This is a genomic window from Klebsiella sp. PK01 (genome assembly GCF_057624675.1).
Genome location: NZ_JBYEZM010000001.1, coordinates 800,215 through 856,051, shown reverse-complemented (window position 1 = coordinate 856,051; position 55,837 = coordinate 800,215). Strand labels below are relative to the sequence as shown.

General features: G+C 55.7%; 54 protein-coding genes and 4 pseudogenes (1 of these 58 cut by a window edge). 38 read left to right on the top strand and 20 right to left on the bottom strand.

What is annotated here, in order from left to right:
* Positions 1-542: the 3' portion of an MBL fold metallo-hydrolase gene (locus tag AC22LX_RS04135; protein ID WP_487333764.1), read on the top strand. 268 nt of this gene lie to the left of the window's left edge; the window shows 542 of its 810 coding nt (coding positions 269-810); the start codon falls outside the window, past its left edge; the stop codon is at positions 540-542.
* A gap of 92 nt (positions 543-634) precedes the next feature.
* A complete protein-coding gene (locus tag AC22LX_RS04130; protein WP_155956331.1) occupies positions 635-808 on the top strand; it encodes a hypothetical protein in 174 nt (57 codons plus the stop codon).
* Between the two features lie 150 nt (positions 809-958).
* Here AC22LX_RS04130 and AC22LX_RS04125 read toward each other — a convergent pair whose 3' ends face one another.
* Positions 959-1,078: a small membrane protein gene (locus tag AC22LX_RS04125; protein WP_152906392.1), complete on the bottom strand. Its 120-nt coding sequence runs from the start codon at positions 1,076-1,078 to the stop codon at positions 959-961.
* 553 nt (positions 1,079-1,631) lie between these two features.
* Here AC22LX_RS04125 and sufA point away from each other — a divergent pair.
* The 7 genes from sufA (at position 1,632) to ldtE (ending at position 8,240) form a co-directional block, all read left to right on the top strand.
* On the top strand, positions 1,632-2,009 hold the full coding sequence (sufA, locus tag AC22LX_RS04120) for a Fe-S cluster assembly scaffold SufA (protein WP_045396094.1): 378 nt from the start codon (positions 1,632-1,634) through the stop codon (positions 2,007-2,009).
* Positions 2,010-2,011: 2 nt separating this feature from the next.
* Entirely contained in the window at positions 2,012-3,499 is a 1,488-nt protein-coding gene (gene sufB / locus AC22LX_RS04115) for a Fe-S cluster assembly protein SufB (RefSeq protein ID WP_045396097.1), read from the top strand.
* Between the two features lie 16 nt (positions 3,500-3,515).
* Complete coding sequence (gene sufC, locus AC22LX_RS04110; protein WP_047050190.1) at positions 3,516-4,262, top strand: Fe-S cluster assembly ATPase SufC; 747 nt, start codon at positions 3,516-3,518, stop codon at positions 4,260-4,262.
* Entirely contained in the window at positions 4,237-5,508 is a 1,272-nt protein-coding gene (gene sufD / locus AC22LX_RS04105) for a Fe-S cluster assembly protein SufD (protein WP_063447696.1), read from the top strand. Before sufC ends, sufD begins: the two co-directional genes overlap by 26 nt.
* Positions 5,505-6,725 (top strand): cysteine desulfurase SufS, encoded by a 1,221-nt coding sequence (gene sufS, locus AC22LX_RS04100; protein ID WP_063447697.1) that lies wholly within the window; start codon positions 5,505-5,507, stop codon positions 6,723-6,725. Before sufD ends, sufS begins: the two co-directional genes overlap by 4 nt.
* Before the next feature lie 11 nt (positions 6,726-6,736).
* A complete protein-coding gene (gene sufE / locus AC22LX_RS04095) occupies positions 6,737-7,153 on the top strand; it encodes a cysteine desulfuration protein SufE (RefSeq protein ID WP_047046681.1) in 417 nt (138 codons plus the stop codon).
* Between the two features lie 100 nt (positions 7,154-7,253).
* Positions 7,254-8,240, top strand: a complete 987-nt coding sequence (gene ldtE / locus AC22LX_RS04090) for a L,D-transpeptidase LdtE (protein ID WP_047046679.1) — start codon at positions 7,254-7,256, stop codon at positions 8,238-8,240.
* Positions 8,241-8,300: 60 nt separating this feature from the next.
* Here ldtE and AC22LX_RS04085 read toward each other — a convergent pair whose 3' ends face one another.
* The 3 genes and pseudogenes from AC22LX_RS04085 to ynhH all read right to left on the bottom strand — a co-directional run.
* The gene (locus AC22LX_RS04085) at positions 8,301-8,537 is read right to left on the bottom strand and encodes a major outer membrane lipoprotein (protein ID WP_002908860.1); all 237 of its coding nucleotides are present in this window, start codon (positions 8,535-8,537) and stop codon (positions 8,301-8,303) included.
* Between the two features lie 311 nt (positions 8,538-8,848).
* Positions 8,849-10,261 (bottom strand): pyruvate kinase PykF, encoded by a 1,413-nt coding sequence (gene pykF / locus AC22LX_RS04080; protein WP_045396113.1) that lies wholly within the window; start codon positions 10,259-10,261, stop codon positions 8,849-8,851.
* Positions 10,262-10,268: 7 nt separating this feature from the next.
* Positions 10,269-10,403: pseudogene (ynhH, locus tag AC22LX_RS04075) on the bottom strand (protein YnhH); the annotation flags it as partial.
* Here ynhH and AC22LX_RS04070 point away from each other — a divergent pair.
* Together AC22LX_RS04070 and fumD are read left to right on the top strand one after the other, a co-directional pair.
* On the top strand, positions 10,399-10,530 hold the full coding sequence (locus AC22LX_RS04070; RefSeq protein WP_161801916.1) for a hypothetical protein: 132 nt from the start codon (positions 10,399-10,401) through the stop codon (positions 10,528-10,530). The pseudogene ynhH and the gene AC22LX_RS04070 overlap by 5 nt on opposite strands.
* Positions 10,531-10,764: 234 nt before the next feature.
* The gene (gene fumD / locus AC22LX_RS04065; protein WP_045396115.1) at positions 10,765-10,977 is read left to right on the top strand and encodes a fumarate hydratase FumD; all 213 of its coding nucleotides are present in this window, start codon (positions 10,765-10,767) and stop codon (positions 10,975-10,977) included.
* A gap of 26 nt (positions 10,978-11,003) precedes the next feature.
* Here the strand turns inward: fumD and AC22LX_RS04060 are convergent, their stop codons facing one another.
* Positions 11,004-11,642 (bottom strand): TetR/AcrR family transcriptional regulator, encoded by a 639-nt coding sequence (locus tag AC22LX_RS04060; protein ID WP_045396118.1) that lies wholly within the window; start codon positions 11,640-11,642, stop codon positions 11,004-11,006.
* Between the two features lie 127 nt (positions 11,643-11,769).
* Here AC22LX_RS04060 and AC22LX_RS04055 point away from each other — a divergent pair, with 127 nt between their 5' ends.
* The 4 genes from AC22LX_RS04055 (at position 11,770) to AC22LX_RS04040 (ending at position 16,670) form a co-directional block, all read left to right on the top strand.
* The gene (locus AC22LX_RS04055) at positions 11,770-13,620 is read left to right on the top strand and encodes a bifunctional sugar phosphate isomerase/epimerase/4-hydroxyphenylpyruvate dioxygenase family protein (protein WP_063447698.1); all 1,851 of its coding nucleotides are present in this window, start codon (positions 11,770-11,772) and stop codon (positions 13,618-13,620) included.
* A gap of 76 nt (positions 13,621-13,696) precedes the next feature.
* On the top strand, positions 13,697-15,019 hold the full coding sequence (locus AC22LX_RS04050; protein ID WP_047050182.1) for an MFS transporter: 1,323 nt from the start codon (positions 13,697-13,699) through the stop codon (positions 15,017-15,019).
* Between the two features lie 15 nt (positions 15,020-15,034).
* Positions 15,035-15,871 carry a shikimate dehydrogenase family protein gene (locus AC22LX_RS04045; RefSeq protein ID WP_045396128.1) on the top strand — a complete coding sequence of 279 codons (837 nt, stop codon included), beginning with the start codon at positions 15,035-15,037 and terminating at the stop codon, positions 15,869-15,871.
* 55 nt (positions 15,872-15,926) lie between these two features.
* Positions 15,927-16,670, top strand: a complete 744-nt coding sequence (locus tag AC22LX_RS04040; protein WP_223683742.1) for a substrate-binding domain-containing protein — start codon at positions 15,927-15,929, stop codon at positions 16,668-16,670.
* On the opposite strand, the gene AC22LX_RS04035 is transcribed toward AC22LX_RS04040, so the two are convergent.
* The 3 genes from AC22LX_RS04035 to AC22LX_RS04025 are packed head-to-tail and all read right to left on the bottom strand — an operon-like array spanning position 16,654 to position 19,455.
* Positions 16,654-17,403, bottom strand: coding sequence for an ABC transporter ATP-binding protein (locus AC22LX_RS04035; RefSeq protein WP_047046668.1), 750 nt, complete (start codon positions 17,401-17,403; stop codon positions 16,654-16,656). The two genes, AC22LX_RS04040 and AC22LX_RS04035, sit on opposite strands and share 17 nt — an antisense overlap.
* The gene (locus tag AC22LX_RS04030; RefSeq protein ID WP_487333763.1) at positions 17,400-18,407 is read right to left on the bottom strand and encodes a FecCD family ABC transporter permease; all 1,008 of its coding nucleotides are present in this window, start codon (positions 18,405-18,407) and stop codon (positions 17,400-17,402) included. The genes AC22LX_RS04035 and AC22LX_RS04030 overlap by 4 nt, the downstream gene beginning before the upstream one ends.
* Entirely contained in the window at positions 18,397-19,455 is a 1,059-nt protein-coding gene (locus AC22LX_RS04025; RefSeq protein ID WP_045396142.1) for an ABC transporter substrate-binding protein, read from the bottom strand. Before AC22LX_RS04025 ends, AC22LX_RS04030 begins: the two co-directional genes overlap by 11 nt.
* 198 nt (positions 19,456-19,653) lie before the next feature.
* On the opposite strand from AC22LX_RS04025, the gene AC22LX_RS04020 reads away from it, so the two are divergent.
* Positions 19,654-20,373, top strand: coding sequence for a purine nucleoside phosphorylase YfiH/LACC1 family protein (locus AC22LX_RS04020; protein WP_045396144.1), 720 nt, complete (start codon positions 19,654-19,656; stop codon positions 20,371-20,373).
* 80 nt (positions 20,374-20,453) lie between these two features.
* Positions 20,454-21,857, top strand: a complete 1,404-nt coding sequence (locus AC22LX_RS04015; protein ID WP_045396145.1) for a CBM96 family carbohydrate-binding protein — start codon at positions 20,454-20,456, stop codon at positions 21,855-21,857.
* Positions 21,858-21,910: 53 nt separating this feature from the next.
* On the opposite strand, the gene AC22LX_RS04010 is transcribed toward AC22LX_RS04015, so the two are convergent.
* A complete protein-coding gene (locus AC22LX_RS04010) occupies positions 21,911-23,491 on the bottom strand; it encodes a rhodanese homology domain-containing protein (protein WP_045396146.1) in 1,581 nt (526 codons plus the stop codon).
* The gene (locus AC22LX_RS04005) at positions 23,484-24,089 is read right to left on the bottom strand and encodes a cysteine dioxygenase family protein (protein ID WP_045396149.1); all 606 of its coding nucleotides are present in this window, start codon (positions 24,087-24,089) and stop codon (positions 23,484-23,486) included. The genes AC22LX_RS04010 and AC22LX_RS04005 overlap by 8 nt, the downstream gene beginning before the upstream one ends.
* A 107-nt stretch (positions 24,090-24,196) precedes the next feature.
* Between AC22LX_RS04005 and AC22LX_RS04000 the strand changes: the two genes are divergently transcribed.
* The 7 genes and pseudogenes from AC22LX_RS04000 to AC22LX_RS03970 all read left to right on the top strand — a co-directional run bounded on the left by AC22LX_RS04000 (position 24,197) and on the right by AC22LX_RS03970 (position 31,229).
* Positions 24,197-25,090 (top strand): LysR family transcriptional regulator, encoded by an 894-nt coding sequence (locus AC22LX_RS04000; protein ID WP_045396152.1) that lies wholly within the window; start codon positions 24,197-24,199, stop codon positions 25,088-25,090.
* A 145-nt stretch (positions 25,091-25,235) separates the two neighbouring features.
* Positions 25,236-26,340: pseudogene (locus AC22LX_RS03995) on the top strand (LLM class flavin-dependent oxidoreductase).
* On the top strand, positions 26,318-27,469 hold the full coding sequence (locus AC22LX_RS03990) for an acyl-CoA dehydrogenase family protein (protein ID WP_487333762.1): 1,152 nt from the start codon (positions 26,318-26,320) through the stop codon (positions 27,467-27,469). The pseudogene AC22LX_RS03995 and the gene AC22LX_RS03990 overlap by 23 nt, the downstream one beginning before the upstream one ends.
* 5 nt (positions 27,470-27,474) lie before the next feature.
* A complete protein-coding gene (locus tag AC22LX_RS03985; protein ID WP_487333761.1) occupies positions 27,475-28,449 on the top strand; it encodes an ABC transporter substrate-binding protein in 975 nt (324 codons plus the stop codon).
* Positions 28,446-29,483 carry an ABC transporter substrate-binding protein gene (locus tag AC22LX_RS03980; RefSeq protein ID WP_045396161.1) on the top strand — a complete coding sequence of 346 codons (1,038 nt, stop codon included), beginning with the start codon at positions 28,446-28,448 and terminating at the stop codon, positions 29,481-29,483. Before AC22LX_RS03985 ends, AC22LX_RS03980 begins: the two co-directional genes overlap by 4 nt.
* Positions 29,464-30,459, top strand: a complete 996-nt coding sequence (locus AC22LX_RS03975) for an ABC transporter permease (RefSeq protein ID WP_213292618.1) — start codon at positions 29,464-29,466, stop codon at positions 30,457-30,459. The genes AC22LX_RS03980 and AC22LX_RS03975 overlap by 20 nt, the downstream gene beginning before the upstream one ends.
* Complete coding sequence (locus AC22LX_RS03970; protein WP_045396165.1) at positions 30,453-31,229, top strand: ABC transporter ATP-binding protein; 777 nt, start codon at positions 30,453-30,455, stop codon at positions 31,227-31,229. Before AC22LX_RS03975 ends, AC22LX_RS03970 begins: the two co-directional genes overlap by 7 nt.
* A gap of 95 nt (positions 31,230-31,324) precedes the next feature.
* On the opposite strand, the gene AC22LX_RS03965 is transcribed toward AC22LX_RS03970, so the two are convergent.
* Positions 31,325-33,397, bottom strand: coding sequence for a TonB-dependent siderophore receptor (locus AC22LX_RS03965; protein WP_487333760.1), 2,073 nt, complete (start codon positions 33,395-33,397; stop codon positions 31,325-31,327).
* A gap of 505 nt (positions 33,398-33,902) precedes the next feature.
* On the opposite strand from AC22LX_RS03965, the gene AC22LX_RS03960 reads away from it, so the two are divergent.
* The 8 genes and pseudogenes from AC22LX_RS03960 to AC22LX_RS03925 all read left to right on the top strand — a co-directional run bounded on the left by AC22LX_RS03960 (position 33,903) and on the right by AC22LX_RS03925 (position 41,055).
* On the top strand, positions 33,903-34,724 hold the full coding sequence (locus AC22LX_RS03960; RefSeq protein WP_045396172.1) for an ABC transporter ATP-binding protein: 822 nt from the start codon (positions 33,903-33,905) through the stop codon (positions 34,722-34,724).
* Positions 34,721-35,746, top strand: coding sequence for a FecCD family ABC transporter permease (locus AC22LX_RS03955; protein WP_487333759.1), 1,026 nt, complete (start codon positions 34,721-34,723; stop codon positions 35,744-35,746). Before AC22LX_RS03960 ends, AC22LX_RS03955 begins: the two co-directional genes overlap by 4 nt.
* The gene (locus AC22LX_RS03950) at positions 35,743-36,795 is read left to right on the top strand and encodes a FecCD family ABC transporter permease (RefSeq protein ID WP_049061024.1); all 1,053 of its coding nucleotides are present in this window, start codon (positions 35,743-35,745) and stop codon (positions 36,793-36,795) included. The genes AC22LX_RS03955 and AC22LX_RS03950 overlap by 4 nt, the downstream gene beginning before the upstream one ends.
* Before the next feature lie 11 nt (positions 36,796-36,806).
* Positions 36,807-37,759, top strand: a pseudogene (locus AC22LX_RS03945) (iron-siderophore ABC transporter substrate-binding protein).
* A pseudogene (locus tag AC22LX_RS03940) lies at positions 37,728-38,655 on the top strand (MurR/RpiR family transcriptional regulator); the annotation flags it as partial. The pseudogenes AC22LX_RS03945 and AC22LX_RS03940, both read left to right, overlap by 32 nt.
* Before the next feature lie 95 nt (positions 38,656-38,750).
* Positions 38,751-39,518, top strand: coding sequence for a basic amino acid ABC transporter substrate-binding protein (locus AC22LX_RS03935; protein ID WP_045396186.1), 768 nt, complete (start codon positions 38,751-38,753; stop codon positions 39,516-39,518).
* A 63-nt stretch (positions 39,519-39,581) separates the two neighbouring features.
* Positions 39,582-40,346: an amino acid ABC transporter permease gene (locus tag AC22LX_RS03930; RefSeq protein WP_020079062.1), complete on the top strand. Its 765-nt coding sequence runs from the start codon at positions 39,582-39,584 to the stop codon at positions 40,344-40,346.
* Positions 40,333-41,055 (top strand): amino acid ABC transporter ATP-binding protein, encoded by a 723-nt coding sequence (locus AC22LX_RS03925; protein WP_032715551.1) that lies wholly within the window; start codon positions 40,333-40,335, stop codon positions 41,053-41,055. The genes AC22LX_RS03930 and AC22LX_RS03925 overlap by 14 nt, the downstream gene beginning before the upstream one ends.
* A gap of 53 nt (positions 41,056-41,108) precedes the next feature.
* Here the strand turns inward: AC22LX_RS03925 and AC22LX_RS03920 are convergent, their stop codons facing one another.
* On the bottom strand, positions 41,109-42,308 hold the full coding sequence (locus AC22LX_RS03920; RefSeq protein WP_045396224.1) for an MFS transporter: 1,200 nt from the start codon (positions 42,306-42,308) through the stop codon (positions 41,109-41,111).
* A 257-nt stretch (positions 42,309-42,565) separates the two neighbouring features.
* Between AC22LX_RS03920 and AC22LX_RS03915 the strand changes: the two genes are divergently transcribed.
* A complete protein-coding gene (locus tag AC22LX_RS03915; protein ID WP_045396189.1) occupies positions 42,566-43,729 on the top strand; it encodes a M20 aminoacylase family protein in 1,164 nt (387 codons plus the stop codon).
* A 55-nt stretch (positions 43,730-43,784) separates the two neighbouring features.
* On the top strand, positions 43,785-44,276 hold the full coding sequence (locus AC22LX_RS03910) for a 2-thiouracil desulfurase family protein (RefSeq protein ID WP_046883910.1): 492 nt from the start codon (positions 43,785-43,787) through the stop codon (positions 44,274-44,276).
* Positions 44,277-44,381: 105 nt separating this feature from the next.
* On the opposite strand, the gene AC22LX_RS03905 is transcribed toward AC22LX_RS03910, so the two are convergent.
* The 3 genes from AC22LX_RS03905 to AC22LX_RS03895 all read right to left on the bottom strand — a co-directional run bounded on the left by AC22LX_RS03905 (position 44,382) and on the right by AC22LX_RS03895 (position 46,827).
* Positions 44,382-45,128, bottom strand: coding sequence for an SDR family NAD(P)-dependent oxidoreductase (locus AC22LX_RS03905; RefSeq protein WP_487333758.1), 747 nt, complete (start codon positions 45,126-45,128; stop codon positions 44,382-44,384).
* Positions 45,129-45,198: 70 nt separating this feature from the next.
* Positions 45,199-45,888: a helix-turn-helix transcriptional regulator gene (locus tag AC22LX_RS03900; protein ID WP_213292615.1), complete on the bottom strand. Its 690-nt coding sequence runs from the start codon at positions 45,886-45,888 to the stop codon at positions 45,199-45,201.
* Between the two features lie 39 nt (positions 45,889-45,927).
* Positions 45,928-46,827, bottom strand: coding sequence for a LysR family transcriptional regulator (locus tag AC22LX_RS03895; RefSeq protein ID WP_487333757.1), 900 nt, complete (start codon positions 46,825-46,827; stop codon positions 45,928-45,930).
* A gap of 295 nt (positions 46,828-47,122) precedes the next feature.
* Here AC22LX_RS03895 and AC22LX_RS03890 point away from each other — a divergent pair, with 295 nt between their 5' ends.
* The gene (locus tag AC22LX_RS03890) at positions 47,123-48,352 is read left to right on the top strand and encodes an MFS transporter (protein ID WP_487333756.1); all 1,230 of its coding nucleotides are present in this window, start codon (positions 47,123-47,125) and stop codon (positions 48,350-48,352) included.
* 13 nt (positions 48,353-48,365) lie between these two features.
* Complete coding sequence (locus tag AC22LX_RS03885) at positions 48,366-49,394, top strand: alpha/beta hydrolase (RefSeq protein WP_045396206.1); 1,029 nt, start codon at positions 48,366-48,368, stop codon at positions 49,392-49,394.
* 266 nt (positions 49,395-49,660) lie between these two features.
* On the opposite strand, the gene AC22LX_RS03880 is transcribed toward AC22LX_RS03885, so the two are convergent.
* From AC22LX_RS03880 to AC22LX_RS03870, 3 genes are all read right to left on the bottom strand, one after another.
* The gene (locus AC22LX_RS03880) at positions 49,661-50,167 is read right to left on the bottom strand and encodes an SRPBCC family protein (protein WP_045396209.1); all 507 of its coding nucleotides are present in this window, start codon (positions 50,165-50,167) and stop codon (positions 49,661-49,663) included.
* Between the two features lie 133 nt (positions 50,168-50,300).
* Entirely contained in the window at positions 50,301-51,209 is a 909-nt protein-coding gene (locus AC22LX_RS03875) for a LysR family transcriptional regulator (RefSeq protein ID WP_045396212.1), read from the bottom strand.
* Between the two features lie 199 nt (positions 51,210-51,408).
* Positions 51,409-52,308, bottom strand: a complete 900-nt coding sequence (locus AC22LX_RS03870) for a LysR family transcriptional regulator (protein ID WP_032709936.1) — start codon at positions 52,306-52,308, stop codon at positions 51,409-51,411.
* 129 nt (positions 52,309-52,437) lie between these two features.
* On the opposite strand from AC22LX_RS03870, the gene AC22LX_RS03865 reads away from it, so the two are divergent.
* Positions 52,438-53,010, top strand: coding sequence for a flavin reductase family protein (locus tag AC22LX_RS03865; RefSeq protein ID WP_047050174.1), 573 nt, complete (start codon positions 52,438-52,440; stop codon positions 53,008-53,010).
* 955 nt (positions 53,011-53,965) lie between these two features.
* On the opposite strand, the gene AC22LX_RS03860 is transcribed toward AC22LX_RS03865, so the two are convergent.
* Positions 53,966-54,367 carry a RidA family protein gene (locus AC22LX_RS03860; protein ID WP_015705171.1) on the bottom strand — a complete coding sequence of 134 codons (402 nt, stop codon included), beginning with the start codon at positions 54,365-54,367 and terminating at the stop codon, positions 53,966-53,968.
* Positions 54,368-54,505: 138 nt separating this feature from the next.
* Between AC22LX_RS03860 and AC22LX_RS03855 the strand changes: the two genes are divergently transcribed.
* The gene (locus AC22LX_RS03855) at positions 54,506-55,108 is read left to right on the top strand and encodes a TetR/AcrR family transcriptional regulator (RefSeq protein ID WP_015705172.1); all 603 of its coding nucleotides are present in this window, start codon (positions 54,506-54,508) and stop codon (positions 55,106-55,108) included.
* A gap of 315 nt (positions 55,109-55,423) precedes the next feature.
* Here the strand turns inward: AC22LX_RS03855 and AC22LX_RS03850 are convergent, their stop codons facing one another.
* Positions 55,424-55,642 carry a DUF7661 family protein gene (locus AC22LX_RS03850; protein WP_015366962.1) on the bottom strand — a complete coding sequence of 73 codons (219 nt, stop codon included), beginning with the start codon at positions 55,640-55,642 and terminating at the stop codon, positions 55,424-55,426.
* Positions 55,643-55,837 lie beyond the last annotated feature (195 nt).

Genomic DNA, 55,837 nt, shown 5'->3' with positions numbered 1-55,837 from the left:
ACTGCATCGCCAACCTCGATGAGGCGACAAAAACGTTGGTTTCCGCGCTGGGCGGCCTGAAGGCCATCGCTATCTCACATCCGCATTACTACAGTTGTATGCAGGATTGGGCGGCGGAGTTCAAGGCGCCAATCTATCTGCATGGGGATGACCGCCAGTGGGTCATGCGCGACAGCCCGTGGATTACCTTCTGGGAGGGCGATAGTCTGCAACTGACGGCCGATGCCAGTCTGATCCGCCTTGGTGGGCATTTTGCTGGTGGCTGCGTCCTGCACTGGGCGCAGGGCGACGGCCTGCTATTATCCGGCGATATAGTCCAGGTTGCGCCGGGAGCTAACGCCGTTTCTTTCATGTGGAGTTATCCCAATATGCTGCCGCTGCCGGCTGCCACGGTGAGTGATATCCTCCGACGTCTCGACGGGGTGAAGTTTAGTCAAATCTACGGCGCGTTTGAAGGGCGGGAAATTCTGGTTAATGCCCAAGAAATCGTACGTCAATCGGGGAAAAAGTATGTGGCATGTTTGGCCAGACATAGCGTCTAGTTATGCCGGGCTCTCTTTAGGACGAAAAAAACTGAATCGGAAGTATTCTTGAACCAGTAATATGCCCGGCGAAAGTTCATGAGGAATTGGCCATGAATATTTCTGGTCTTGAGCGACACTTATTATTTTGTGTCAATGTTTCTGGTTTATTTACCACAAAAATGATAATCGATAGTCTGCATTGGGCATTGCTTGTAGCGGTTTTTTACAATGGGGTTTATATCATTGTTTTCTTCGCCAGCGAGTCACTTACCGTGGTGCAATAAATATTCTATGGAAAAGTCATTAAAGGCATGGCGAAGAGCGTCAGCGTGGGGGGGCTTTTCTTGTTGTGTCTGTATGCCCCTGTGACGGGGCATGATTGAAAATTATAATGGAAAGTCTTTTGATAGAAGTGGGGAATAATATTTGAGTTATTAATATTTCTTTTTGAATGTGTTTTTTTGTTTTTTTCGATCCTTGATATAGGAGATGAAAACAGCAACGGCAAGTAACAAAAGAATTATCACAATAATAACGAAAAATAAATTTTCCATTTGAGATATCCTCAGGAATGAAGATCGGCGATTTTATTGTTATGGCGAAGAATCTACCTCTCTACCAGGAAAAATCCTAGTAAAAAATACGCGTCAGATAACAAAAAGTATAACCGAATGATGGTTCATAATAGAGGTGGCATTAAATTCCGAATTCCAGCGGCAGAAACGCTATTTTCTATAGCTATTTACTATTATTTTCACTTTGATGACATCCTGAAGGCACAGGCGTTCTCAATCCTGACGCTGGCAAGGAAGTCGCCTGTGGCTACCACATAGACGGGCCTTTTGCCTATTCAATAAATAGGTATTTTCGATACATCTTTCTTCATTGCCACTTTATCTACGCGCTTATCCTAATAACTTATTATTTATCAATCTATTAATTGCAAAAAATGCGGCCTGATAACCTCTCGACCAGGGTCTATGCTTATAGAAAAGCGTAAAAAGGGGCGAAATGGCCGAATACCCCTGTTCCCGCAGGGTTGAAGTGATAATCATTATCACTAACATGAGGGTAGGGCCCGATAGCGGCAATCGATGAGGTAGAGCGATGGAATTACAAACAAGCACCTTTAATCCCGACGATTTTAACTGGCAGGGGCTGACGATGACCCCCGCGGCGGCAGCCCATATCCGCGAACTGATGCATAAACAGCCGGACAAGCAGGGGCTACGTCTGGGAATCAAAACCAGCGGCTGCGCCGGTTTTGGCTACGTGCTGGAGATGATTGCCGAACCGGCGGACGACGACCTGCTGTTTGAGCGCGACGGCGCGAAGCTGTTTGCGCCGCTGCAGGCGATGCCGTTTATTGATGGCACCGAACTGGATTATGTTCGCGAAGGCTTAAATGAAATATTCAAGTTTCATAACCCGAAAGCGCAGCACGAATGCGGCTGCGGCGAAAGCTTCGGGGTGCAGGCGGAGTAACTATGTCTCGAAATACTGAAGCAACTGACGATGTCAAAAGCTGGACCGGCGGCCCGCTCAACTATAAAGAAGGCTTCTTTACTCAGCTACAAACCGATGAGCTGGCCAAAGGCATTAACGAAGAGGTGGTTCGCGCGATTTCCGCGCGTCGTAATGAACCGGATTGGATGCTCGAATTTCGTCTCAACGCTTTTAAGGCGTGGCAGGAGATGGAAGAGCCGCACTGGCTGAAAGCGCATTACGATAAGCTCAATTATCAGGATTACAGCTACTACTCGGCGCCATCCTGCGGTAACTGCGATGACACCTGCGCCTCGGAACCCGGCGCGGTACAGCAAACCGGGGCGAATACCTTCCTGACGAATGAAGTCGAGGAAGCCTTTAACCTGCTTGGCGTACCGGTGCGTGAAGGCAAAGAAGTGGCGGTGGACGCCATTTTCGACTCGGTATCGGTGGCGACCACCTACCGCGAGAAGCTGGCGGAGCAGGGGATCATCTTCTGCTCCTTTGGCGAAGCGATTCACGATCATCCAGAACTGGTGAAAAAGTACCTTGGTACCGTAGTGCCGGGCAACGACAACTTTTTCGCCGCGCTGAACGCCGCGGTCGCCTCTGATGGCACCTTTATCTACGTGCCGAAAGGCGTGCGCTGCCCAATGGAACTGTCGACCTATTTCCGTATTAACGCCGAGAAAACCGGCCAGTTTGAACGTACGATTCTGGTCGCCGACGAAGGTAGCTATGTGAGCTATATCGAAGGCTGCTCGGCGCCGGTACGCGACAGCTATCAGCTGCACGCGGCGGTGGTGGAAGTCATCATCCATAAAGATGCAGAAGTGAAGTACTCCACCGTGCAGAATTGGTTCCCCGGCGATAACAATACCGGCGGCATCCTTAACTTCGTCACCAAGCGCGCGCTGTGCGAAGGCGAAAACAGCAAGATGTCGTGGACCCAGTCGGAAACCGGTTCGGCTATTACCTGGAAATACCCGAGCTGCATCCTGCGCGGCGATAACTCGATCGGCGAATTCTTCTCGGTGGCGCTGACCAGCGGCCATCAGCAGGCGGATACCGGGACCAAAATGATTCATATCGGCAAGAACACCCGCTCGACCATTATCTCAAAAGGGATCTCCGCCGGACACAGCCAGAACAGCTATCGCGGGCTGGTCAAAATTATGCCGACCGCCACTAACGCCCGTAACTTCACCCAGTGCGATTCGATGCTGATCGGCCCGGACTGCGGGGCGCATACCTTCCCCTATGTCGAATGCCGCAATAACAGCGCCCAGCTGGAACACGAAGCCACCACCTCGCGTATTGGCGAAGATCAGCTGTTCTACTGTCTGCAGCGCGGCATTAGCGAAGATGATGCGATCTCGATGATCGTCAATGGATTCTGTAAAGACGTGTTCTCAGAATTGCCCCTGGAGTTCGCCGTCGAAGCGCAAAAATTGCTGGCTATTAGCCTTGAACATAGCGTCGGCTGATAATTAAGGAAAAAAGATGTTAAGTATTAAAGATTTGCAAGTCGCCGTAGAAGACAAAGAGATCCTGCGCGGGCTGAACCTTGAGGTGCGCCCCGGCGAAGTCCACGCGATCATGGGCCCTAACGGCTCAGGGAAAAGTACGCTCTCGGCGACCCTCGCCGGACGGGAGGATTACGAAGTCACCGGCGGCAGCGTCGAGTTTAAGGGCAAAGACCTGCTCGAACTCGCCCCGGAGGATCGCGCCGGGGAGGGCATTTTTATGGCTTTTCAGTACCCGGTGGAAATTCCCGGCGTCAGTAATCAATTTTTCCTGCAAACCGCGCTCAATGCGGTGCGCGGCTATCGCGGCCTGGAGGCGCTGGATCGTTTCGATTTCCAGGATTTAATGGAAGAGAAGATCAAACTGCTGAAGATGCCGGAAGATCTGCTAACTCGTTCGGTGAACGTCGGTTTCTCCGGCGGCGAGAAAAAACGCAACGATATTCTGCAAATGGCGGTGCTTGAGCCTGAGTTGTGTATCCTGGATGAATCGGATTCCGGGCTGGATATAGATGCCCTGAAGATTGTCTCGGAGGGGGTTAACTCGCTGCGCGACGGCAAACGCGCCTTTATTATCGTCACCCACTATCAGCGTATCCTCGATTACATCAAACCGGATTACGTCCACGTGCTGTATCAGGGGCGGATCGTCAAGTCAGGCGATTTTACTCTGGTTAAACAACTGGAGGAGCAGGGCTATGGCTGGCTTAGCGAACAGCAGTAACGCGCTGCAGCAGTGGCATCATCTGTTTGAAGCACAGGGCGAGGCGCGCACGCCGCAGGCCAATCAGCATCTGCAGCAGCTGTTGCGCCTGGGACTGCCGACGCGCAAACATGAAAACTGGAAATACACCCCGCTGGATACGCTGCTAAGCGGCACTTTTGTTGCAAGCCCGGCGACGCTCGGCGTGGCGCAGCGCGACGCGCTGGCGCTCAATCTCGACGCCTGGCGGATGGTGTTTGTCGATGGCCGCTTCAGCCCGGCGCTCAGTGACGATCTCGCCGCTAGCGGTTTTGACGTCAGCGTTGATAACCAGCGCCAGCATCTGCCGGAAGCGGTACAGCCGGAAGTGTTTCTGCATCTCACCGAAAGCCTGGCGCAGACGGTGACTCGCATCAGCGTGAAGCGTAACCAGCGCCCGGAAAAGCCGCTGCTGCTGATGCATATCACCAGCGGTCTGGCCGGCGACGAGCTTAATACTGCCCACTATCGTCATCATCTGGCGCTGGAGAGCGGGGCGCAGGCGACCATCATCGAACACTATACTAGCCTTGATGAGCAGCGGCATTTCACCGGCGGACGCCTGACCATGTCTGTCGCCGACAATGCCCATCTGCAGCATATCAAGCTGGCATTTGAAAATGGGCAAAGCTATCACTTTGCCCATAACGATCTGCTGCTTGGCCGCTATGCTTCGGCTTTCAGCAGCAGCTTCCTGCTGGGCGGCGCGGTGTTACGACACCATACCAGCACCCGTCTGGCTGGTGAAAACAGCAATCTGCGTATTAACTCGCTGGCGATGCCGGTGAAAAACGAGGTCTGCGACAGCCGCACCTGGCTCGATCACCGCGTTGGCTACTGCAACAGCCGTCAACTACACAAAACCATCGTCAGCGATAAGGGGCGGGCGGTGTTTAATGGTCTGATTAACGTCGCGAAACACGCGCTGAAAACCGATGGTCAGATGACCAATAACAATCTGTTGTTGGGAAGGCTGGCGGAAGTCGATACCAAACCACAGCTGGAAATTTACGCCGACGACGTCAAATGCAGCCACGGCGCTACCGTCGGGCGCATTGATGACGAACAGCTGTTTTATTTGCGCTCGCGTGGTATCGATCAACAGGCGGCGCAGCAGATGATCCTTTACGCCTTCGCTGCCGAGCTCACTGAAGCTATTAGCGATGATGCGCTGAAACAACAGGTGTTGGCGCGCATTGGCAAGCGCCTGCCGGGAGGAGATGCATGACATTTTCAGTAGAACGCCTGCGTGCCGATTTCCCGGTGCTGAGCCGCGAGGTTAATGGTCAGCCGCTGGTTTATCTCGATAGCGCCGCCAGCGCGCAGAAACCGGAAGCGGTGATTAATGCCGAAGCCGAGTTTTATCGCCACGGTTACGCTGCCGTCCATCGTGGTATCCATACCCTGAGCGCCGAAGCGACGGCGCGGATGGAGCAGGTACGCCAACAGGCGGCCGCTTTCCTTAATGCCCGTTCGCCGGAAGAGCTGGTGTTCGTACGCGGTACCACCGAAGGCATCAATCTGGTGGCCAATAGCTGGGGCGGGGCTAACGTCGGGGCCGGCGATAATATTATCGTCAGCGAGATGGAACACCACGCCAATATCGTGCCGTGGCAGATGCTCTGCGCCCGCGTCGGCGCCGAGCTAAGAGTGATCCCCCTCAACCAGGATGGCACCCTACAGCTCGACGTTATCCCCGGCCTGTTTGACGACCGTACCCGACTGCTGGCGATAACCCAGGTGTCGAACGTGCTGGGGACGGAAAATCCGCTATCGGCGCTGATCCCGCTGGCGCATCAGCATGGCGCTAAGGTGCTGGTGGATGGCGCGCAGGCGGTGATGCATCACCCGGTGGATGTGCAGGCGCTGGACTGCGATTTTTACGTCTTCTCGGCGCATAAGCTGTACGGGCCGACCGGTATCGGCGTGTTGTACGCCAAAGAAGCATTGCTGCAGGAGATGCCGCCGTGGGAAGGCGGCGGGTCGATGATTGCCAACGTCAGCCTGAAGGAGGGCACCACCTGGGCGAAGGCGCCGTGGCGCTTTGAAGCCGGTACGCCGAATACCGGCGGAATTATTGGCCTCGGCGCGGCGCTGGACTATGTCAGCCAGATTGGGCTTGAGCAGATTGGCGAATATGAGCAGACGCTGATGCGCTATGCTCTCGAGGAGCTGAAAAAGGTGCCGGACTTGACGCTTTATGGCCCGCAACATCGGTTGGGCGTCATCGCTTTTAACCTCGGGAAACATCATGCCTACGATGTCGGCAGTTTTCTCGATAACTACGGGATCGCGGTGCGCACCGGACACCACTGCGCGATGCCGCTGATGGCGTTCTACCAGGTTCCGGCGATGTGCCGGGCATCGCTGGCGATGTACAATACGATGGAAGAGGTGGATCGGCTGGTGGCCGGGCTACAGCGGATCCACAAATTACTTGGTTAAAGGACGCGACTATGGCGGCATTACCAGACAAAGACAAATTGCTGCGCAACTTTACCCGCTGCGCCAACTGGGAAGAGAAGTATCTCTACATCATTGAACTCGGCCAGCGCCTGGCGCCGCTCAGCGCGGAAGAACACATCGCGCAGAACATTATTCAGGGCTGCCAAAGCCAGGTGTGGATCGTGATGGAGCAGGAGCCATCCGGCGTGATTACCCTGCGCGGCGATAGCGATGCGGCCATCGTCAAAGGGCTGATTGCGGTGGTCTTCATCCTTTACGACCGCATGACCGCGCAGGATATTAGCGAATTCGATGTGCGCCCGTGGTTTGAAAAAATGGCGCTGACCCAGCATCTTACCCCCTCCCGCTCGCAGGGCCTTGAAGCGATGATCCGCGCAATTCGCGCGAAAGCTGCAAATCTTAGCTAGAATAAACAGGTAGATTTCATTCTGTTACGTGCGACGAAGGCGAGTGCTTTCGTCGCCGCGCAGATCCTGGCGTTTTATCAGCGAAAGAAGGAATCTCAGTATGAAACGCGCGTCTCTCATCACGATGACCCTTCTCGCAGCTCTGAGCGCGCAGCACGGCGCCTGGGCTGTCGATTATCCACTTCCCCCTGCCAACAGCCGTTTGATTGGCCAAAACCAATACTGGACGGTACAGGAAGGGGATCGCAACCTGCAGGCTATCGCCCGCCACTTCGACACGGCGGCGATGCTGATTCTTGAAGCCAACGATACGATTGCGCCGGTGCAGCCGAAGCCGGGCACCCGGGTCTTAATCCCATCGCAGATGCTGCTGCCGGATGTGCCGCGTGAAGGCATTGTCGTCAATCTGGCCGAGCTGCGGCTGTACTATTTCCCGCCGGGGCAAAATCAGGTGCAGGTCTATCCCCTCGGCATTGGCCAGTTGGGGCTGGAAACGCCGGAGATGACTACCCGCGTCGGGCAGAAAATCCCTAACCCGACCTGGACGCCAACTGCCGGTATTCGCGCGCGCTCGCTGGAGAAGGGCATTAAGCTGCCGCCGGTGATCCCCGCCGGGCCTAATAATCCATTAGGCCGTTACGCCCTGCGGTTGGCCTACGGTAACGGCGAATATCTGATCCACGGCACCAACGCCCCTGATAGCGTCGGGCTACGGGTGAGCTCCGGCTGTATGCGGATGAATGCCGATGACATTAAGGCGCTGTTCAGCCAGGTGCGCGCCGGGACGCCGGTGCGGATTATCAATCAGCCGGTGAAGTTCGCGGTAGAACCCGATGGTAAACGCTACGTAGAGGTCCACAGGCCGCTTTCGCAAACCGAAGGGGAAAATACCCGGACAATCTCTTACTCGCTTCCTGCCGCGTTTCAGGCCTTTTCTGACGATAAAGCGGTGGATGATCTGCAGCTGAAAAAAGCGCTGTCGCGTAGAGCAGGGTATCCGGTGGTGGTTTCGGAAGGGGCGGGCAGCGCGACGACGGAGTTGTCGGCGCAGAATAGCCAGCACAACGACGCTAAGCTGACGCAGTAGGGTAAAAACGACAGGCAAAAAAATGGCGCACAATGTGCGCCATTTTTATTACCAGAACTCTTACTTACGGTAAGAGTGAGCCTGGTTGTCCAGACGCTGGTTAGCGCGAGCTGCGTCGTCTTTAGCAGCCTGAACGTCAGAACGCATTGCGTTCACGTCGTTGCTCAGCTGGTCAACTTTAGCGTTCAGAGTCTGAACGTCAGAAGACAGCTGATCGATTTTAGCATTGCTGGAGCAACCAGCCAGCAGAGTAGAACCCAGGATTACCGCGCCCAGTACCAGTTTAGTACGATTCATTATTAATACCCTCTAGATTGAGTTAATCTCCATGTAGCGTTACAAGTATTACACAAACTTTTTTGGGATGAGAATATTTTTTTTATCCGAATGCACTTATTTTTGATCGTTCGCTCAAAGAAGCATCGAATTCGTCGATCTGGTTTAAAAAGCGCTGTGAAAACAGAAGGCTTCCATCGGATTCATCTTAGATAATCTCTTATTAAATAGTAAAATCCGATTTGCATTTTTATTAAGAACAGCTAGGGAATGAATAAAAAAAAGCGCCCCAGAGGGACGCTTTAAAAAAAGATAAAATAACCTGTAAATTATTACAGCACGTGCACGGAGGCTGTGTTAGTGGTGCCGCTTGGAACCAGCGCGCCGGAAACCATCACAACCACGTCGCCTTTACGCGCCAGGCCGCTCTGCAGCGCCAGCTCTTTACCCAGGTGGTAGAAATCATCAGTAGAGGCGATCTCTTTCACCAGCTGCGGTACCACGCCTTTGCTGAGAACTAACTGACGAGCGGTGGTTTCGTTGGTGGTCAACGCAAGGATAGTGGCGTCCGGGAAGTATTTACGCACTGCGCGCGCAGATTTACCGCCCTGGGTGGCGACGACGATCAGCGGCGCTTCCAGTTTCTCAGCGGTTTCAACAGCGCCGCGGCAAACCGCTTCGGTAATGCGCAGTTTACGGTTGTCGTTGTTGTAATCCAGACGGCTGGTCATCACGCGGTCGGTACGCTCGCAGATGGTCGCCATAATGGTAACGGCTTCCAGCGGGTATTTACCTTTCGCGGATTCGCCGGACAGCATAACGGCATCGGTGCCGTCGAGGATGGCGTTAGCGACGTCGCCTGCTTCAGCGCGGGTCGGGCGCGGGTTTTTGATCATGGAATCCAGCATCTGGGTCGCGGTGATAACGACTTTGCGCGCGCGGATACATTTTTCGATGATCATCTTCTGCGCGAAGATAACTTCTTCAACCGGGATTTCAACGCCCATATCGCCGCGAGCAACCATGATGCCGTCAGAAGCTTCGAGGATTTCGTCGAAGTTGTTCAGACCTTCCTGGTTTTCGATTTTGGAGATGATCTGGATGTTTTCGCCGCCGTGCGCCTTCAGGTGCTCGCGGATTTCAACGACGTCAGAACGTTTACGGATAAAGGAAGCCGCAACGAAATCAACGCCTTGCTCACAACCGAAGATCAGGTCCTGCTTGTCTTTGTCAGCCAGCGCCGGCAGAGCGATGGAAACGCCCGGCAGGTTAACGCCTTTGTTCTCGCCGAGGTCGCCGTTGTTCAGCACTTTACAGATAACTTTGTTACCTTCGATAGCGGTCACTTCCATGCCGATCAGACCATCGTCGACCAGCACGGTGTTGCCGACGCTCAGGTCGGTGGTGAAGCCTTCGTAGGTCACCGCAACGATTTCATTGTTGCCGACCACGGACTTGTCAGTGGTAAAGGTAAAGGTCTGGCCCGCTTTCAGGGAGACGTCGTTGCCGCCTTCCAGCTTAATGGTGCGGATTTCCGGCCCTTTGGTATCCAGCAGGATTGCGGCTTTCTTACCGGTTTTGTTCATCACATTGCGCAGGTTCTGGATGCGCTGACCGTGTTCCGCATAGTCGCCGTGAGAGAAGTTCAGACGCATGACGTTCATGCCCGCGTCCAGCATTTTGGTCAACATCTCTTCGGATTCGGTTTTCGGACCGATGGTGCAAACAATTTTGGTCTTTTTCATGACAGTCTTAGTCTTTAAGTTGTGAAGGATATGGAAATCTCGCTCCGGGGGCGCACTGCCGCGGAGTCAAACCTGTGTTACGAAAGTTGCAATGCCACGCTCTAAGGATAGGTGACAACAAAAGAGCGTGCAGAAGAATGTGTGCTGGCGGTTCAGCCCATGAAAAGTGGCAATGTTTTGTACGTTTTTTTGTGCAGTCCAATGCGCTGAAACCATTCAAGAAAGAATCGAGGCGCATTATACGCTGCCGAAACCAAAAAGGAAAATAAAAACGGCGTTTCATTTTTAGTGTGATTAATGTAACAAAATTCACACGATTTGCTCGCGAACCTGCAACACACTTTTGCCGCAGCGGATCAGATTAAACGGCGTTTTATCATATTTACTAACCGATTAAAGGCAGTAAAACGCCTCATTGAACGAAAAAAATAGCGCAGTTTGCTTTATTATAAAATCGTATCAATAATGAATTGATTGATAATGATAATTTACGAGTCTTAATAATGGGAAATAAAGCGAAAGACGACGAGCTCTATCAGGAAATGTGCCGCGTAGTGGGTAAGGTGGTATTGGAAATGCGCGATCTTGGCCAGCAGCCAAAACATATTGTTATTGCCGGTGTCGTACGCACCGCGCTGGCAAATAGCAAAATTGAACGTTCCGCGCTAACCCGCGAGGCGATGGAAAGGGTGATTCACGCGTTATCGGGGCACTAATCGCCGCGCCCCGACATAAGTAATGCTTAAGAGATAACGAACCGAATCACCGCTTTCACCGCAATCTCGCAGTGGTGTGAAACCATTGCTTCGTCGTCGATTTCAGGCAGCGGATCGTCGAGGTACAGGCTACTGAATGTATAAAAATTCGATACCTGATAGAAGCTGAAGCTGCTAATCAGCCGGTGCACGTCGCGCGCCTGCAGACCGGCCTGGAAAATCCCCTGTTGCTGGCCGCGTTGTAAAATATCCTCGATTATCGACAACGCGGTACGGTTCAGCGGCTTCAGCTCCTCTGAACCCTTGAGCCACTTCCCGCGCTGCATGTTTTCCATGCAGATAACCCGCATATAGTCGGCATGCGTGGCGTGATAGCGCACGCTCCATTTCACCAGTTGCGCCAGCGCTTCTACCGGCGGCAGATGCTCCAGCCCTAGCTGTTGTTCCGTTTCACGGATCTGCGCATACACATGTTGCAGTACCGCCTGGTACAGCTGCTCTTTGCTCTTGAAGTAGTAAACCACCATACGCTTGGTAGTTTGCGCCTCGATGGCGATCTGCTCCATACGCGCGCCGGGAAGGCCATATTCGGCGAACACGGTAATGGCGGCGGCGAAGATGCGCTCTTTCAGGGATTGTGCTTCATCATGAGCAACGAGGGACATAACGACTCCTTTTTCTGTGGAGACAAAAAATACACATAATGATCACAATTCAGCAACCAAATCTGGCGCCTGTGAACCAAATGATACATAGTCAGTGCTCATGTCGAATGATGACCCGAGGACTCTTATGTTGCGTTCCATCGCTACCGTTTCGATATCCGGTACTTTACCTGAAAAGCTGCACGCTATCGCCGCGGCCGGTTATCAGGGCGTTGAAATCTTTGAAAACGATCTGCTCTATTATACGGGCACGCCGCGCGATATTCGCAACCTTGCCGCTGAATTAGGGCTAAAAATCACGCTTTTTCAACCCTTTCGTGATTTCGAGGGCGCCAGCCGCGCGCAGTTTGCCGCTAACCTGCAGCGGGCGAAGCGGAAATTCGCCCTGATGCATGAATTAGGCTGCAACACCATGCTGCTCTGTAGCAACGTTCAGCCGGACTGTTCTGCCGATATCGAACTGCAGGTCGCCGACCTGCGCGCGCTGGCTGAGCTCGCCGAGCAGGAGGGGATTATCATCGGCTACGAGGCGCTGGCGTGGGGAACCCACGTCAACCGCTGGCGTCAGGCATGGGAACGGGTGCAGCGGGTGAACAGCCCGGCGATGGGCATTGTACTTGATAGCTTCCATATTCTGTCGCTCGGGGATGATCTACAAGGCCTTGCCGCGGTGCCGGTTGAGAAAATCACCTTCCTGCAGTTGGCTGACGCGCCGATGATGAAGATGGATGTCCTTGAATGGAGCCGTCATTTCCGCTGCTTCCCGGGCCAGGGGCAACTGCCGCTGGTGGAATTCGCCTGTGAACTGACGCGCTGCGGCTACCGCGGACCCTGGTCGCTGGAGATTTTCAATGACGGCTTTCGCGCCTCACCCAACGGCGCCACGGCAAAAGATGGCTACCGTTCATTGCTGTGGCTCGAAGAGCAGACTCGTCGGCAGCTTGCGGATAGCGACGCGGCGTTATTTTCGCCACCTGCGCTACCGCACTATGACGGTCTGGAGTTTATCGAGTTCGCCGCCAGTCCGGCGGAGTCTACCGCGCTAGGCCAGCGCCTGACGCAACTGGGCTTTAAGCTTCAGGGCAAGCATCGTTCCAAGCAGGTTGCGCTCTGGCGCAATGGCGAGGCGCGGGTGATTGTTAATGCGCAGCCGCACAGCTGGGCAGACCATTTTCATCAGCGCCACGGCGTCTCATTGTGCGCGATGGCGCTACGGGTAAGCCGCAGCGCGCCGGTGGTGGAACGCGCCCGCGCCTACGGTTATGCCACCTGGCAGGGGGATGCGGGGCCAAATGAGAGTTCGATCCCGGCGGTTTGCGCTCCGGATGGCAGCCTGATCTACCTGGTCGAAGCCGGTGACGATATCTACGCCCGCGATTTTCATTTACAGGCAGCGGCGCCGCGCGACGACTACCGCGGTATTGACCATCTGGCGTTAGGCATGGAGGCCGATAGCCGCGACAACTGGATTATCTTTTTCCGTACGGTTTTCGGCTTCAGTCTCGAACATGAACAGACGTTGCCTGACCCGTATGGACTGGTGCGCAGCCTGGCGGTTCGTAGCCCGCAGGGCGATATTCGTCTGGCGCTGAATATATCGCAAAGCCGAGCCACGCAGATTGCGCGTTCGGTCGCCTGTTATCAGGGGGCCGGGCTGCAGCACGCCGCTTTTGCCTGTCGCGATTTACCCGCAACGCTCGAAAGTCTGCCGCAGGCTGCGCTGAACGCGCTGCCTATCCCGGCGAATTACTATGAGGATCTGCTGGCGCGCTTTGGCGAAGAGCCGCAGGTAGAGACGCTGCAACGCCTGCAAATTCTCTACGACCGTGACGCCCGCGGCGGCGAATTCCTGCATCTTTATACCCGTCCATTCGTGGCGGGGCGCTTCTTCTTCGAATTGACCGAACGGCGCGACGGTTACGCCCAGTACGGCGCGGTAAATGCCGCCGTCCGCCTTTCGGCCATGCAGTACAGTTAAACGTAGCAAATGGTTCACAACACAACATCGCAAACACAATAACAACATTCATCTGTACTCAAGACAGGAAACGACTATGAATTCTTATAGCCATAACCAGGCGACGGCGGCGGATACTGCGACCACCGCGCCTCGCTCCCGGCGGCGTATCGGGATCCTGGCGCTGCTGGCCGTCGGCACGATGATTAACTATCTCGACCGCACGGTGCTCGGTATCGCCGCGCCGAGACTGACCGCCGAGCTTGGCATTGATGCCGCCATTATGGGAATTGTTTTTTCGGCCTTTGCCTGGACCTATGCGCTGGCGCAAATTCCCGGCGGTATTTTCCTCGATCGTTTCGGCAATAAGGTGACCTATTTTCTCTCCCTGGCGCTGTGGTCGCTGTTCACTTTATTTCACGGTATGGCAATTGGCTTGAAAACGCTGTTGCTGTGTCGTTTTGGGCTTGGCGTCAGTGAAGCGCCCTGTTTTCCGGTTAACAGCAGGGTAGTGAGTACCTGGTTTCCGCAGCAGGAGCGCGCGAAGGCCACGGCGGTCTACACCGTCGGCGAATATCTCGGGCTGGCCTGTTTCTCGCCGCTGCTGTTCTGGATTATGGGCAGCTTCGGCTGGCGTGCGCTGTTTATCAGCGTCGGGGTTGTTGGCATCCTGTTCGCGCTGGTCTGGTGGCGTTGCTACCGCGAACCCCATCAGGACAGCCGCCTGAGCGACAGTGAACGCGAACATATTCTTTGCGGCGGCGGACTGGCTAGCGCGCAGCAGCAGCAAAACGCTTTTAGCTGGCCGCTGGTGCGCCAGCTGGTGGCAAAACGACAGGTAATTGGCGCCAGCGTCGGTCAGTTTGCCGGTAACACCGTGCTGGTCTTCTTCCTGACCTGGTTTCCAACGTATCTGGCGACCGAACGCCACATGGCGTGGTTGAAAGTGGGCTTCTTCGCCATCCTGCCGTTCCTTGCCGCGGCGGGAGGCGTGCTGTTTGGCGGCTGGCTCTCCGACAAGCTGCTGAAAGCCACCGGTTCGGCCAATCTGGCGCGTAAGCTGCCTATCGTCGTCGGGCTGATGATGGCCAGTAGCATTATTTCCGCCAACTGGCTGCCGAGCGACCTGGCGGTGATTCTGATGATGTCATTTGCCTTCTTTGGCCAGGGAATGGTCGGCCTCGGCTGGACGTTAATTTCCGATATTGCGCCGCAGGGGATGGGCGGGATAACCGCCGGCATCTTTAATTTTTGCACCAATCTGGCGGGGATCCTCACGCCGCTGATTATCGGTTTTATCGTTGCCGCTTCCGGTAGTTTTTTCTACGCGCTGGTCTATATCGGCGGCGCGGCGCTGCTTGGCGTGGTGGCATATCTCTTTATTCTTGGCGATGTCAAACGCATCGAACTTTCGCAGTAACGACAGGAGTAGGGCATGATCATTAGTGGTCATACGCGGCTGATAGCGCATCTTGGTTATCCGACCGCCAGTTTTAAAGCGCCGATGATTTATAACCCATGGCTGGCCCATTGCGGGGCGGACGTCAAAGTGGTGCCGATGGGGGTAAGGCCGGAGGATTACGCGGCGCTGGTGCCAGCGCTGTTTTCCATGACCAACATCGTCGGCGCGCTGGTCACCATGCCGCATAAAATGGCGACCTGCGGGTTGGTCGACCAGCTGAGCCCGACGGCGGCAATCGCCGGCGCCTGCAATGCCATCCGCCGCGAAGCCGACGGCAGCCTGCGCGGCGATATGTTCGATGGCGCAGGCTTTGTGCTGGGGATTACGCGCAAAGGCTTTCAACCACAAGGGGCGAGGGCGCAGGTGTTCGGCTGCGGCGGCGTCGGCTCGGCGATTGCCGCATCGCTGGCGGCCGCCGGGGTCAGTACCTTGACGCTGTTCGACACCTGTGTCGCCGCCGCCGAGGCGCTGGCGCAGCGGCTGCATCAGCACTATCCGCGTCTGGAGATCGTTCTGATGCAGCGCGATCCCGCCGCGCAGGATCTGGTGGTCAACGCCACGCCGCTGGGCATGAAAGTGGATGATCCGCTACCGCTGGATGTTTCGCGCCTGTCGCCGCGAACCTGGGTCGGCGAGGTGGTGATGAGCGTTGAATATACTCCGCTACTGCGGGCGGCGCAGGCGCTGGGGTGCCCGATTCAGCGCGGTACCGATATGCTGTTCGAGATGATCCCGGCCTATCTCGAGTTCTTCCAACTGCCGGTGGCGACGCCGGAACAGCTGCGCGAACGGGCGGAAATTCGCTACTGAATCAGCAAAAAAGGCGTTACCCTAGCGCTATATTCTCATCTTTATAGCGATTGTTGTGATGACCACTTCATTGACGCTGTTGGCGGCGGGAAGCCTGAAAAGCGCTTTCCTCCCGCTGCTGGCGCGATTTCAGCAGCTTAGCGGCATTCTGGTCGAGGCGCAGTTCGGCCCGGCCGGTCTGCTGCGCGAACGCATTGAAGGCGGCGAACGCTGCTCGCTGTTCGCCAGTGCGAATACCGAACACCCTCAGGCGCTGCTGCAGGCCGGGCTTGCGATAAACTGCTGTTCGTTTGCCGCCAACCGGCTGATGCTGACTGCGCGCCGCGCGCCTGACACCGATCGCGCTGACTGGCTGGCGTTACTTCGCGACGGGCGACTGCGGCTGGCGACCTCGACGCCGGGTTGCGATCCTTCCGGTGATTACACCTGGCAACTCTTTGCTCGCCTTGAAGCCAGCTATCCGGGCCTCGGCCGGGCGTTGATGTCCCGGGCGCAGCAGCTGGTCGGCGGTCGGGCGTCGCTGACTGTTCCGTCTGGCACAAGCGCAGGAGAGTGGCTGATTGGCGAAGACTTTGCCGACCTGTTTATCGGCTACGCCCACTATGCGGTTCAGATGACGGAGAGCGCGCAGTTCCGCACGCTACTGATTCCCGAGCCGTGGAATATTCGCTGCGAGTATCAGCTGGCGCAAATTGAGGAGAGCGCTGCCGCGCGGCAGCTACGGCGCTATATAACCGCAGAAGAAGGGCAGATGTTTCTGCGCGCGGCAGGATTTTTGACCGTTAGCGATGGATCGTAAACTGCGGCGCCAGTAACGGCACTGCGCTACCGGGATGGTCGATTTTGTGAACCGGCAGGCCGTAGGCACGCTGCAGGTTCGCTTCGCTGAGTACCGCGAACGACTCTCCCGCCAGCCATTCGCCGCCGGGCAACAGCAGCAGGGTGTGGCTGGCTATCTGCAGAGCATGAGTCGGGTCATGGGTGGTGAATACCACGGTGCGCCTCTGCCGATGAGCAAGATTGCTAATCAGCTGTAATACAACCTGTTGATTAGCCAGATCCAGCGCCGAACAGGGTTCGTCTAACAGAATATTTTGACTGGCGCCGACCAGCGCGCGGGCAATGAGCACCAACTGCTGCTGGCCGCCGGACAGAGCGCGAAACACCTGATTGGCCAATGCGGCGATCCCCAGCAGCGCCAGCGCCTGTTGAACCTCCCGCTCGTCTTCCGGCCCCGGCTGCGCGAACAGATCGACGAGTCGCGCGCGGCCCATCAGCACCACATCCCGTACCCGCCAGCCAAACGCCGGGCGGAACGATTGCGGCACGATGGCGATGCCGCCTTCTACGTTAAACTGCCCGCCGAGCGGCGGCAGGACGCCGGTCAGGGTATCCAGTAGCGTACTTTTGCCGCGACCGTTGGCGCCCAGTATCGCCCAGATTTCCCCGTGACGGCACTGCATGGACAGCGGGGCGAAGAGCGGCTGACGATGGCCGTAGCGCAGGGCGTTCAGTGATAATGAAATGTTCATTGGGCCACACCGCGGCGTTGGGACTGAATCAGTAAAAGGGTAAACAGCGGCGCGCCGAGCAGGGCGGTAATAATGCCAATCGGAATCTCCGCCTGGGTTAACGTGCGCGCCAGGTCGTCCACCACCACCATAAACGCGCCGCCGAGCCAGAATGCCGTTGGCAGCAGGCGGCGGTGATCGGCGCCGACAAGCAGTCGCGCCAGATGCGGAATAACCAGCCCGACCCAGGCGATGCTGCCGCTGACCGCGACCTGGGCGGCGACCAGCACCGCGCAGCAGACCAACACTCCGCGGCGCAACTTGACCACCGAAACGCCAAGACCGCGCGCATCTTTATCCTCCAGCGCCAGCAGGTTGATACGCCAGCGCAGCTTTAGCAGGATAACGGCGGCGACGGCGACCGGCAGCGCCATGGACAGCACTTTATGCCAGTTGGCGGTGGCAAAGCTGCCGAGCAGCCAGAAAACGATATTCGGCAGGGTTTCTTCCGTATCGGCAAGGTACTGCATCAGGCTGACCAGCGCGGCAAAGAAACCGCTGAGAATAATGCCGGAAAGGATCAGCGCCAGCGTGTTTTCACGCCCCTGCAGCGTGGCGATGAGATAAACCAGCGCCAGCGCGGCGAGGCCGAAGAAGAAGGTGCAACCCATCATCGATACGATGTCGAAGTCAAGCAGGATAGCAAGCGTGCCGCCGAAGGCGGAGCCGGAGGTTACCCCGATGATATGCGGGTCGACCAGCGGGTTATGGAATACGCCCTGTAGCGTCGCGCCGCATAGCCCCAGCGAGCCGCCGGCCAGCAGCGCCATCGCTACCCTGGGAAGTCTGACTGACCAGACTATCTGCCCGGCGACGCCACTGCCGGGCGCGCCATGGGTGAGCTGGTGAAGGACCTCGTTCAGGCCGAGGTGGTACTGCCCCAGGCATAGCGAAGCGATAGCGATAAACAACGTCGCCGCCGTCAGCCCTCCGTGCAGCAGGGCCCAGTGAAGGTTACTGCGCATTCGGCGTCCATTTCACGCGGTAGAAGCGTTGATAGTAATCCTGCGCTTTCGCATCGACATCGACGTTCCGGTAGCGGGAAGGATAGAGCTTTTTCGCCATCCACAGTTCGCCTATCGCCAACGCTTCCGGCATTGGGTAGCCCCAGGCCTTGGCGTATTCCGGCATCAGCCATACCCGGTGGTTTTTCACCGCGTCTATCGCTTGCCATTGCGGGTCGTTTTCAATCTGTTTGACCACCTGCGGATAGCGGTCCTGGACGAAGATAACCTCAGGGTTCCATTGCAGAATCTGTTCCAGCGAGACCTGGCGTGCGCCCTTGACCGTGGCGGCGGCGACGTTTAGCGCTCCGGCATGCTTCATCATCAGCCCGGTATATTTGCCGGAACCGTAGGTGTTGAGGTCCGGGTTGGCCATGTACACGCGCACCCGCTGGCTGTCAGGGATAGCGGCGACCGGGGCGTTAGCTTCTGCCCGCGCCGCGAAGGTGTAATCAATCAGCGCTTCGGCCTGGCTTTGGCGTTCGACCACTTCGCCAATCAGGCGGATCCCCTGTTTAAGGCCGTCGTTATAGGCATGTTCTTCATTGGCCATTGTCGGGTTCATTTTGTTTTTCTCACCCGCCGCGTCCTGACGCAGGGATATCGCGACGACCGGAACCCCGGCGTTTTGGATCTGCTGGATCATCGCCTGCGGCGCGTAGTTAGCGACGAACACAACCTGCGGATGCAGTGCCAGCAGGCTTTCGATATTGACCTGAGTTAAATCGCCCGGCGTCGGCAGCTTTTCAATAGTGGGCATAAAGCGGACAAACTGCGGCCCGAGCTGTTTTTTCCAGCTGCTTAACACGCCAACGATATCGTCGGCGGCATTCAACTGGACCAGGAGATTAAGCGTCTGGTGCTGCAGGACAACCGCGCGGGTGATGTGATCCGGCAGCGTAACCTGGCGGCCCAGCTGGTCGGTGACGGTGCGCTCGGCAAAAGCCTGGCTGGTGAACAGGCTGGCGCTGAACAACGTTAGCGCCAAAAGTAAACGGTGTGGTGACATGGATTGACCCGGTTGGATAAGAATAATCGATGTATATTAAATTATATAGCGGTGCCGGGTGCAAATAATTACTGCGTTCCCACCTTGTTATGGCCGGCAGCGAGCTTGAGGTCCCGCCGGGAACAAAGCATCCACATCTTGCGTATCGATGGGCTTTGGCCTACGGTAAATCCACCACCAATTTATTTACGCGCCGTTATGTCTTATCCATCCCGCTTATTAAGTGATATCCCCGGTATTCGCTACGCTTTTCTTGATGTGCACGAAACCGCCGCCTTTCCGTACAGCGAAATGGCGCCGGTGAAGCTGGTGCACGGCAATGTGGTTCATCACTATCAGGGGCCGCAGGCAGAGCGGCCGCACGCCGATGCGGTGTTTACGGCCCTGCGTGGGCAAAAGGTCGGCGTCGTTACCGCCGACTGTTTACCGTTATTGATGGCCTCGCGGGATGGGCGCTATGTTTGTAGCGTGCATGCTGGCTGGCGCGGAGCGGCGAGCGGCATTATTGAAAACAGCCTGGCGCTGTTTCACCAGCATCAGGTGGCGCCAGAAGAGATAGTGGTGGTCTGCGGGCCGCATATTCACGCCTGCTGCTATGAGGTTTCGGCCGAGTTTTTGCAAACGCTGTTGACCATGCCGGCGGGCGAGTTGGTACGACGCTACAGCGACGAGCTCTTTCATCAGCGCCTCGCTCCGCCAGAAGCGGGGCAAGCGCGGGCTAGCGGTAGCGATAATCTGTGGTTCGATCTCCGCGCGCTGGCGCAACGGGTGCTGCAACAGGCCGGGGTGGCGGCGGAAAATACCGAATGGCTGGGGAGCTGTACCTACTGCACGCCGCAGGCGCTCGGCTCCTACCGTCGGCGCACCCATTTTCCGGCGGCGAAAACCTTCCAGTACTCATGGATTATGCGTGAATGAGATAAAATGATGTTTGCTGATGTGTAACATCGGCGCCGGTTTGCTATCTCTGCGGTCCTTCAAACAAGGAGGATCGTAAAATGAAAGCTAACTCAATTGTACTGGCCCTGACCCCGCTGCTGGCCGCCAGCGCTTTTTCCGCCCATGCAGGACCGCAAGCCCAGGCGGTATGCGGCTACAGTCATACCCTTGGCGACGACGCGATTATGATGTTCGGCATGCCAAACCAGGCGATGTGGCATGATTTTTTCGGCAATACCCACACCGATGCCGTTTCTACCTATCAAACCCTGCGCGCACAGCCAGAAACCACCTGTGATAACAAGGCCGACAGTTCTGCTTACTGGGCGCCGTCGATGAAGTTGCCGGATGGACAAATTGTCACTCCGGCTTATCAGAAAACCTATTATCAGGCGACCAAAGTCGAACGGTATCCGCTGCATCCTTTCCCGTCGGGGCTGGAGCTGCTGGCTGGCGACCACCACGGCTCCGCGCCGAGCTCGCGGATAACCTTCCTGTGCGCCAACGGTAAAGGCTATAGCAACAAAGCCGGTGAGGTTTGCGGCCTGCGTAAAGCGGGAGATGCGGTGCAGTTTAATATCGGTATTCAGTTCCCCAACTGCTGGGATGGCGTCAACCTGAAACCGAGCCATGACCACAGCAACGCCGCTTATGATGTCAACGGCGCCTGCCCGGCCGACTATCCGGTAAAAATCCCGACGGTCAATATGAATATCGCCTACGTACTGCCGCAGATTACGTCTCTGGACACGGCGAAAATTGAGCTGTCGATGGACCCGGTTATGAATGGTGATAAACGTGAAGAGAAGTGGGGCAGCATCTATACCGCCCATGCTGATTTCATGAACGGCTGGACGGTAGAAGGGGCGCACTTCATGACCGAACACTGTATGAATGAAGGCATGGATTGCGGTACCAACGTGCCTTATAGCTTCTCGCTGGCGGAAGAAAACGCGGTGGTTGAGAGCGCGCAGCCGAATGTTAACTTCGGCGCGCCCGAAGCGCTGCAAATTTCCGATAACTGGAAGAACGGCGGCCGCACCAGCAACCCGGAAACCCTCACCCTGGTGAAGTTTAAAATCCCGGCGCTGCCGAAAGATCAGGATGCGTCGCTGTTTAAATATCGCCTGCGTCTGTATGGTGGCAAGGTTGAAACCAACGGCGCGGATCAGATTTTCTTCTATCCGGCCAGCAACAGCTGGAGCGCGTCAAGCGTGACCTGGAAGCATCGCCCGACCTGCAGCTACAATTCAGATGCTCAACTGTATCTCAATTCATCTCGTGAGTATCGGATGGTGGATATCGATAAAGCGGTACGTAAAGCGCTGGCGGAAGGGAAAACCGAGATCTCCTGGTACATCGGCGGCGATCGTCAGGGTAACCACTATCAGTTTGACGCCGCATCGGCGCAGAAGCAGCCGATCCTGATGCTGGTTGGTTTTAAAACCACTCCGGAAATTTAATTCACAATAAAGGTAAGTTATTCCCGGTGGCCCTGTTGCCACCGGGTTTTAACCTACAACACCTTAAAGCCGTGGGTGCCATCGCGCGCTAGCTGTTCCACCAGGCCAAACTCCCAGTCGAGATAAGCCTGCATCGCCTCTGCGGTGTTATCGGTTCCTTCATATGGCCGTCGGTAGCGATCGCTACGTGCTGTCGCCAGATGCGTCTCGCCCTGTTCCAGCGCCAGCCCGGCATTAATCCACGCTAGCGTCCCGCCGCTTAACAGCTGTACCGGCTTACCGGTCAATGCCGCGACTTCAGGCGCGGCGTAGCGGGCCAGCAGACTGCTGCCGCAGGTGACAACGTAACGTTCGGCGGGAGGAATGACTTCCAGCGCCTGACGCAGCTGCGAACGCACCAGCCACCAGGCGCCGGGGATATGCCGTGCGACATAGTTAGCGCTAGTGGTGAAATCCAGTACCACGGTGCCGGGTTCGCGCAATTGTTCCGCCAGTTGCAGGGGGGCAATCTCCTCAACCTGCGGCGCAGGCGGTACGCTGGCGGGCGGAAGGCCGCGTTCGCTCAATTGTTCCACGCGGACATCGCATAATACCACCACTTCCCAGCCCATTTGCGCCAGCCAGGACGCCGCGATCGGCGCGCGTATCTCATCATCGGCGACCAGCACAATCCGCGCTCCGCGTACGCTGGCGTAATGATCGGTTTCCTGCACCAGCTGGCCGCCGGGGGCATTCACGCTGTGCGGCAGATGGCCTGCGGCATACTCCTCGGGGCTGCGAACATCAAACAGATAGGTGGTGCGGCTCGGCTGCTGTTGCCAGCGGGCTAAAGTCGGGGCATCAATGAAGGCCACGCCAGCGCGCTCGGCCAACTGCGTCACTGCAGCCACGCGTTGCGCTGAGGCGCGGAAATCGGCGTCGTAGCGCCGCTGCTGGCCGTGCTGGAGCTCCAGTCCGGCTAAGGTCCAGCCGATGGTGCCGTTGCGCAGCGCGTAAACCGGATTGGCTAAACCGGCATTACGTAGCGATTGGCTGCCGATAATGCTGCGGGTACGGCCGGCGCAATTAACGATAACCGGCGTTTGCTGCGATGGCAGCAGGCCTTCGATGCGTAACGCCAGCTCGCCGCCGGGCACGCTAATGCTGCCGGGAATATTCATCGTTTGATATTCATCAAAACGACGCGCATCGACCACCACGACCGGCTGTGGACTCTCGATTAGCGCCTTCACTTCCTCGGCGCTCAACGAGGGCGTCTGGCGCTCGCTCTCTACCAGCTCGCCGAACGCTTTGCTCGGGGAGTTAACGTCCTGAAAAAGCTCGCCGCCGCTACGCTGCCAGCCCGTCAGGCCGCCTGCCAGTAGCGCAACATCCTGATAGCCCCAGCGTTGCAGCCGCTTAACGGCCTGCTCCGCGAGACCTTCGCCATTGTCGTAGAGGGTAATCGGCGTCGTCAGGCGCGGTACGCGGCGAAAAATCTCCAGCTCCAGCTTGCTGAGCGGCAAATTAGCGGCAAATAGCGGATGGTTAGTGGCAAATGCGGCCTCTTCGCGAACATCGATGAGCGCCACTTCCGCGCCATCGATCAGCGCCTGGCGCACCTCGGCTGGCTGGCGGTAATTGTAATCAGGCATATGAATTATCCTTTGAGAGATCCCAGATATTGGGCAAGTGCCGGTTGGAGTAACCGGAGACGAAAGGTTTGGCGATCCCATCCGCGCTATAAACCGCACGCCTGACGCCGCCGATGTTAGCGCCATAGACGTGAATACTGATTGAGACGTGGTCCGCGAGCGCGTTACTCACCCGATGAATATCGCCATCGCGGGAAGAGACTTTTTCTACTTTGCCGGCAGAAAGCCGTTCAGCAGGACCATTGGCTATCGGTAAACCGCGTTCGTCGAGTCGATAGCGCTGATTTTCCTCCGCGCCGCGCAACATACCGATGGCCCCCCATACCCGATGGTCGTGGATAGGCGTCGATTGCCCCGGTCCCCAGACGAAGCTGACAATCGAAAAGCGTTGGCCGGAATCGACATGCAGCAAATACTGCTGATAGTGGTGGGGATGCGGCAGGGTGTACTCTTCCGGCAACCAGTCATCTTTTTGCACCAGCGAAGCCAGGCGCACGGCGACGGCGTCGAGCAGGGTGGCCTCATCGGTAAACTGGCGATGCAGGGCATCAAGGTCTTGAATGAACTGGCGTAATTTTTCCACTCGCGGTGCGGTCATGGTGATTTCCTGTTGTCGGGACTGGTCATTACGCTAGCAAAGGCGTTAATATAATTAAAATGCAATTTCCGCATATATTAATATGCAAAAATCACATTAAGGATTGTATGCGTATCGATGACATTGATGCTCTGCTGGCTACCGTGCAGTTTTCCTCTCTGAATCAGGCGGCGGAATACCTTGGCATTACCCAATCGGCGATTACCCGTCGGCTCCAGCGTCTGGAGCAAACCCTCAATGTGACGCTGCTGGAGCGCCAGACCCGGCCCCTGACGCTCACCGCCGCCGGACATCGGGTGTATGAGCAGTGCCTGAGCATCAAGCGGGAAACCAAAAAGCTGTACGGGCTGCTCGATCCGGAGGCGGAGCCGCAGGGCGTTCTGCGTCTCGGCGTGCCGCAGAGCGTGGCGGAAATCGCCCTCCAGCCGGCGCTGAGCGCGCTACGCCAGCAGTTCCCGGCCCTTGAGCCGCAGGTGACCTGCGGCTGGAGCGGGCTGCTGCAAAAACGGCTGGAGAGCGTCGAACTGGATGGCGTGCTGGCGATGGGACCACAACAGCAGCGCTTTGCTGACGGTTACAGCGGGAGACTGCTGTGTCCGCTGGATATCGTGGTCATCGCGGCGAAAAGCTGGCGACTGCACGCCGGAGCGCTGCGCGACTGTGCGCAGCGAGGCTGGATACTCAATCCTGACGGCTGCGGCCTGCGGGCCGGGCTAATCCGCGAACTGCACTCGCAGGGGCTGCGGCTGGCGCTGAACGTCGAGACCGCCGGCGCCCAGTTGCAAATCAGCCTGGTGGCGCAGGGGCTGGGGCTTGGCCTGGTGCCTCGCGCCGCGCTGGCCGCCAGCCCGTGGCGCGATGAAGTGTCCACGCTTGCGCTCGCGGATTTTCAGCCGCAAGTGCATCTGTGGCTGGTACAGGCGCAGAATCTGGCTAATCTCAGCCAGCCGCTGACTTTTTTCGCCGGAAAAGTGGTCCAGCAACTTAATGCATCTGACTGATACGTATATGTTATTTTTATAAATGCTTATCTTGCATATTAAGTTATGACAAAAATGCATTTTGCTCATTAAGGGCCTGTGTATAGGGTAATGAAAACGCGCCGCCGCCGCGGCCCATTCATTACCTTACTACCAGGAGTTCTGTATGAGCATTCAGTTTCTCGGCATGATCGGCCACCGCCTGTCGTCGGAAACCATCGCCCCGGTAGGGCCGATTTTTGACCGTGATTATATTGTGCGCTTCGCGCAAACACATGAAGCCGCGGGTTTTGACCGCCTGCTGGTGGGGCACTGGTCCGATCAACCCGACGGCTTTTTGGTGACCGCGCTGGCGGGGTTGTCGACGCAAAAGATAGCTTTCCTGCTGGCGCACCGCCCCGGTTTTGTCTCGCCAACTCTCGCCGCGCGTAAATTCGCCACCCTTGAACATCTGCTTGGCGGCCGGCTGGCGGTACATATCATCAGCGGCGGCAACGACGCCGAGCAGCGCCGTGACGGCGATTATCTCGACCACGACCAGCGCTATGCGCGCACCGACGCCTTCCTCGATACCATCCGCCAGGTCTGGACCGCCGAACAGCCGGTGGACATCGACAATGATTTTTATCAGGCGCAACAGGCCTGGTCAGCTATTCGCCCGCTGCAGAAACCGCATATTCCCCTCTATTTCGGCGGTTCGTCGGAAGCGGCGATTACGGTGGCCGGAAAACACGCTAACGTCTTCGCGCTATGGGGGGAGTCGCTGGCGCAAACCGCGGAAACTATCCAGCGGGTACGGGCGGAAGCGGCAAAACATCAGCGCGAGATCGGTTTCAGCGTGTCGTTCCGGCCGATTATCGCCGATAGCGAAGCGGAAGCCTGGGAGAAGGCCGAGCATATTCTGCATGTCGCCACCGAGCGGGCGGCGCAGAGTGAGGGGGGCTTTAAAGCCAAGCCCGATAGCGTTGGCGCACAGCGTCTGCGGGCCACGGCGGCGCAGGGTAAGGTGGTGGATAAACGCCTGTGGACCGGCATCGCGCAGCTGGTGGGCGGCGGCCACAATTCCACCGCGCTGGTCGGCACGCCGGAACAGGTGGCCGATGCGCTGCTCGACTACTACGACCTCGGCGTACGTAACTTCCTGATCCGCGGATTCGACCCGCTGAACGATGCGCAGGAGTATGGCAAAGCGCTGCTGCCGATCACCCGCGAAAAAGCCGCGCTGCGCGCCGTGGCGGAGCGCGCATCATGAGGCCTCACCCCAGCGATGACTGGGTGCGGCAGCTCGCGGAGATCCGCCATCTGATGACGGAGGAGGCGGCCAGCCTTGATGCCAGCGGCGATTTCCCCCATCGCAATATTGACGTTCTGCGCCGACGCGGGTTTTTAAGCCTTGCCGTACCGCAGCAGTACGGCGGACCAGGCGCCAGTTTAGCCAAGCTGCAACAGGCCATTGCCGCCATCGCCTGGGGCGAACCGGCGACCGCGCTGATTGTCTGCATGCAGTACCTGCATCATCTGCGGCTGGCGGAAAATGTCCATTGGGCTGAGCCGCTACGCCAGCGCGTGTTTGATGATGCGCTCACAACCGGCGGGTTGATGAATAGCCTGCGCGTCGAGCCGGATCTGGGCTCTCCGGCGCGCGGCGGTCTGCCGCAAACGATAGCCAGCCGGAACAGCCGGGGCTGGCTGATTAACGGTCACAAAATTTATACCACCGGGATCGAAGGGTTGAGCTGGCTGGCGCTGTGGGCGCGTAGCGACGACAATCCGCCGCTGGTCGGTAGCTGGCTGGTTCCTGCCGACAGCGAGGGCATCAGCGTAGTGAAAAGCTGGGATCACGTCGGCATGCGGGCCACCGGCAGCCACGAGGTGGTGCTGAAAAACGTGCAGGTGTCCGCCGGGCATGCGGTTGATGTTTGGCGCGCCGACGAGCCGCCCGCGGCGGACGCCGAACAGTTTCGTCTGTTTGCCAACCGTCATACGGCGTTGCTGGCGGCGATTTACGACAGCGTGGCCCGCGCGGCGCGCGACTGGCTTGTCGCGTGGCTCGGCGCGCGGGTTCCCGGCAATCTTGGACAACCGCTTTCCAGTCTGCCGCGGGTACAGGAAAAAGTGGGGCAGCTAGAGGGGCTGCTGCTGATTAACCGCGCGCTGCTGGAAAATGCCGCGGAGCTGGGCTTTTCCGCTATTGAGGCCAATCTGGCGAAAGTCACTATCACCGATAACGCCATTCAGGCGGTCAATCTGGCGCTTGAACTCACCGGCAATCATGGTTTAAGCCGGCAAAATCCTCTGGAACGCCACTATCGCAACGTCCTGTGCGGGCGGGTACATACGCCGCAGAACGACAGCGCGTGGCAGGCGGCGGGTAAACACGCTTTTCAACAACAAGGATAATTCAGATGCGCATACCTCATTTTACCTGCATAGCCGGGGCGCTAATGCTATTGACGCTGAGCGGCTATGTTGCGGCTCAGGAAAGAATCACCCTGCGAATTGCCGATCAAAAAGGCGGCATGCGGTCGCAACTGGAAGCTGCTAACGCCTTGCAAAACCTCGCTTACGATATTAAATGGGCCGAGTTTCCTGCCGCCGCGCCGCTGGCTGAAGCGCTCAACGCCGGCGCGGTTGACGTGGGGATTATCGGCGATGCGCCGCTGCTGTTCGCGCTGGCGAACGGCGCGCCGGTAAAAGCGATTGCCGTCGATAAGAGCAACCCGGCGGGGACCGCCGTGCTGGTGCCGCCCGGCAGCGCGTTAAAAAGCGCGTCGGATCTAAAAGGTAAACGCATTGCCACCGGTAAAGGATCGATTGGCCATTTTGTGGCGCTGAAAGCGCTGGAGCAGGCGGGGATTTCGCCGAAGGATGTGCAGTGGGTATTCCTTGGCCCGGTGGATGCGAAAGTCGCGCTGCTTAACGGTTCGGTAGATGCCTGGGCGACCTGGGAGCCCTATACCACGCAGTTGGTGAAAACCGCCGAAGGGCAGATTCTGGTGAGCGGCAAAGGGCTGCTGCCGGGTAATACCTTCCTGGCCGCCACCGATAATGCGCTGAAGGATCCGCAAAAGCGCGCGGCGCTTCAGGATTATCTCACCCGACTGGCCGGTGCCGAGCGTTGGGCTTATGCCAATCTCGATAGCTATGGCAAAACGCTGGGGGAGATCATTCGCTTCCCGGCGGAGATCGCCCGCGCGCAGTTTGCCAACCGCCAGTCGCAGTGGCAGCGGCTGGACGCGCCGACGGTCGCCCAGCAGCAGTCGACGGCGGACTTTTATCTTGCCAACGGCCTCATTCGCGCAAAGCTCGATGTAACGCCGACATTTGATAACGGTTTCAGCGTGCCCGTCGCGCCGGTTCATGCGGAGGCGGCGCCATGATGACCACACGTTTTACCCGTCGTCGTTTCTTACAGTTTACCGGCGGTCTGGCGCTGGCCGGGGCGTCTGCGCCGCTATGGGCTCACGATATGGCAGAGATGGCGAGCGGCGATGAATATCCGGCGCTGCGTCTGGCGCAGCCTTACAAAATCAAGCTGGCGATCAACAAAAGCGCGGTGTGCCTGGCGCCGGTCGCCGTCGCGGAGCAGCAGAAGATTTTTAGTAAATATAATCTCGACGTTGAGTTTGTTAACTTCGGTAACTCGACGGATGTCCTGCTGGAAGCGATTGCCACCGGCAAGGCCGACGCCGGGGTCGGCATGGCGCTACGCTGGCTGAAGGCGCTGGAGCAGGGCTTTGATGTCAAGCTCACCGCCGGGACGCACGGCGGCTGCCTGAATCTGCTGACGGCCAAAAACTCGCCTTTTAGCGCGCTGGAGAGTCTGAAAGGGCAAACCATTGGCGTCACCGATATGGCCGGGCCGGATAAAAACTTCTTCGCTATCTTGCTGAAACGCCACGGTATCGACCCGATTAGCGATGTGCAGTGGAAAGTCTATCCGGCCGACCTGCTCAGCGTGGCGCTGGATAAGCGCGAAATCGCCGCCATCAGCGGCAGCGAACCCTTCAGCTATCGCCTGCTGGAAACCGGCAAATATCAGCTAATCGCCAGCAATATGACCGGCGATTACGCCAACCTTAGCTGCTGCGTGCTGGGCGTCAGCGGTTCCCTTGCGCGCGATCATAAACCGGCGGCGGCCGCGCTTACCCAGGCGATTCTGGAAGCGCACAGTTATGCCGCCGCGCACCCGGAAAGCGTGGCGCAGTCTTTTCTCGCCCATGCGCTAAACACTAACGAAGCGGAGGTGAGCGGCATTCTTCACGGCCAGGGGCACGGCCATCATGCGGTGGGCGAGGCTTTTGTTAAAGAGCTGACGCAGTATGCCGTGGATCTGCAGCGGGTACAGGTCATCAAACCGGGAACCGATCCTCATCAGTTTGCGGAGAGTATTTATGTCAACGTTTTCGCCTGATCGCGCGCTCGCCCGACCGGGGCCCGGCGCTCTGCTATGGACGGAGGGCGGGCTTGCCGCCGCGCTATGGCTGCTGGGCGGCCTGTTCTCGCAGGCATGGCCCGATGCTGGTCGGCGCTGGCCGTTTAGCGAGGAGTGGGCGCTGGCGCAGTTCACTCTCGGCGGCGGCCTGCTGTTACTGACGCTGAGTTACCGTTACTGGCGCCAGCGGGGGGCGCGTTTGCAGCGTGCCGGGAAATGGCTGGCGCTGCTGCCGGTGCTCTTTGCGCTATGGGAAGGGCTGACGGCCAAAACGGCGTTGTTGCCGGTGCCGTTTTTCGCTCCGCCGCAGGCGCTGGTTGAAGTGCTGCACGATGACTGGCCGCGGCTGCTTGATAGCCTGCTGCATTCGCTGGGGCTGCTCGGACTCGGAGTGCTGCTTGGCACCAGCTGCGGGTTTATCAGCGGGCTGGCGATTGGCTGGTCTCAGCGTATTGGTTATTGGGTGCATCCGATTTTACGCCTGCTGGGGCCGGTGCCTTCCACCGCGCTGCTGCCGCTATGCCTGTTTATCTTTCCTTCCAGCTTCGGCGCCAGCGTGTTTTTGATTGCGCTCAGCACCTGGTTCCCGGTCACGGTATTGACCTGGTCCGGGGTCATCGGTATCGATAAAGCGTGGTATGACGTGGCGCGAACGCTGGGAGCCAGCCAGCGATTTCTGATCCTGCGCGTGGCGATCCCCGCCGCGCTGCCGAACGTGTTTGTCGGCTTGTTTATGGGGCTTGGCGCGTCGTTTTCGGTGCTGATTGTCGCCGAAATGGTCGGCGTCAAATCCGGGATCGGTTTTTATCTACAGTGGGCGCAGGGTTGGGCGGCCTATCCGAATATGTACGCGGCGCTATTCGTGATGGCGTTGTTATGTTCCGGCCTGATTAGCGGGCTATTTATGATTCGCGATCGGCTGCTGAGCTGGCAGCGCGGAGGAATGCAATGGTAAGTGCCCAGACAATTTCGACCGGCGCGGCGGTGGCGGTACGTCATCTTCATCATGCGTTTACGTTGGGCAAACAAACGGTGCCGGTGCTGGAAAATATCAGCCTGCAGCTGCGGCCAGGCGAGAGCGTTGCGCTGCTTGGCCCTTCAGGATGCGGTAAATCGACGCTGCTGCGCCTGCTGGCGGGGCTGGAGCCACAGCAAAGCGGGTATATTGAGATTGACGATGCGGCGATGGGCGGACCGGGGCCGGAACGGATCCTCGTTTTCCAGGACCCGACGCTTTATCCGTGGCTGACGGTGCGGCAGAACGTGCTGCTGGGGCCGCAGGCGCAGGGGAAAAAGGGGCTGGAGCCGAAGGCCGACGCGCTGATTTCGCGCATCGGGCTGCAGGCGTTCAGCGAGGCGTGGCCGCGGCAGCTTTCCGGCGGGATGGCGCAGCGTGCGGCGCTGGCGCGCGCGTTGCTCAATGAACCGCGTTTACTGCTGCTTGATGAGCCGCTGGGTAAGCTGGATTCGCTCACCCGCATCAGCATGCAGCGCGAACTGATTGCGCTATGGCAGCAGCAGGGTTATACCAGCCTGCTGGTCACTCATGATATCGAAGAAGCGCTGCTGCTATGCGAGAGAGTGCTGGTGATGTCGCCGCGGCCGGGGCGCATTATCGCTGAGTTTACGCTGCCGCTGGCGTTTCCCCGCCATCGCGACAATCCGCTGTTATTGCAGCATCGGCAGGATATTTTGCGTATCCTCGGCCAGGAAGAGGATTGGTAAGCCAGGTGCGTTGTCCGGTATTTCCCCGCAGAAGGGGCTGGGGGGAAGTAGCCCGGATAAGGCGCAGCGCGCCGCTATCCGGGGCAGGGCAAGGTTTAAAAATCCATTTTCACCGTAAACTGCACTTCACGCGGGTCGCCAATCTGGTTGCCGAGATTATTGGTGCCAATTGACGAGGTGTAATAGGTCTTATCGAACAGGTTCTTCACATTCACCTGTAGCGTTACCGGATACTGCAGCTTCATTTTGTAAGCCGCGAAGACGTCGGCCACCGCATAGCCCTGCAGATAATAATCCGCGCCGTTGGTGCCGGACCGTTTGCTGACCGCGTGGCCGCCGCCGCCAACGGTCAGGGTGTTGCTGTTATAGACGTTATGAATGTCATAGGTCAGGAACAGCGAACCGGTATGTTTTGGCACGTTCGGTAGCGGTTTACCGGCATAATCGGGATCTTCCAGCACTTTAGCATCGGTATAGCCGTAGCTGGCGATGATGCTGAGGTTATCGGTGAGCGAGCCCGCCAGATCCACCTCCACGCCGCGCGAGCGAACCTTACCCGCGGTCTTCGCCACCGTCTCGTCGCCGATACTTTCGGTATACAGCACGTTACGTTTATGAATATCAAATAATGCGATATTGGCGGTAATACCCTCTAACAGGTCGAATTTGGCGCCGACTTCGTAAGAGGTGGACTCTTCCGGCGGCAGTTCGCCGATGTAGCTGGCAATCGACGACTGCGGCATAAACGACTGGGCGACGTTAGCAAACAGCGACACGTTTGGCGTTACCTTGTAGACCAGGCCTGCCTTCGGCGTCCATTTCTCATCGCGGCTATCGGTATTGACGTTAAACGGTCGGCCTTTCCCGGCATACTGGGTGTAATACTGGTAGCGTACGCCGGCCACGGCAATCCAGTTGTCGGTCAGATACAGGGCGTCCTGCAGATAGGTTGCGTAGCTCTCCTGTTTGATACGCTGATCGCTATCGGCAGCGGAGACGGTATTACAGGTATCGAGAGTGCCGTAAACCGGATGATAAATATTAAAGCCTTTCACGTTCTTACAACGCAGCATATCGGTACGCAGCAGATCGTAATTCTCATAGGCGACGCCGGTCAGCACTTCATTATAAAAGCCGCCGATGACCACATTGCCTTGTAGATCGGCGCGGGTGGAATGCATTTTTTGCGTTGAGCCATGGGTACCGTCGACCCGGCGGGTCAGGTTGCCGGTCGCAGAATCATAGGCCATCACCCTGGCCTGATTATCGTTGTAGTGATCCTGGCTGTAGCTGTAATCAAAGCGCGCGGTCCAGGCGCTGTTAAGTCGATACTCGGCATTCAATTGGGCAATATCGGAATAACCATCGGTGATATTAAAGGCTTCATCGAAACGGGTTTTACGGTCGACGTTGACCGCGTGGCCAGTATTGAGATCGAAAATGGTGCCGCGGTCAAAAGGAGCGCTGTAATCGCGATGTGAATACGAAGCGGTAATAGTCGCGCTATCGCCAAACCAGCTCAGGGAAGGGGCGATAAAGCTGCTTTTGTTCTTGCCGAAATTACGCCAGTAATCTTCATTTTGATATTCGCCGATCAGTCGATAGGCCAGACGAGTCCCTTCTATCGGACCGGTCACGTCGAAGCTACCCGTGCCGCCGCCAAAACTGCTGGAGGTGGCGGAAACCGAACCAGAGAACTGGCGCTCGGGGCGTTTGGTGACAACGTTAATCAGTCCGCCGGGGTCGAGAATACCGTACAGCGTCGAGGCCGGGCCTTTCAGAACTTCCACCCGTTCGGTCGCGGCGTTAAAGCTGCGCGGCAGAACGGTGCGCAGGCCGTTGGTCATGATAGAACCGTCGCGATTGGCGCCAAAGCCGCGGCGGGTAAAGGCATCCTGGGTACCGCCGAGGGTATTGGTCTGCACCACGTTGGCGACGTTATACAACGCTTCATCCAACGAGGTGGCGTGCTGATCTTCCAGCACCCGGTCGCTGACGGTATTCACCACCTGCGGAATATCCAACAGCGGCATTGAGGTCAATGTCGCCGTAGACGAACTCAGTGGCTGATAGCCGCTGGTGGCGTTCTGCTGGCGGCCCTCAGCTACCACGGTAATGGTGTCCTCGGCGTCTTTTGTATTATTTGCCTCGTTATTTTCTGCGGCCATTAATCCCGGTGAGGCTAAAAAAAGAAGCGAAAAAAGCGCGCGCCCTTGCAACGTCCTGCAGGCGACATGGGGTTGAGTCATTATCTGTTTCTCGTGAACGAATCTGCCTTTGCGGTCAGATAAAGCCAATAAAATCATTGCCCTGAAAATAAAACCTATCTGTTAAGCGTCTGAACGCGCCTTCAGATATGTAATTGAGAATCATTCAAACACGAAGGAATGTAGTAGTAAATGTTATGTAAGATAAAAAATCATCGCAGAAGAAAAGCACGATTTTGCAGCCTGTCGTAGGTAGTGAGATACTTTTATTTTATTGATTATAAATACTATTCATAAAATTCATTTTGTGTCGCCGCGGGGTAGTGAACGTAACGATAACAACATGAAGTACAGTATTGACTACTACATTCATCCCCTTCATGATCAAAAGAGAATGAGATTTATTTTGATTTGACTGCAGAACGTCGAGGGCTGATGCCGGAACGCTGCGGCGCAGGAGCGAGTTATGCCACAGCGGGTAAACCCTGCAGAAAAGGGGATCGTCCTGGAGTCCCTGTCGGCCGGATATGGCCAGACGCTTATCGTCGATGACATTAACCTGACGATCCCCAGCGGTAAAATGACGGTGCTTGCCGGGGCCAACGGCTCAGGCAAATCAACGCTATTATCGACCATCGCCCGGATGCTAAAACCGCTCGGCGGCTGCGTGCGTCTGGACGGAAAGACCATCCACGACATGCCGACCAAAGCGGTCTCCCGCCAGTTGGGGATCCTGCCGCAATCGCCGCTGACGCCGGAAGGGCTCACGGTGTTTGAACTGGTATCGCGCGGGCGCTATCCGTGGCAGGGGCTGATGCGCCAGTGGTCTGCAGCCGATGAACAGGCGGTGGAAGAGGCGCTGCAATTAACCGGCACCGCCGAATTCGCCCATCTGCCGGTCGATAGCCTTTCCGGTGGCCAGCGCCAGCGCTGCTGGATAGCGATGGCGCTGGCCCAGCAGACGAAAACCATTTTACTGGATGAGCCAACCACCTGGCTCGACCTGCGCTATCAGGTCGATATTCTTGAACTGCTGCAAAGCCTGACCCGCCAGCATGGCCGCACGGTGGTAACGGTGCTTCACGACCTGAACTTTGCGGTGAACTACGCCGATCTGCTGGTATTTCTCAAAAAGGGGCGGATAGTCGGGACCATTTCAGAACAGGAAATCTGCAGCCCCGAACTGATTAAAAACGTCTTTGAAGTTGATGTGCAGATGTCAATCAATCCGCAAACCGGCAAACCTTTCTTTATGCCGTTTCGCGCACCCCAGGCCGTTGCCCGATGAGCGCCGCCGTGCTGTACGCCACGCGGCGTCGTACCCGTCCGCGGCTGGCATTGCTGCTATTAATCCTGATGCTTATCGCCGGTTCGCTGGTTCATCTTGGTTTAGGCGCCCGCTGGATCGCGCCGCAAACGGTCCTGCAGGCGCTGCTCGAGTACGATCCGCGGAACTTCGATCACCGTATTATTGTTGATTTACGTCTGGTTCGGCTGGCGGCGGCGCTGGTGACCGGCGCGGCGCTCGGCGTTGCCGGGGTGCTGCTGCAGACGGTGATCCGCAACCCGCTTGGCGAGCCGCATATTCTTGGGCTTAACGCCGGCGCCTCGCTGGCGATGGTCGCGACCTCGGCGCTGGGCCTCTCTCTCGGCGATTTTCCGGCGGCACGCCCGCTAACCGCCGCCTGTGGCGCGGCGCTGCTGTTCGGCGGGGTGATGACGCTGGCCGCTGCCGGTCGCGGCGGGGCGACGCCGCTGCGCATCACGCTATGCGGCGTGGCGCTCTCGGCGTTTGCCTCGGCGGTGACGGCGGCGATATTAATTCTTGATGAACAAACGCTGCTGGCGATGCGCACCTGGCTTGCCGGCGATCTGGCCGGGTTGAACTGGGCTAGCCAACAGGCGGCGCTGGTGCCGGCGCTTTCTGGCATGGGACTGGCGCTGCTTCTCGCGCCACGCCTGAACGTGCTGGCGCTGGGCGATAAAGTGGCGCTGGGGCTGGGGGTGAATCTGGTGCAGACCCGACTGTTGGGGCTGGTCGCTATCGCGCTGCTGTGCGGCGCGGCGGTGGCGGTCGCCGGGCCAATTGGGTTCGTCGGGCTGGTGGTGCCGCACGTAGTGCGCCGTCTGATAACGCAAGATATTCGTCTGGCGTTACCGCTGGCGGCGCCGGTCGGGGCGCTGGTGCTGGTGTTGGCGGATATCGCCGCCCGTACCCTCGTCGCGCCGCAGGAACTGGCGACCGGCGCGATGACCGCGCTGGTGGGCGCACCGCTATTTATCTTTATCGCCGCGAGGTTTTTTAAATGAAACGCGCCGTTCACCGCGCCGGATTTCGGCCACTGGGTTTTGCTTCAAGGCATCTGTTGTTGCGCCCGGCTTCATTAAAAATTGCCGCCTTCATCCTGCTGCTTTTGCTGGCTCTCGGGCTCTACAGCCTCAGCCGAGGCAGCTTCCCGCTGCCATCTTCGACATGGGCGCGTGCGCTGCTGGCGCCGGAGCAGATTGGCGAGCAGCAGCGTTTTATCCTGTTTGACATCCGCCTGCCGCGAATTTTGATGGCGCTGCTGTGCGGCGCCATGCTTGGGCTGGCCGGGGCGGCGATGCAGAGCATTACCCGTAACGGTCTGGCGGACCCCGGCCTGATTGGCGTCAAAGAGGGGGCCTGCATTGTCGTGCTGGCGCTAATTCTGTTTTTTCCGGCCGTAGGGCTGGCGTGGCGACCGCTGGCGGGAATGCTCGGCGGCGTGCTGGTGGCGCTGTTGGTGCTGGCGCTGGCGCGCGATTGTTCACGTCCGCGCTTTATTTTGATTGGCATTGGCGTGTCGTGGACGCTGGCGGCAGCGGTTGGCATTTTTATGACCACCGCCGACGTACGCGATGTACAGACGGCGATGATCTGGCTCTCCGGCAGCCTGCACGCGGCGACCTGGCCGCTGCTGGCGGTGGCGTTTAGCTGGGCGCTGCCTGGCGCACTGATTCTGTTCTGCACCGCCCGCGCGGCGGATGTGGCGCTGCTTGGCGACAGTACCGCCATCGGTCTTGGCGTGCGTTTGCCGCAGCTCACGCTACTGCGTTTCTTCGCCCCCGTGCTGCTGACCTCTGCCAGCGTTTCCTGCGTTGGCAGTCTGGGTTTTGTCGGTCTGATGGCGCCGCATATGGCGCGCTTCGTCCTGCGCGGCGGTCAGGTGGCGCTGCTCTGCGGCAGCGCGCTGATTGGCGCGTTGCTGGTGCTGGCAACCGATACGCTGGGGCGGCTGGCGTTTGCGCCGCTGCAGATCCCGGCGGGGATTGTCATTGCGCTGGTAGGGTGCCCATTTTTTATTGCTCTGCTTTGGCGTCGCCGTGACGCCCTGTAAATCAAAAAGGATTGTTATGCGTTGGTTCGTTTCTCTGCTGGTGCTGTGCGCGGGCGCTGCCGCGGCTGTCGATTCGCAAACCTTCACCGACGATTTAGGTCGTACGGTGAGCGTACCGCTGCATCCGCAGCGTATCGTTTCGATGCACGATCTCGATATTACCATCCCGCTGATCGAGCTTGGGGTGCCGCCGGTAGCCAGCCATGGCCGGACGCGCCCTGACGGCAGCCATTACCTGCGCTCCAGCGCTCAGTTAACCGGCGTCGATTTCGACAATAGCGATATTCGCTTTATTGGCACCGCCGATATTGACCTTGAAGCCGTGGCCGCGGCGAAACCGGATCTGATCATTACCGAGCCCAGCCGTCATGTCTCGGTGGAGCAGCTGGCGAAAATCGCGCCGACGGTCAGTATCGATCACCTGCAGGGCAGCGCGCCGCTGATTTACCGCAAACTGGCGCAGCTCACCGGCAGCCAGGCGCGGCTGGCGGTGCTTGAACGTCGTTATCAGGAACAAATCAAACAGCTAAAGGCCACGGTCGACCCCCAGCAGTACCGCGTGTCGGTGATTCAGGCGAATAACGGTAAGGTAACGGTACACCACTCGTATCACGCGCTGGGGCGGGTTCTGCGCGACGCCGGGTTCCGCTTCCCGCCTTTGATCGACAAGATCCCCGATGGCCAGCGGATCGACGTCAGCGCTGAACAGCTACCGGAGCTGGATGCCGATTTTGTCTTCGCCACCTGGCGTTCGGACACCGGCGGTAAGCCGCAGGATGAGCTAAAGGCCATGGAGGCGGTCATGCCCGGCTGGTGTGACTTTATGCGCGCCTGCCGAACCGGCCGCTATATTTTGCTGCCGCGCGAAGAGGTTATTTCTAATTCGTACGCCGCATTGACGCTGATGGTGGCTCAGGTGCAGTCGCACATCGCCGGACGGCCGATTCCAGCGGGGGCGAAATGAAAGCAGGGGTGAAAAAAGAGAAGGGCAGAGTCGATCTGTTTGGCGAGCGCTTTCGCGCTCGCGCGCACCAGCTTTCGCCCCGTTTACGCGAGGTGGCAAACTACATCAATGATAATCGTGAAGTGGTGCTGGAACGCACGGCAATGGAGATCGCCACCGCCACCCACACCTCCGATGCCACCGTGGTGAGGGCGATTCAGGCATTGGGTTTTGCCGGGCTGCGCGAGTTAAAAGAGACCATGGCGCGCTGGTTCGGGCCGTCAGCGACCTCGTCGGAAAAGATGCGCTCGACGGTGGGGGCGCTCTCCTGTGATGTCAATTCCAGCATCGATTTTGTGCTGGATGGTCATCAACGCGCCTGTGAGGTGCTATCGCGTGCCGATAATCGCGCGGCGGTAGCCCAGGCGGTGGCGCTACTGGGCGATGCGCGTCAGGTGGCGATATTTGGCATCGGGGCGTCGGGGATCCTCGCCGAGTACACCGCGCGTCTGTTTAATCGTATTGGCTTACCTGCCTGTACCCTCAACCGTACCGGCTTCAGTCTTGCCGAGCAGTTGATTAGCCTGCAGCGCGGCGATGTGCTGATTATGATGGGGCAAAAATCACCGCATCGGGAGGGCATGACCACATTGCGCGAGGCGCAGCGGCTGGGGATCCCGACGATATTACTCACCCAGGCGCTGGATTCGCGCTTCAGTCAACTGGCGCAGGTGGTGATTGATGTTCCGCGCGGCGGCGATAACGGGCGGGTGCCGCTGCACGGCACCGTGCTGATTTGCCTTGAGATGATCGTGCTGTCCGTCGCCTCGACCGCGCCGCAAAAGACGGTCAAATCAATGAAGCGAATCAATGAATTGCATCGAGCCATCGGCAAATCAGGTGGTCAACGCGGTTGAACAAAAGATAATTCACTATCCGGATGCTTTCCGGTTGCATGCCATGCTAAGTATGTGTATTTTTATGCAAAATAAATGCATAAAAAGGATGTCTCATGGTCAAGAATTTGCTCAAAGCGTGTTTCATGATGGCCGCGCTGGCGGCAGCCGGACAGGCGGCTGCGGAAACCTATACCGTCGGCTCCGGCGGCACCTACCGTCCCTTTGAATTTGAAAATAGTCAAAAACAGCTGGAAGGTTTTGATATCGATATCATCAAAGCCATCGCCAGGGCCGAAGGTTTTGACGTGAAGCTGGTCAACACTCCCTGGGAGGGCATTTTCGCCACCCTGGGCACCGGCGATCGCGACATTATCATCTCGGGTATTACTATCACCGATAAACGCAAACAGATGGTGGATTTCTCCGCGCCGTACTTCCCGGCCGAGCAGTCGATTGTGGTGCCGGAAGGTTCAAAAGTGCACTCGCTGGCGGCGTTGAAAAACGAGAAAGTTGGGGTGGTGAACTCCAGCACCGGCGATATTGTGGTTTCGCAGGAACTGGGTAAAAACAGTACCTCCATTAAGCGCTTCGACAATACGCCGCTGATGCTGCAGGAGCTGTTTGAGGATGGCGTCAGCGCCGCGGTAGGCGACGTCGGGGTAGTAAAATACTACATCAAGCAGCACCCGGAAAAGCAGTTCAAGCTGGTGCCTGACGCTAAATTTGAGCGCCAGTATTTCGGTATCGCCGTCGCTAAAGGTAACAGTGAACTGCTGGGCAAAATCAACGCCGGTTTGCAGAAAATCGTTGCCGACGGCACCTATGCCAAAATCTATAAAACCTGGTTCGATGACAACGTACCGACGCTGCCTGCGCAATAACACCATTTTTCAGTGACCGCGGCTGTCGCTCAGGCGATGGCCGTATTTTTTTAGGGAAGGACTATGACGGGATTCCGTTGGGAGATCATCGAGGAGTACGGCCCGCTGTTTATGGACGGCGCCTTGATGACGATTAAATGTACCATTATCTGCGTGATCCTCGGGACGCTGTGGGGGTTAACGCTTGGACTGGGGCGGATGGCGAAGGCCGAGCACGGGCCATGGAAATATATTCTGCGTTATCTGGTACAGTTTCCGGTACGCTTCTACGTCAGCGCCTTCCGCGGTACGCCGCTGTTCGTGCAGATCATGGTGGTACACTTTGCGCTGGTGCCGCTGTTTATTAACCCGCGCGACGGCCTGCTGGTCACCAGCGGGATAATGAGCGCCGATTTTGCCCGCGAACTGCGTTCTAACTACGGCGCGTTTCTCTCCTGTATCGTGGCGATTACCCTCAACGCCGGGGCCTACGTGTCGGAGATTTTCCGCGCTGGCATCCAGTCTATCGATAAAGGGCAGATGGAAGCTTCGCGCGCGCTGGGTATGCCGTGGTGGAAAACCATGCGTAAAGTGATCCTGCCGCAGGCGTTTCGCCGCATTCTGCCGCCGCTTGGCAACAACGCTATCGCTATTGTTAAAGACTCATCGCTAGCCTCGGCGATCGGGCTTGCCGATCTGGCCTACGCGGCGCGAACCGTCTCCGGAGCTTACGCCACCTACTGGGAACCCTACCTGACTATCTCGCTGGTCTATTGGGTGATTACCTTCCTGCTGGCGCAGCTGGTTAACCGTCTGGAAAAGAGGTTTGGCAAAAGTGATTCACATTAATAACTTACATAAGCGCTTTGGCGATAGCCACGTACTGCGCGGCATCAGTTGCGATATTAAACCGCAGGAAGTGGTTTGCATTATCGGGCCCTCCGGCTCCGGCAAAAGCACCTTTCTGCGCTGCATGAACGCGCTGGAAACCGTGAGCGAAGGCGAAGTGGTGGTCAACGGCTTTGCCGCCCATGACCGGACGACCGACCTCAACAAGATGCGCGAAAGCGTTGGCATGGTGTTCCAGCGCTTTAACCTGTTCCCGCATATGACGGTGCTGGAAAACCTGCTGATGGCGCCGATGAATCTGCGCAACATGCCGCGCCAGCAGGCGGTCGACCTGGCGGATGCCTTGCTGGCGAAAGTGGGCCTCAGCGATAAGCGCGATGCCTGGCCTTCCAGCCTCTCCGGCGGTCAGCAGCAGCGGGTAGCGATTGCCCGCGCGCTGGCAATGAAGCCGTCGATCATGCTGTTTGATGAGCCCACGTCAGCGCTGGATCCGGAACTGGTAGGGGATGTGCTCGAAGTGATGAAAAATCTCGCCAGCGAAGGGATGACGATGGTAATCGTGACCCACGAAATGGGCTTTGCCCGCGAAGTGGCTGACCGGGTGATTTTCATCGATCAGGGGGTGATTCAGGAAGAGGGCAAACCGGCGCAGATCTTTAGCGCGCCGACCAATCCACGCACCGCCGCCTTCCTCAGTAAGGTGCTGTAGCCATCAGCAAAACGGGCAGGTGGAGTCCCGCCTGCCCGTTATCAACAACCCCGCTATTGCGCGGTCTCGGTAGCTTCTTCCATGTCTTCTTCCTGCTCATTGGCGAGCAGCGTTTTTTCATTCTTGCTAAGGCACTGGATAAGCAGGAACAGCACGCCGCTTGCGAACAGGGTGATGATCAAGCCGTCGTAGCCGGAGACGCCAATCAGCATGCCGCTGACAATCGGCCCGGCCACGCTACCGGCGGACCAGAAAAAGCCAAACAGGGCGTTAATCATGATTAACTTTTGCCCGCTAAAGGTTTTACCCGCCCGCACCAGCGACAGGGTATAAAGCGCGCCCGCCGCGGCGCCGAGCAGCAGGCAGATAGCCATCAGCTGTACGCGCGAGGCGAGCATAAACGGCAGCGCCAGTAGCGACAGGCTAAAGATAACCGCGCAGATAAGATGCACGCGGCGGATGCCGAAGCGGTCGGCAACCCATCCCAGCGGCGCCTGGAACATGGCGTCGCCGGTGAGGACGACAGTGACCAGCAGTACCGCCATCGTTTCATTTAAACCTTTATCGATGCCGTACAGCGGCAGTAGCGCGAGAATACTGGCGTCGAAGAAGGCAAAGCAGAATACCCCAGAGGCCAGGACCGGCAGGAAAGCCCCCAGGCTACGCCAGCTGGCGCGCTCGGCAAGGCTTTCGCGACTGCCGCGCGGCAGATGACGCAGCATCAGCAGGCAGACGGCGGTAATGGCGACAATCGCCATCAGCGCCGCGTGTTGCCAGGCGGGGCCGACGGAGATAAGCAGCGGGCCGGCGAGCTGGCAGCCGGTAAAGGCCGAGGCATAGATGCCGGTGAGAGTCGCGCGATTACTGCCCGCCGCGCCGCCGGTTATCCAGCTTTCCCCCAATACGATAATGACGCCGGAGGCGAGGCCGGTCAGCAGGCGCGGCACCAGCAGCAGCGTCATGTCGGTGGTCATGCAGGAGGCGATGGTCGCCAACGCCAGCAGGATCAGGCTGACGCTGAGCAACGCGCCCATTTCAAAACGACGGCACAGCGCGGGAGAAAGAAAAGAAGAGAGCATCATTCCAGCGGGCGGCAGCGCGGCCAGCAGGCCGACATAAAGCGGAGCAACTTGCTGCTGCGCCAGCTCAAGGCTGATTAATGGCACCGTATAGCCGGTGATAAATCCCACAAGTGAAGCGGCCATGATCATCGCTAGCGTGGGGGCCAGGCGATTCTGGTCTGGGTTAAACATTGTATTCCCGATAACGGAAGGTTGCAGGTGGATAATCCGGCAAGACGCCGACCAGTCTGCATGATAATTAATCAGCTGACGGAAGTCACCGCTGAAATAGCTACTATTTTTGATATTGATAAAACGATCCGCTGGTGAATAGACAAAAATCATCATCGCTGAAGTTGTCAGCCGCGGGGGCGAAAGGATATAACGAAGGGTGCCGCCTGGAAGCAGCAGGACGGGGACTACTCATTCAGTAATGAAAGGAACAGGACATGGCGGTATCGTCTTCACTGATTGCCGAAGCTATCGGCTGGCGTCGCGATTTTCATGCTCATCCGGAGCTTGGGTACCAGGAGCAGGAGACCTCGCGTCGGGTCGCCGGGCTACTGGCTTCGTTCGGCCTGCAGGTGCATGTCGGGCTGGCTGGTACCGGGGTGGTCGCGACGCTTGAGAACGGCCCGGGGCCGGTGATTGGCCTGCGCGCCGATATGGATGCGCTGCCGATCGCTGAACAGGGGGCGGTGGAATATCGTTCGCGTCGTGCTGGCGTAATGCATGCCTGCGGCCATGACGGTCACACCGCCATGCTGTTGGCCGCCGCCGCGCACCTTGCGCAGACCCGCAACTTTGGCGGCACCGTGCATTTTGTCTTTCAACCCGCGGAGGAGAACCTCGGCGGCGCGCGCAAAATGGTGGAAGAGGGGTTGTTCGAGCGCTTCCCGATGGACGCTATTTACGCGCTGCACAACTGGCCAGGTTTGCCGCTCGGGCATGTGGCGGTGAATCCCGGGGCAATGATGGCCTCGCTTGACGCCTTCGAGATAACGCTCACCGGCAAAAGCTGCCATGCGGCGATGCCGGAGAGCGGCGCTGACCCTATCGTCGCCGCCGCCCAGCTGATTATGGCGCTGCAGACGATTCCATCGCGACGCCTGTCGCCGCAGGATTCCGCGGTGGTCAGCATTACCCAGATAAACGGCGGTGAGGCGATTAACGTGCTGCCGGACCGCGTGGTGCTGCGCGGGACTTTCCGCTGCCTGAGTAATACGGTGCGCGAGCGGGTAAAAAACCTGATTGAGCAATACGTGCATACGCAGCCGCAGGTCTCCGACGTTGACGGTCAGATTGCGTGGTATCCGGGCTATCCGGTGACCAAAAACGATGAGCAACAGGCGCTGAAGGTGCGCGAGGTGGCGCAGGCCGAGCTCGGCGAAGCCGCGGTACGCTGGCAGATCAATCCTTCCATGGCGTCGGAGGATTTTGCCTGCATGCTGGAAGTGTGTCCCGGCGCCTATTTCTGGATAGGGACAGACGGCGAGACGCCTTCCAGGCCGCTACACAATGCCAGCTACGATTTTAACGACGATCTGCTGGCGCCCGGCGTGGCGCTGTGGACGGCGCTGGTGGAATCGCTGCTGCCTGCCGGGCAGGGCTAAGTTTTCGTGTGCCGCGGAAAGCGCGGGTGAACGGTCTCGGGGGGCTAACAAAGAAATGATAAATAAAATATTGGTCAGTGCCTGCCTGATGGGCCTTAAAGTCCGTTATAACGGAAAAGAGAAAGCGCAGATGAGCCATCAACTTGCTCGCTGGCAGCGGGAGCAGCGCCTGGTAATCCACTGCCCTGAGCTGGCTGCCGGGCTACCTGTTCCGCGACCACCTGCCGAGATCGTGTCGGCTGATGGGAGAGACGTAATGAGTGGACAAGCCAGAATAATTGAAAATACGGGAAGGGATGTTACGCCGCATTATCAACTGGCAGCCTGGCTGGCTCTGCGAGCAGCACAAGAAGCAGGTTGTACCGCCGCATTGTTAACTGATGGTAGTCCTACGTGCGGCAGTCAGTTTATCTATAACGGTTCTTTCAGTAATCAGCGTAAATCGGGTATGGGAGTGGCGGCGTCACTGCTCAGTGAGCATGGCATCACGGTATTTTCAGAAGCTCAGTTTGCGGAGCTTGTGAGCTGGATAGAAGAACGGGAATGAGCGGTTCCCCAGGGTTAACGTCGAACTGTATGAGGTTCACACCTCGACATAGCCGACGTTAAAGCCTTATGAAACTCTTGCAGTTTAAAAGCACTGGGGGGAGTTTCACTCAGCTAAATAACCACCATCGATGGGATAAACGCCGCCGGTACAGAACGCCGCATTTTCTGACAGCAAAAACAGTATGAAGTCTGCTATTTCCCGCATTTTTGCCATCCTCTTCATAGGGTGGCTATTGGCGAAACTACGTACGATATTGTCAGGAAATTCACTCATTCGTGGCGTTTGGACATAGCCCGGAGCGACGGCATTGATTCGAATGCCTTGCGTTGCAAACTCTAATGCTGCGGTTTGGGTCAAACCGATGATACCGTGTTTAGCCACGGTGTAGGGCGCTAATCCGGGAATACCAACCAGACCATTTACTGCAGATAAATTAACGATAGAACCGCCAGACTTCATCATTGCAGGTATTTCGTATTTTAGGCAGTAAAAAACGCCGCTCAATGAAGTGGCAATAACTTTATCCCAGTTTTCAACCGTCTGCTCTGTTATATTTTTACCATGTTCACCTGTGATGCCCGCATTATTTACAGCATAATCAAGTCTGCCAAAATGTTTGATAACTTTAGCGATCATTTGCTCTACTTGTTCGGGTTGTGACACATCGCATCCGATCCCCAGCGCCTGTTGCCCCTGTGAAGATAATTGTTTCGCTTTTTGGATGGCCTGCTCTGGTGAACGGGAGACAATAACGACCTTAGCCCCATGTTGGTGTAATTGCTCTGCGACTGCCTCACCTATCCCTGTCGTGCTTCCTGTGATGACAGCAACTTTATTCTGGAAATTCATCGTTCCCCCTATGACGTAGAATTGAGTCTTGCATCTGGGGGAGTATACAAAATAGCTGTGACAATTTTTGTCAGTACTCTTTTGCCTCGTCGATCCTTTCTTTTATTCTCCATTTTTTCAATAAAGCCGTCCGGCTTTCCCTGTAGATAGAGTCCAGTTGTGCCATCTCTGCAATTTTATCAGTTCTAAAGTGACGAAAATCATTTCTCATTTCACACCATGCGACCAAAAGCCAACATGACTGCATATATGCCAATCCGATGGGCCATATAACACGAGAAGAGTAAGCGCCTTTCTTGTCACAATATTTTATTTTGATTTTACTTTGCTTTTTAATAGCGCTACGAATGTCTTTGAAAAATACCTCATTGCTTTCTGCAGGGCCGATCAAATAGGATTGGCTTTCGATAAGGTTTTTTAATTCATCAGGAATGACGGCGTGTATTTTGGCAAGCGCGTTCCTTGCTGTATTTTTGAAATCATCATCTGTGTTATGAGATACCCAGTTTAGCCCAAGGGTAATAGCATTGATTTCTTCATGAGAAAGATTTAAGGGCGGCAAATGAAAATCAGACTTGACGATATAACCAATACCGGCCCCACCTTCAATACGAACCCCTTGATCCTGTAGCGTTTTTATATCTCTATAAAGCGAGCGCACGCTTATTCCTAATCTTTCTGAGAGCGTGGATGCCGTGATGGGATATCTTTGCGCCCTTAATATCTGTAGTAACTCGAGAAGCCTCTCTGTTCTGGTCATATCTATAAATCCATCCCGATACTGCGAAAAATCTTAAATCTAAAGTTTCCCGTTCATGCGCAGCGCATCAACAACGAGTGAAAAGGCAGGGGAAGGCTGCTTGCGGCTGGGATAATAAAGATAGTAGCCCGGAAAAGGATGACACCAGGACTCAAGCACCCGCACGAGACGATCTTCTCTGATGTGTGAGCCGAATTCCTCTTCAGGTAAAAAGGCGATGCCTAACCCGGCCAGGGCGGCGTCGACAACATGATCCGACGTGTTAAACGTCAACTGTCCATTAACCCGGACGTTCAACTCTCCTCCCTCGCGATCGAATTCCCAGACATAAATCCCGCCGGAGCGGACCATGCGCAAATTAATACACTGATGCTGCGTCAGCTCATGAGGCGTTTGCGGCTGCGGGTATCGCGCGAAATAATCTGGCGAGGCGGCTGCGGCCATGCGTAGTTTCGGGCCGATTGGCATCGCTATCATATCTTTATCAATCGTATCGCCAAGCCGCACGCCCGCATCAAACCGATCCGCCACGATGTCCCGGAATCCGTGATTAGCATCGAACTCAATATGAATATCCGGATATTCGCGGAGCAGCGGCGCAAGCTTGGGCAGCAGGGTCGTCTTCAGCACGTTCGGCCCGCAGGTGATGCGGACGGTGCCTGCAGGCTTGTCCCGCAGTTCAGTCAGCATGTCCAGCTCAGCCTCTATCTCGTCAATACGATGGCCCACTGATTGCAACAGGCGCTCCCCGGCGACCGTCGGGGACACACTGCGGGTGGTCCGCGTCAATAGTCGGATTTGCATTCGTTCTTCCAGCCCGGAAATCGCCTGGCTTAGCGCAGGCTGGGTCACGCCAAGCTGCGCGGCGGCTCGCGTGAAGCTGCCTTCCCGCGCCACGGTGATGAAAGAGAGTAAATCGTTGAGGTTGCGTCTTGCCATGTTGGTTTCCGGGCTATTTATAAATTTTACTTATAAGGCTATTAAGCATTCATTAGCTAGTTTCACTGCTGCCTATTGGTAACAATAATGCGATGAAAAAGTCAACGCTAAACGAGATGGAAAATGCTCACCGTAAAACGCCACTGCTGATGATCCTCTCCGCCGGGTTCAGTGTTGCGGGTTGAGCCGTCGCGCCCTCCATATCCATCGTTCTTTTTAACTCATGCGCTTATCCCCCACGTCGCCGTTTCAGAAGGGGGAGGGCATCCCATTATCAACAGAAAAGAAAGGCTAAATGCGTAATCAAAAAACTGAAACCAGAAATCAGAACGGAGCCCGTGAAAAACAGCAGGCGCACTGGGGCGGCGTGTTTGCTATGACGCTGTGCGTCTTCGCCCTGATTGCCTCCGAATTTATGCCGGTCAGCCTCCTGACATCGATGGCGCAGTCCCTGAAGGTCACCGAAGGTATGGCCGGGCAGGGAATTGCCATTTCCGGCGCGTTTGCGGTGATGACCAGCCTGTTTATTTCCCGACTGGCAGGCACGCTTAACCGAAAAACGCTGTTGCTTGGCCTGACATGCATCATGGCCCTTTCCGGGGGCGTCATTGCGATGGCACCTAATTACCTGACCTATATGACGGGCCGGGCCCTGATTGGCATCGTGGTCGGCGGGTTCTGGTCAATGTCGGCGGCAACAGCGATGCGCCTGGTGCCGGTGCATCGTGTTCCGCTGGCCCTGGCCATTTTTAACAGCGGCAACGCGCTGGCAACCGTTGTGGCCGCGCCTCTGGGCAGCTGGCTGGGTTCCGTCATCGGCTGGCGGGGAGCCTTCTTCTGTCTGTTACCCGTCGCCATCGTCGCGTTTATTTGGCAACTGCTCAGCCTATCTTCCATGCCGGTTACCCGCCAGCCTGCGGGGGCCGGCAACGTCTTCGCACTGTTACGCCGTCGGGTGGTTATGCTGGGCATGTTGGGTGTGGGGATCTTCTTTATGGGGCAGTTCACGCTCTTTACCTATATCAGACCTTTCCTTGAGACGGTCACGAAGGTAGACGCCTCAGCGGTGACTCTCATCCTGCTGGTCATCGGGATGGCGGGTTTCATCGGCACCATGCTGATTGGCCGGGTATTGAAGCGCGGATTCTACCCGACGCTAATGGCGATTCCCGTGCTGATGGCGATCGCGGCGCTGGCTCTGATCGTGTTTGGCAGCCAGGTGGCCATCGTGACGGCCTTGCTCGGGCTGTGGGGGTTTATTTCAACCGCCGCGCCCGTGGGATGGTGGGCATGGGTTCCACGCACGTTCCCCCAAAATGCCGAAGCGGGCGGCGGGCTGATGGTGGCGATGGTGCAATTGTCCATTGCGCTGGGATCCACCGTGGGGGGCCTGTTGTTCGACCATCATGGCTACCAGAGCACCTTTCTGGCCAGCGCCGCGATGTTGATTATCGCAACCGTACTGATTTTCCTGACCTCACGTGCAGACGCGTCTGCCGATGGTCTTTCATCACACTCGTCCTGACAAGGAAACTATCATGAATAAATTTGCGTTAGCCCTGGGAATGTTCATCAGCGCATTTGCCGCCTCGGCGGCGGATATGTCCAGAGGCGCTGATAACTTTTATAAAAGCGAAAAAGTGACGCAGCAGAAAGTCACTTTTAAAAATCAGTATCAAATGAACGTGGTCGGCAATCTGTTTATCCCGAAAACGATAAATCATAACGCCAAAAACCCGGCGATCGTCGTTGGTCATCCAATGGGCGCGGTCAAGGAACAAAGCGCAAACCTGTATGCGCAGAAGCTGGCGGAGCAGGGGTTTGTTACGCTGGCGATCGATCTCTCGTTTTGGGGAGAAAGCGAAGGCAAGCCGGGGCACCTGATTTCACCGGAAATCTACGCGGATGATTTCAGCGCGGCGGTGGATTACCTCAGTACGCAACCGTTTATTGATCCAGAAAATATCGGCGTGCTGGGCATCTGTGGCAGCGGAAGTTTTGTCATCAGCGCCGCGAAAATTGACCCGCGTATGAAAGCTATCGCCACCGTCAGCATGTATGACATGGGCGCCGCGTTTCGTAACGGTCTTAACCATTCCCAGACGCTGGAACAGCGCAAGGCCTTTATCCAGTCGGCCATTGAGCAGCGGTTTGCCGAGTTCAAAGGAGGAGAGAAAGCATACATTCCGGGTACCGTGAATAAGCTGGACGCTTCTACGCCGCAAATTCAGCGCGAGTTCTTTGATTTCTATCGCACCGAACGCGGCGGTTACACCCCGCAGGGCGAGAAAGAGGAGCTGACGACCAAACCGATGCTGAGCAGTATCGGTAAGTTTATGAACTTCTATCCGTTCAATGATATTGAAACCATTTCGCCGCGTCCGATGCTCTTTATTACCGGTGACCAGGCCCATTCAAAAGAGTTCAGCGAGGACGCTTTTAAGCGCGCCGGTCAGCCTAAAGAGCTGTATGTCGTTCCGGGGGCTGGGCACGTCGATCTGTATGACCGCACGGACGTGATCCCCTTCGACAAGCTGACGGACTTTTTCCGCAAGAATCTCAAATAACGCGTGGTAATGGGTTGTATCAACAGCTACCGGCCCTCGGGTCGGTAGTGGGGTGTAATTTGCTCAAAAGGACAAAATGCTGCCGCATCACTGAGAGTTGAAATGCCTGTGTAGTGCCAGGAGGGGACATCACAGAGATGGCTGTGTGGTGTCACTTGCGGGGGTTACATGATTTACCTGTAATCAAGTGCCATAGCAAACGGGCAAATATTCTTGAGGCTGCGGGGAAGTGCAGCCTCAGTGATATGACTGTGGAAAGCGGTTTATTATTTCTTTGCTGCTCGAATCAGGCCGTCAAGCCATTCCTGATGACCATTAAGCATTGGGTTCGGGCGGGTATTGGCCAGATCTTTTGCCGGGACTCCGTTCTGTGTTTCCTGCGTTAGGATACGGACCCTATGACCGGAAAGATCCTCCAGTAGCCACGCATGATGGACATCGAGTCGTTGAGCGGTATCTTTTTCACCGGCCCATCCGTGCCATGCCAGGCGAGCAGGTTTACCCTCAGCAGGTGGAACAAACTCCACAACCTGAGCTTCAACTGGGAAACCAAACGTGCTGAAGTAGAAGCGAACCCCATTTTCCAATTCTGGACCTTTGTTGTCATAAAAGCGCACATCGGCGGAATTTTTATAGTATTCCGGCCATAGCAGTGGCTGACACAGGAGCGGCCAGACATCATTGACGTTCAGACCTGAGATGATCATTTCATTAGAAACAAAGTTATCGGTAAAACCCGGAATAAAGCCTTCAGGCCAGTTAATCGCGTTCATAAATTTCTCCAATTGCTATAGTTGAGTGTACTGCGTGTGTCATTACGGCAGTAACGTGATGACAGTGATTATTGGTGCAATGGAGTTATAAGGCGAATTGTCATTACTTATATTCTTAATAAGATAAATTATATCAGGGCGCGGGATGTTGGCTTACTTCTGCGCATAAAGCACGAATCCACTGATGACTTGGGTCACGATGGGTTCGCTCATGCCAGGCCATGCTCTTGGTAAAGCCGGGTACTTTCAGGGGCAAAGGGAGAATGATGAGATCGTTGTTAGTCAAGACCATGCGGTGAGGTACAACTGCAATCATATCAGTCACTTGCAATATATCAGGTATCACCTGAAAACTGTTAACTGACATGCCTACTCGTCGTGTCAGACTGAGCTTAGCCAGTGCTTCATCTGTAACACCGGTGAAGTTACCTTCTGATGACACCAAAATATGTTCCTGTTTGCAAAATTGTTCGAGCGTCATTTCCGAACTCGCTGCCAGAGGATGATGACGTCGTGCTACGCAGACATAATCTTCTTCATAGAGCGCTCTTCCATGCAGGTCTTCGGGGGTTGTTTGCGGTGTTATCAAAGCCAGATCAACTTCACCCCGAGACAACTGCTGATACATTCGCTCATTGTCCACGGGCCGCACGGCGATTTTAATATTCGGTGCACGTTGTTTTAGCTCAGCCATCAACGGAACGACAACAGCCTTAAGTGCATAGTCCGTTGCTACGATGGTATAAGTCAGCTCCGCCGCCATAGGATCAAATTGCTTTTGTTTCAGCATGATAGCGATATCGGTGAGTATTTGTTTCACCGGCATAGAAAGTTCGGTGGCCCGCATTGTGGGAACCATACCGTGACTGGTGCGAACAAAGAGGGGATCGTCAAAATAATCACGCAAGCGAATAAGCATGCCACTGACGGCAGGTTGTGTCAGGGAGAGGCGCTGCGCAGCCCGGGTCACGCTTCCTTCATCCAGTAATGCATCAAGGGCCTTAAGAAGGTTAAGGTCGAGGGTTCTCATATCATTTTTCATAGTGAAGTAGCCTGACAGATATAAAATTTTAATTCAGGCTAAATGCTCGGGAAAAGGTTGTCTAGAAGGTTTATGAGTGTTTTCCTTTTGGTGATCTTTTAGTTTTGGCTGGTAACCTTTGTAAAGATAAATCCGCTCTTCGCTTACGGCAGACCTGAGTTTGTCCGCTCCGTGCCAGAGGCGGACGTTGAGGAGAATGTTATTTTGATGCGAAATATTTGCGTAATATTTTTTCTAATAGCGAGAAAACGACCGTCACCCTTTTTGGAGTAATCAGCTGGTAAGGCCGATATAAATAAAATTGCCATTTCTCCTGTCGCAGTTCTGGCAGTGGGGGAACAAGTTGGCCGCTTGTTAAGTACTCCCTACAAATAAAATCGCTGGATTGTACAACTGTTTTCCCGGCCAAGGCAGCCTGAATTTCGGCGTATGGGTCTGTTGTATAAAACTCGATATGACGAGGGACAAAAGTATTCACTGCGTCACTCATAAACTCAAATAATTTTCCTGTATCAGGGTTAATTAAACCACTAAATGGATAACGCTGCCGAAGATCTTCTAAATCAGTTGGTGCTCCCAGGCGTGCAATGAGTTCAGGGGATGAGACTAAAATATGTTCAACTTGCCCGATGTTTTTAATGATAAAGTTAGGATTAGGTTCTCGCCCTACGCGTATACCTATATCGATACGATGCTCTATAGTATCAAGTTTCATCATATCTAAACGCCAGTCGATAAATAACTCAGGATAGGGACGTAGTGCAGTCAATAGTTCATACAATATTTGTTCATGATTTGGAAATCGAAGTAATGTGATACGAACAATACCCTTCATTTCATTATCATCTTTCGCCGTCTGAAATAGTTTTTCAGAATCCTCCAGCAGTCGCTTCGCTTGGGGTAAAAATAGCTCGCCGAAACTGGTGAGAAAGATCGAACGAGTATTGCGTTTGAAAAGAGGTTCACCAAGTTGTTTCTCCAGCTCAGCGACTGTCCGCGTGACTACTGATGGTGAAACCGACAGCTTGGTTGCTGCTTCGCGGAAGTTCAGGGTATCAGAGGCGATGATAAAAAACTTTAGAGCATCAAGTTTGTTCATGATTGTTGTGAAAATTGCAATAATGTATTTTGATAATAGCAATTAATTTGCAACTATTCCAGTCATATAATCGAACAATCAAATAAGTAACCTGTCTTAATTTTTTATCAGAACTCAAAAGAGTAAATTATGTCAATTCAACCAGTAGAGTTAAACAAAGCCTATCGTTTATTGCAGATCGGGCCAACAACAATGATATCGGCTAAAAATGATGGCATTGAAAATGTCATGGCAGCGGCTTGGGTGGGATTAATAGGCAATAACAAAGTGATGGCTTTTATAGGTCCACAGGCATTTACTCGTGGGCTTGTAGAAAAAAGCGGATATTACGTTGTCCAGATCCCAGTAGTAAATCAGATGGAAATGGTTTTATATGCTGGGGGCAACAGTTATTCTGACACACCCGATAAAAACAGTAAAATTCCACTGTTTTATCAGAAAGAGTTTGATCTGCCTTTAGTTGAAGGTTGCGTTGGTTGGCTAGTCTGTAAGGTCATACCCAATGAAAAAAATGAAAAGCAGCACAACTTGTTCATGGGGGAAATTGTCGGAGCATGGAGCGATGACCGCGTTTTCAGAAATGGGCACTGGATTTTTGATGATGCGCCTGATGAATTACGTACTGTCCATTACGTAGCTGGCGGACAGTTTTACGCCATTGGCAAAGGTACAAAATTTAATTATGGTCCAGGAAAAGACTAATCCTTACCTCTGTCTCAATGTAGCCATATAACATGGCTACATTGAGGTAGTAGCATAAAAAAATAATTAAGATGTCCGCTTCTCGTTCACTGCGGACCTCCAGCTAAGTTCGCCTTGTCATAACAGGAAAGCCCATTATACACGTGTATAATGGGCTTTCCTGTGCTGATTCGTTGGCTTGCTTCCCTTCATTATTAAGTGATGCCACCATTGAGAACCTGTTCCATAGGTAAGCATGACAGCTCTTCGCTCACAGTGGCCTTTCTGCTCAGTGAATCCGTCCACTCCGTGCCAGAGATAACCTCTTGATCTCAATAATAAATGGCATCTAATTTGTCCTGACTGATGCGGGATGACAGCACCTGATGGCTCTATTTTCGCTCGCTGTATCTCGGCAAGGTATCCGCTTTATCCTGGCTGTAACCATCAATAGTTTGAGGAGAGGGGATAAGTACCGTTGTACTTTTATCATAACTCCTGCTTTTGAGTTTCATATATTAAACAGAGATCAAAACCACGTACACCCATACGACGGCCTTATTACAGCAGAGCACAGAATCCGGGCACAATAAAACAATCTAAGCCGCTGAGGGCAGGTCAGTTGTATATAGGCGGTTTGAGCACCTGTGGAAAAATTGAATATTTAGCGCTGTTTCGTCAATACCCAGAAGCCCAGAAGGATAATAGTTTACCTGTGTAGAGCAAATTGCACCCTGACCATATGAAAAGGGGGTAAAAAGTGTCATATCGATATGGAATGGATTCGTATGAGTCTCAGGGGCATTATAGCGAAATACCATATCACGTTGAAACATGTGCAAGAGCTGACTGCAGAGCTTAAAAAAAGAAAATATTCACTCGATTGGATGAAGTGAATGCCGAAGCCAGACTTAGCTGACCTGGTGGCGGGTTTACACACAGATATCGGAGCTCGTGATATCTGTGTGTGAAGTTTTTAAAGCTGATGTTCCGGAATCCGGGCGATAACCTTTATCTCAAAATCAAATCCCGCCAGCCAGTTAACCCCCACGGCTGTCCAGTTGGGATATGGCGGCTTCGGAAAAACGGTTTGTTTCACCTGCATAATGGTTGAAAACTGACTCTCCGGATCGGTATGAAAGGTTGTCACATCGATAAGATCTTCAAACGAACATCCTGCGGCGGTAAGAGTGGCCTTGAGGTTTTCAAAGGCACGTTCTACCTGCGTTGCAAAGTCGGGCTCAGGACTACCATCTTCCCGGCTACCCACCTGACCGGATACAAACAGTAAATCACCAGAGCGGATCGCAGCAGAATAACCATGCTTCTCATAGAGAGCGTGGCGATTCGCCGGGAAAACAGGTTTCGGTTGGTTCATAACGTATCCTTTTTTCGGATGTGTGAAGCCGTGCGTGACATAAATAAATCAATTAATATACGCAGTGTATGTAAACTTAACCACACATACGCGGCGTATGTCAAATTTCATACGCTGCGTATATTGCAAGGAGTCCGCATGGCTGCCAAACGCCGCGCCGAAACGATGGAAGAAACCCGCACGAAGTTGATTACAGCCGCACGAAAAGCCTTTGCCGAAAAAGGGTTTGCAGCAGCATCAATGGATGATTTGACTGCCAGCGTTGGCCTGACGCGTGGGGCTCTGTACCATAATTTTGGGGACAAAAAAGGGTTGCTTGCCGCTGTGGTTGCCCAGATTGACTCAGAAATGGCACAAAGTGCCAAGAGTGCAGCGACACAGTTCAGGGATGACCAGCAAAAGCTTCTGGCTGAAGGGATAGCCTATATCAGAATGGCTCTGGATGAAGAAGTCCGGCGTATCGTTCTGCTTGATGGCCCGGCTTTTCTTGGCGATCCTACGAAATGGCCGAGTCAGAACAACTGCCTTGACGCCACCCGAGAGAGCATTTCAGATCTGATTGAACGCGGCTTAATCAAGCCGGTAGATGTGGATGCTACCGCCTGGCTGCTAAATGGAGCTGCACTGAATGCCGCTCAGTGGGTGGCTGCCAGTGAAGATCCGCAGCATGCTTTACCAAAAGCGATTCAGGTTTTCACCCTGCTGGTAAATGGCCTGCTGGAAGAGGGCAAGCACCCATAACCTCCATTCTCAACCTGAAGGTTCGTTAATAAGTTGAGCTCCGTGCCGCTTGTTCCGGCTTCGATTCTCTCGGGTCAGTAATTCAGTCTGAAAATCACATAAGGCCGGTTCAATACGGCCTTCACGAATCTTGATAGTAAAGAATTTTGTGTAGCAATGTTTTACCAGATTTTTCGGACGTTACAATACAGCCAGCCCGATTGTGTATAAACAGGCCCGAGAAGCTAAACTCCACCTTTCATTCATAGAGATCGTACGGCTATTCAGGCAGTCCGCGTCGCGCCAGAAGCGGATATTGATAATTTGATCAATTAATTATTCGATGCGTTTAACATCTGGATGACGTTCGGTTGCAGCTTCATGGAAAATATCATCTAACCAGCCTGCAATTTCATCTTCTGCCAGATCATCTGGAATAACAACGTCATAGATACGGGAATACTTTCTTTCTGTCAGATCTACTCGAAAAACCAACCAGCACTCATTCTTACGCAGAATGCCAAGGTATCGACCAAAGACATTATAAACCAACATGTTATACCTCCAGTAATGTCAATCAAACCACACGTTATATTACTTCGAATAAGAAAGGCAGAGAATAAATCCTGCATTCGTTAGAGGACAACATCTTCTTTTGTCATGACAGTTCTGGTGATCCTGCATGCTGACCGCTTCGTGCCAGGAGCGGACGTTTATGAAAAGGGTGATAGATAAACATCAGCAATTTTA

Excerpts from the sequence above, each read along its gene's own strand:
- AC22LX_RS04130 (WP_155956331.1), top strand. The coding sequence starts at position 635 with ATGAATATTTCTGGTCTTGAGCGACACTTATTATTTTGTGTCAATGTT.
- AC22LX_RS04125 (WP_152906392.1), bottom strand. The coding sequence starts at position 1,078 with ATGGAAAATTTATTTTTCGTTATTATTGTGATAATTCTTTTGTTACTT.
- sufA (WP_045396094.1), top strand. The coding sequence starts at position 1,632 with ATGGAATTACAAACAAGCACCTTTAATCCCGACGATTTTAACTGGCAG.
- sufB (WP_045396097.1), top strand. The coding sequence starts at position 2,012 with ATGTCTCGAAATACTGAAGCAACTGACGATGTCAAAAGCTGGACCGGC.
- sufC (WP_047050190.1), top strand. The coding sequence starts at position 3,516 with ATGTTAAGTATTAAAGATTTGCAAGTCGCCGTAGAAGACAAAGAGATC.
- sufD (WP_063447696.1), top strand. The coding sequence starts at position 4,237 with ATGGCTGGCTTAGCGAACAGCAGTAACGCGCTGCAGCAGTGGCATCAT.
- sufS (WP_063447697.1), top strand. The coding sequence starts at position 5,505 with ATGACATTTTCAGTAGAACGCCTGCGTGCCGATTTCCCGGTGCTGAGC.
- sufE (WP_047046681.1), top strand. The coding sequence starts at position 6,737 with ATGGCGGCATTACCAGACAAAGACAAATTGCTGCGCAACTTTACCCGC.
- ldtE (WP_047046679.1), top strand. The coding sequence starts at position 7,254 with ATGAAACGCGCGTCTCTCATCACGATGACCCTTCTCGCAGCTCTGAGC.
- AC22LX_RS04085 (WP_002908860.1), bottom strand. The coding sequence starts at position 8,537 with ATGAATCGTACTAAACTGGTACTGGGCGCGGTAATCCTGGGTTCTACT.
- pykF (WP_045396113.1), bottom strand. The coding sequence starts at position 10,261 with ATGAAAAAGACCAAAATTGTTTGCACCATCGGTCCGAAAACCGAATCC.
- AC22LX_RS04070 (WP_161801916.1), top strand. The coding sequence starts at position 10,399 with ATGTGTGCTGGCGGTTCAGCCCATGAAAAGTGGCAATGTTTTGTACGT.
- fumD (WP_045396115.1), top strand. The coding sequence starts at position 10,765 with ATGGGAAATAAAGCGAAAGACGACGAGCTCTATCAGGAAATGTGCCGC.
- AC22LX_RS04060 (WP_045396118.1), bottom strand. The coding sequence starts at position 11,642 with ATGTCCCTCGTTGCTCATGATGAAGCACAATCCCTGAAAGAGCGCATC.
- AC22LX_RS04055 (WP_063447698.1), top strand. The coding sequence starts at position 11,770 with ATGTTGCGTTCCATCGCTACCGTTTCGATATCCGGTACTTTACCTGAA.
- AC22LX_RS04050 (WP_047050182.1), top strand. The coding sequence starts at position 13,697 with ATGAATTCTTATAGCCATAACCAGGCGACGGCGGCGGATACTGCGACC.
- AC22LX_RS04045 (WP_045396128.1), top strand. The coding sequence starts at position 15,035 with ATGATCATTAGTGGTCATACGCGGCTGATAGCGCATCTTGGTTATCCG.
- AC22LX_RS04035 (WP_047046668.1), bottom strand. The coding sequence starts at position 17,403 with ATGAACATTTCATTATCACTGAACGCCCTGCGCTACGGCCATCGTCAG.
- AC22LX_RS04030 (WP_487333763.1), bottom strand. The coding sequence starts at position 18,407 with ATGCGCAGTAACCTTCACTGGGCCCTGCTGCACGGAGGGCTGACGGCG.
- AC22LX_RS04025 (WP_045396142.1), bottom strand. The coding sequence starts at position 19,455 with ATGTCACCACACCGTTTACTTTTGGCGCTAACGTTGTTCAGCGCCAGC.
- AC22LX_RS04020 (WP_045396144.1), top strand. The coding sequence starts at position 19,654 with ATGTCTTATCCATCCCGCTTATTAAGTGATATCCCCGGTATTCGCTAC.
- AC22LX_RS04015 (WP_045396145.1), top strand. The coding sequence starts at position 20,454 with ATGAAAGCTAACTCAATTGTACTGGCCCTGACCCCGCTGCTGGCCGCC.
- AC22LX_RS04010 (WP_045396146.1), bottom strand. The coding sequence starts at position 23,491 with ATGCCTGATTACAATTACCGCCAGCCAGCCGAGGTGCGCCAGGCGCTG.
- AC22LX_RS04005 (WP_045396149.1), bottom strand. The coding sequence starts at position 24,089 with ATGACCGCACCGCGAGTGGAAAAATTACGCCAGTTCATTCAAGACCTT.
- AC22LX_RS04000 (WP_045396152.1), top strand. The coding sequence starts at position 24,197 with ATGCGTATCGATGACATTGATGCTCTGCTGGCTACCGTGCAGTTTTCC.
- AC22LX_RS03990 (WP_487333762.1), top strand. The coding sequence starts at position 26,318 with ATGAGGCCTCACCCCAGCGATGACTGGGTGCGGCAGCTCGCGGAGATC.
- AC22LX_RS03985 (WP_487333761.1), top strand. The coding sequence starts at position 27,475 with ATGCGCATACCTCATTTTACCTGCATAGCCGGGGCGCTAATGCTATTG.
- AC22LX_RS03980 (WP_045396161.1), top strand. The coding sequence starts at position 28,446 with ATGATGACCACACGTTTTACCCGTCGTCGTTTCTTACAGTTTACCGGC.
- AC22LX_RS03975 (WP_213292618.1), top strand. The coding sequence starts at position 29,464 with ATGTCAACGTTTTCGCCTGATCGCGCGCTCGCCCGACCGGGGCCCGGC.
- AC22LX_RS03970 (WP_045396165.1), top strand. The coding sequence starts at position 30,453 with ATGGTAAGTGCCCAGACAATTTCGACCGGCGCGGCGGTGGCGGTACGT.
- AC22LX_RS03965 (WP_487333760.1), bottom strand. The coding sequence starts at position 33,397 with ATGGCCGCAGAAAATAACGAGGCAAATAATACAAAAGACGCCGAGGAC.
- AC22LX_RS03960 (WP_045396172.1), top strand. The coding sequence starts at position 33,903 with ATGCCACAGCGGGTAAACCCTGCAGAAAAGGGGATCGTCCTGGAGTCC.
- AC22LX_RS03955 (WP_487333759.1), top strand. The coding sequence starts at position 34,721 with ATGAGCGCCGCCGTGCTGTACGCCACGCGGCGTCGTACCCGTCCGCGG.
- AC22LX_RS03950 (WP_049061024.1), top strand. The coding sequence starts at position 35,743 with ATGAAACGCGCCGTTCACCGCGCCGGATTTCGGCCACTGGGTTTTGCT.
- AC22LX_RS03935 (WP_045396186.1), top strand. The coding sequence starts at position 38,751 with ATGGTCAAGAATTTGCTCAAAGCGTGTTTCATGATGGCCGCGCTGGCG.
- AC22LX_RS03930 (WP_020079062.1), top strand. The coding sequence starts at position 39,582 with ATGACGGGATTCCGTTGGGAGATCATCGAGGAGTACGGCCCGCTGTTT.
- AC22LX_RS03920 (WP_045396224.1), bottom strand. The coding sequence starts at position 42,308 with ATGTTTAACCCAGACCAGAATCGCCTGGCCCCCACGCTAGCGATGATC.
- AC22LX_RS03915 (WP_045396189.1), top strand. The coding sequence starts at position 42,566 with ATGGCGGTATCGTCTTCACTGATTGCCGAAGCTATCGGCTGGCGTCGC.
- AC22LX_RS03910 (WP_046883910.1), top strand. The coding sequence starts at position 43,785 with ATGATAAATAAAATATTGGTCAGTGCCTGCCTGATGGGCCTTAAAGTC.
- AC22LX_RS03905 (WP_487333758.1), bottom strand. The coding sequence starts at position 45,128 with ATGAATTTCCAGAATAAAGTTGCTGTCATCACAGGAAGCACGACAGGG.
- AC22LX_RS03900 (WP_213292615.1), bottom strand. The coding sequence starts at position 45,888 with ATGACCAGAACAGAGAGGCTTCTCGAGTTACTACAGATATTAAGGGCG.
- AC22LX_RS03895 (WP_487333757.1), bottom strand. The coding sequence starts at position 46,827 with ATGGCAAGACGCAACCTCAACGATTTACTCTCTTTCATCACCGTGGCG.
- AC22LX_RS03890 (WP_487333756.1), top strand. The coding sequence starts at position 47,123 with ATGCGTAATCAAAAAACTGAAACCAGAAATCAGAACGGAGCCCGTGAA.
- AC22LX_RS03885 (WP_045396206.1), top strand. The coding sequence starts at position 48,366 with ATGAATAAATTTGCGTTAGCCCTGGGAATGTTCATCAGCGCATTTGCC.
- AC22LX_RS03880 (WP_045396209.1), bottom strand. The coding sequence starts at position 50,167 with ATGAACGCGATTAACTGGCCTGAAGGCTTTATTCCGGGTTTTACCGAT.
- AC22LX_RS03875 (WP_045396212.1), bottom strand. The coding sequence starts at position 51,209 with ATGAAAAATGATATGAGAACCCTCGACCTTAACCTTCTTAAGGCCCTT.
- AC22LX_RS03870 (WP_032709936.1), bottom strand. The coding sequence starts at position 52,308 with ATGAACAAACTTGATGCTCTAAAGTTTTTTATCATCGCCTCTGATACC.
- AC22LX_RS03865 (WP_047050174.1), top strand. The coding sequence starts at position 52,438 with ATGTCAATTCAACCAGTAGAGTTAAACAAAGCCTATCGTTTATTGCAG.
- AC22LX_RS03860 (WP_015705171.1), bottom strand. The coding sequence starts at position 54,367 with ATGAACCAACCGAAACCTGTTTTCCCGGCGAATCGCCACGCTCTCTAT.
- AC22LX_RS03855 (WP_015705172.1), top strand. The coding sequence starts at position 54,506 with ATGGCTGCCAAACGCCGCGCCGAAACGATGGAAGAAACCCGCACGAAG.
- AC22LX_RS03850 (WP_015366962.1), bottom strand. The coding sequence starts at position 55,642 with ATGTTGGTTTATAATGTCTTTGGTCGATACCTTGGCATTCTGCGTAAG.